Origin of the sequence: Kitasatospora sp. NPDC051914 (assembly GCF_040680995.1) — a bacterium.
GTDB lineage: Bacteria > Actinomycetota > Actinomycetes > Streptomycetales > Streptomycetaceae > Kitasatospora.
The window spans coordinates 57,672-101,171 of the sequence record NZ_JBFAXX010000032.1; the positions used below are offsets into that span (position 1 = coordinate 57,672).

Annotated in this window: 58 protein-coding genes and 1 pseudogene (1 of these 59 cut by a window edge); 50 read left to right on the plus strand and 9 right to left on the minus strand. The window is 70.0% G+C overall.

Annotated elements, in window-relative coordinates; all coding sequences use genetic code 11:
• Both AB0M03_RS21605 and AB0M03_RS21610 read left to right on the plus strand, forming a co-directional pair.
• A protein-coding gene (locus tag AB0M03_RS21605; RefSeq protein ID WP_363493264.1) for a cytochrome P450 crosses the window boundary here: on the plus strand, positions 1-150 show its 3' end. It extends 1,062 nt beyond the left edge of the window; 150 of the gene's 1,212 nt are visible here — the last part of the coding sequence; its start codon lies beyond the left edge, outside the window; its stop codon occupies positions 148-150.
• Positions 151-167: 17 nt separating this feature from the next.
• Complete coding sequence (locus tag AB0M03_RS21610; protein ID WP_363493266.1) at positions 168-1,166, plus strand: ADP-ribosylglycohydrolase family protein; 999 nt, start codon at positions 168-170, stop codon at positions 1,164-1,166.
• Between the two features lie 51 nt (positions 1,167-1,217).
• Here AB0M03_RS21610 and AB0M03_RS21615 read toward each other — a convergent pair whose 3' ends face one another.
• From AB0M03_RS21615 to AB0M03_RS21640, 6 genes are all read right to left on the minus strand, one after another.
• Positions 1,218-1,526, minus strand: a complete 309-nt coding sequence (locus AB0M03_RS21615; RefSeq protein WP_363493268.1) for a hypothetical protein — start codon at positions 1,524-1,526, stop codon at positions 1,218-1,220.
• Between the two features lie 102 nt (positions 1,527-1,628).
• Positions 1,629-2,288, minus strand: coding sequence for a hypothetical protein (locus AB0M03_RS21620; RefSeq protein WP_363493270.1), 660 nt, complete (start codon positions 2,286-2,288; stop codon positions 1,629-1,631).
• An 82-nt stretch (positions 2,289-2,370) separates the two neighbouring features.
• Complete coding sequence (locus tag AB0M03_RS21625; RefSeq protein WP_363493271.1) at positions 2,371-2,967, minus strand: hypothetical protein; 597 nt, start codon at positions 2,965-2,967, stop codon at positions 2,371-2,373.
• Positions 2,968-3,025: 58 nt separating this feature from the next.
• Entirely contained in the window at positions 3,026-3,745 is a 720-nt protein-coding gene (locus AB0M03_RS21630) for a VWA domain-containing protein (RefSeq protein ID WP_363493273.1), read from the minus strand.
• Between the two features lie 4 nt (positions 3,746-3,749).
• Complete coding sequence (locus AB0M03_RS21635) at positions 3,750-5,027, minus strand: ADP-ribosylglycohydrolase family protein (protein ID WP_363493274.1); 1,278 nt, start codon at positions 5,025-5,027, stop codon at positions 3,750-3,752.
• A gap of 22 nt (positions 5,028-5,049) precedes the next feature.
• Positions 5,050-6,360, minus strand: coding sequence for a DUF2786 domain-containing protein (locus AB0M03_RS21640; RefSeq protein ID WP_363493276.1), 1,311 nt, complete (start codon positions 6,358-6,360; stop codon positions 5,050-5,052).
• 303 nt (positions 6,361-6,663) lie between these two features.
• On the opposite strand from AB0M03_RS21640, the gene AB0M03_RS21645 reads away from it, so the two are divergent.
• The 5 genes from AB0M03_RS21645 (at position 6,664) to tuf (ending at position 12,053) form a co-directional block, all read left to right on the plus strand.
• Complete coding sequence (locus AB0M03_RS21645) at positions 6,664-7,224, plus strand: DUF1707 and DUF4190 domain-containing protein (RefSeq protein ID WP_363493278.1); 561 nt, start codon at positions 6,664-6,666, stop codon at positions 7,222-7,224.
• A 422-nt stretch (positions 7,225-7,646) separates the two neighbouring features.
• Positions 7,647-8,018 (plus strand): 30S ribosomal protein S12, encoded by a 372-nt coding sequence (rpsL, locus tag AB0M03_RS21650; protein WP_014144289.1) that lies wholly within the window; start codon positions 7,647-7,649, stop codon positions 8,016-8,018.
• Between the two features lie 2 nt (positions 8,019-8,020).
• Complete coding sequence (rpsG, locus tag AB0M03_RS21655) at positions 8,021-8,491, plus strand: 30S ribosomal protein S7 (RefSeq protein WP_030263556.1); 471 nt, start codon at positions 8,021-8,023, stop codon at positions 8,489-8,491.
• A 39-nt stretch (positions 8,492-8,530) separates the two neighbouring features.
• On the plus strand, positions 8,531-10,636 hold the full coding sequence (fusA, locus tag AB0M03_RS21660) for an elongation factor G (RefSeq protein WP_363493280.1): 2,106 nt from the start codon (positions 8,531-8,533) through the stop codon (positions 10,634-10,636).
• Positions 10,637-10,859: 223 nt separating this feature from the next.
• Positions 10,860-12,053 (plus strand): elongation factor Tu, encoded by a 1,194-nt coding sequence (gene tuf / locus AB0M03_RS21665; RefSeq protein WP_030263551.1) that lies wholly within the window; start codon positions 10,860-10,862, stop codon positions 12,051-12,053.
• 136 nt (positions 12,054-12,189) lie between these two features.
• Here tuf and rfbC read toward each other — a convergent pair whose 3' ends face one another.
• Together rfbC and rfbA are read right to left on the minus strand one after the other, a co-directional pair.
• On the minus strand, positions 12,190-12,780 hold the full coding sequence (gene rfbC, locus AB0M03_RS21670) for a dTDP-4-dehydrorhamnose 3,5-epimerase (RefSeq protein ID WP_363493282.1): 591 nt from the start codon (positions 12,778-12,780) through the stop codon (positions 12,190-12,192).
• Positions 12,777-13,652 carry a glucose-1-phosphate thymidylyltransferase RfbA gene (rfbA, locus tag AB0M03_RS21675; RefSeq protein WP_363493284.1) on the minus strand — a complete coding sequence of 292 codons (876 nt, stop codon included), beginning with the start codon at positions 13,650-13,652 and terminating at the stop codon, positions 12,777-12,779. The genes rfbC and rfbA overlap by 4 nt, the downstream gene beginning before the upstream one ends.
• An 83-nt stretch (positions 13,653-13,735) precedes the next feature.
• On the opposite strand from rfbA, the gene rfbB reads away from it, so the two are divergent.
• The 42 genes from rfbB (at position 13,736) to glmM (ending at position 42,011) form a co-directional block, all read left to right on the plus strand.
• The gene (rfbB, locus tag AB0M03_RS21680) at positions 13,736-14,710 is read left to right on the plus strand and encodes a dTDP-glucose 4,6-dehydratase (protein ID WP_363493285.1); all 975 of its coding nucleotides are present in this window, start codon (positions 13,736-13,738) and stop codon (positions 14,708-14,710) included.
• A complete protein-coding gene (gene rfbD / locus AB0M03_RS21685) occupies positions 14,707-15,585 on the plus strand; it encodes a dTDP-4-dehydrorhamnose reductase (RefSeq protein ID WP_363493287.1) in 879 nt (292 codons plus the stop codon). The genes rfbB and rfbD overlap by 4 nt, the downstream gene beginning before the upstream one ends.
• Positions 15,586-15,727: 142 nt before the next feature.
• On the plus strand, positions 15,728-16,141 hold the full coding sequence (locus AB0M03_RS21690) for a DUF2304 domain-containing protein (protein ID WP_363493289.1): 414 nt from the start codon (positions 15,728-15,730) through the stop codon (positions 16,139-16,141).
• Positions 16,138-16,947, plus strand: coding sequence for a glycosyltransferase family 2 protein (locus AB0M03_RS21695; RefSeq protein WP_363493291.1), 810 nt, complete (start codon positions 16,138-16,140; stop codon positions 16,945-16,947). The genes AB0M03_RS21690 and AB0M03_RS21695 overlap by 4 nt, the downstream gene beginning before the upstream one ends.
• A gap of 1 nt (position 16,948) precedes the next feature.
• Entirely contained in the window at positions 16,949-17,833 is an 885-nt protein-coding gene (locus tag AB0M03_RS21700) for a glycosyltransferase (protein WP_363493293.1), read from the plus strand.
• Positions 17,834-17,835: 2 nt separating this feature from the next.
• Positions 17,836-19,140 (plus strand): hypothetical protein, encoded by a 1,305-nt coding sequence (locus tag AB0M03_RS21705; RefSeq protein WP_363493294.1) that lies wholly within the window; start codon positions 17,836-17,838, stop codon positions 19,138-19,140.
• 488 nt (positions 19,141-19,628) lie between these two features.
• The gene (rpsJ, locus tag AB0M03_RS21710) at positions 19,629-19,937 is read left to right on the plus strand and encodes a 30S ribosomal protein S10 (RefSeq protein ID WP_012785157.1); all 309 of its coding nucleotides are present in this window, start codon (positions 19,629-19,631) and stop codon (positions 19,935-19,937) included.
• A gap of 14 nt (positions 19,938-19,951) precedes the next feature.
• Positions 19,952-20,599 carry a 50S ribosomal protein L3 gene (rplC, locus tag AB0M03_RS21715; protein ID WP_030263524.1) on the plus strand — a complete coding sequence of 216 codons (648 nt, stop codon included), beginning with the start codon at positions 19,952-19,954 and terminating at the stop codon, positions 20,597-20,599.
• A gap of 5 nt (positions 20,600-20,604) precedes the next feature.
• Entirely contained in the window at positions 20,605-21,282 is a 678-nt protein-coding gene (rplD, locus tag AB0M03_RS21720; RefSeq protein WP_363493296.1) for a 50S ribosomal protein L4, read from the plus strand.
• The gene (rplW, locus tag AB0M03_RS21725; RefSeq protein WP_263108062.1) at positions 21,279-21,605 is read left to right on the plus strand and encodes a 50S ribosomal protein L23; all 327 of its coding nucleotides are present in this window, start codon (positions 21,279-21,281) and stop codon (positions 21,603-21,605) included. Before rplD ends, rplW begins: the two co-directional genes overlap by 4 nt.
• A gap of 36 nt (positions 21,606-21,641) precedes the next feature.
• Positions 21,642-22,478 carry a 50S ribosomal protein L2 gene (gene rplB / locus AB0M03_RS21730; protein WP_095874451.1) on the plus strand — a complete coding sequence of 279 codons (837 nt, stop codon included), beginning with the start codon at positions 21,642-21,644 and terminating at the stop codon, positions 22,476-22,478.
• 11 nt (positions 22,479-22,489) lie between these two features.
• On the plus strand, positions 22,490-22,771 hold the full coding sequence (gene rpsS / locus AB0M03_RS21735; protein WP_014136283.1) for a 30S ribosomal protein S19: 282 nt from the start codon (positions 22,490-22,492) through the stop codon (positions 22,769-22,771).
• 66 nt (positions 22,772-22,837) lie between these two features.
• Positions 22,838-23,185 carry a 50S ribosomal protein L22 gene (gene rplV / locus AB0M03_RS21740; protein ID WP_095874452.1) on the plus strand — a complete coding sequence of 116 codons (348 nt, stop codon included), beginning with the start codon at positions 22,838-22,840 and terminating at the stop codon, positions 23,183-23,185.
• Positions 23,185-24,006, plus strand: a complete 822-nt coding sequence (gene rpsC, locus AB0M03_RS21745; protein WP_363493299.1) for a 30S ribosomal protein S3 — start codon at positions 23,185-23,187, stop codon at positions 24,004-24,006. Before rplV ends, rpsC begins: the two co-directional genes overlap by 1 nt.
• A 5-nt stretch (positions 24,007-24,011) precedes the next feature.
• The gene (gene rplP / locus AB0M03_RS21750) at positions 24,012-24,431 is read left to right on the plus strand and encodes a 50S ribosomal protein L16 (RefSeq protein WP_030300385.1); all 420 of its coding nucleotides are present in this window, start codon (positions 24,012-24,014) and stop codon (positions 24,429-24,431) included.
• Positions 24,431-24,655 carry a 50S ribosomal protein L29 gene (gene rpmC / locus AB0M03_RS21755; protein ID WP_345697575.1) on the plus strand — a complete coding sequence of 75 codons (225 nt, stop codon included), beginning with the start codon at positions 24,431-24,433 and terminating at the stop codon, positions 24,653-24,655. The genes rplP and rpmC overlap by 1 nt, the downstream gene beginning before the upstream one ends.
• Complete coding sequence (gene rpsQ, locus AB0M03_RS21760; RefSeq protein WP_014136278.1) at positions 24,655-24,927, plus strand: 30S ribosomal protein S17; 273 nt, start codon at positions 24,655-24,657, stop codon at positions 24,925-24,927. Before rpmC ends, rpsQ begins: the two co-directional genes overlap by 1 nt.
• 114 nt (positions 24,928-25,041) lie before the next feature.
• Positions 25,042-25,413, plus strand: a complete 372-nt coding sequence (gene rplN, locus AB0M03_RS21765; protein ID WP_145790774.1) for a 50S ribosomal protein L14 — start codon at positions 25,042-25,044, stop codon at positions 25,411-25,413.
• Between the two features lie 16 nt (positions 25,414-25,429).
• The gene (rplX, locus tag AB0M03_RS21770) at positions 25,430-25,741 is read left to right on the plus strand and encodes a 50S ribosomal protein L24 (RefSeq protein ID WP_363493329.1); all 312 of its coding nucleotides are present in this window, start codon (positions 25,430-25,432) and stop codon (positions 25,739-25,741) included.
• Positions 25,741-26,310, plus strand: coding sequence for a 50S ribosomal protein L5 (gene rplE / locus AB0M03_RS21775; protein ID WP_030263480.1), 570 nt, complete (start codon positions 25,741-25,743; stop codon positions 26,308-26,310). Before rplX ends, rplE begins: the two co-directional genes overlap by 1 nt.
• Before the next feature lie 3 nt (positions 26,311-26,313).
• Positions 26,314-26,499 carry a type Z 30S ribosomal protein S14 gene (locus AB0M03_RS21780; RefSeq protein ID WP_030263476.1) on the plus strand — a complete coding sequence of 62 codons (186 nt, stop codon included), beginning with the start codon at positions 26,314-26,316 and terminating at the stop codon, positions 26,497-26,499.
• Between the two features lie 264 nt (positions 26,500-26,763).
• Positions 26,764-27,171, plus strand: a complete 408-nt coding sequence (gene rpsH, locus AB0M03_RS21785; protein ID WP_363493302.1) for a 30S ribosomal protein S8 — start codon at positions 26,764-26,766, stop codon at positions 27,169-27,171.
• Between the two features lie 22 nt (positions 27,172-27,193).
• The gene (gene rplF, locus AB0M03_RS21790; protein ID WP_363493304.1) at positions 27,194-27,733 is read left to right on the plus strand and encodes a 50S ribosomal protein L6; all 540 of its coding nucleotides are present in this window, start codon (positions 27,194-27,196) and stop codon (positions 27,731-27,733) included.
• Positions 27,734-27,736: 3 nt separating this feature from the next.
• Positions 27,737-28,120, plus strand: coding sequence for a 50S ribosomal protein L18 (rplR, locus tag AB0M03_RS21795; protein WP_363493306.1), 384 nt, complete (start codon positions 27,737-27,739; stop codon positions 28,118-28,120).
• Positions 28,121-28,168: 48 nt separating this feature from the next.
• Positions 28,169-28,789, plus strand: coding sequence for a 30S ribosomal protein S5 (gene rpsE, locus AB0M03_RS21800; RefSeq protein WP_263104954.1), 621 nt, complete (start codon positions 28,169-28,171; stop codon positions 28,787-28,789).
• On the plus strand, positions 28,789-28,971 hold the full coding sequence (gene rpmD / locus AB0M03_RS21805; RefSeq protein WP_014136270.1) for a 50S ribosomal protein L30: 183 nt from the start codon (positions 28,789-28,791) through the stop codon (positions 28,969-28,971). The genes rpsE and rpmD overlap by 1 nt, the downstream gene beginning before the upstream one ends.
• A gap of 1 nt (position 28,972) precedes the next feature.
• Positions 28,973-29,425, plus strand: coding sequence for a 50S ribosomal protein L15 (gene rplO, locus AB0M03_RS21810; protein ID WP_363493308.1), 453 nt, complete (start codon positions 28,973-28,975; stop codon positions 29,423-29,425).
• Between the two features lie 303 nt (positions 29,426-29,728).
• The gene (gene secY / locus AB0M03_RS21815; RefSeq protein WP_363493310.1) at positions 29,729-31,039 is read left to right on the plus strand and encodes a preprotein translocase subunit SecY; all 1,311 of its coding nucleotides are present in this window, start codon (positions 29,729-29,731) and stop codon (positions 31,037-31,039) included.
• On the plus strand, positions 31,039-31,698 hold the full coding sequence (locus AB0M03_RS21820; protein ID WP_363493312.1) for an adenylate kinase: 660 nt from the start codon (positions 31,039-31,041) through the stop codon (positions 31,696-31,698). Before secY ends, AB0M03_RS21820 begins: the two co-directional genes overlap by 1 nt.
• A 129-nt stretch (positions 31,699-31,827) precedes the next feature.
• Positions 31,828-32,664 carry a type I methionyl aminopeptidase gene (gene map, locus AB0M03_RS21825; protein WP_363493314.1) on the plus strand — a complete coding sequence of 279 codons (837 nt, stop codon included), beginning with the start codon at positions 31,828-31,830 and terminating at the stop codon, positions 32,662-32,664.
• Positions 32,665-32,758: 94 nt separating this feature from the next.
• Positions 32,759-33,193, plus strand: a complete 435-nt coding sequence (mscL, locus tag AB0M03_RS21830) for a large conductance mechanosensitive channel protein MscL (RefSeq protein WP_363493316.1) — start codon at positions 32,759-32,761, stop codon at positions 33,191-33,193.
• Positions 33,194-33,385: 192 nt separating this feature from the next.
• Complete coding sequence (gene infA, locus AB0M03_RS21835) at positions 33,386-33,607, plus strand: translation initiation factor IF-1 (RefSeq protein ID WP_003956442.1); 222 nt, start codon at positions 33,386-33,388, stop codon at positions 33,605-33,607.
• 35 nt (positions 33,608-33,642) lie between these two features.
• Complete coding sequence (gene rpmJ, locus AB0M03_RS21840; RefSeq protein ID WP_003956441.1) at positions 33,643-33,756, plus strand: 50S ribosomal protein L36; 114 nt, start codon at positions 33,643-33,645, stop codon at positions 33,754-33,756.
• Positions 33,757-33,932: 176 nt separating this feature from the next.
• On the plus strand, positions 33,933-34,313 hold the full coding sequence (gene rpsM, locus AB0M03_RS21845) for a 30S ribosomal protein S13 (protein ID WP_030263448.1): 381 nt from the start codon (positions 33,933-33,935) through the stop codon (positions 34,311-34,313).
• Between the two features lie 72 nt (positions 34,314-34,385).
• Positions 34,386-34,793, plus strand: a complete 408-nt coding sequence (rpsK, locus tag AB0M03_RS21850; RefSeq protein ID WP_030232513.1) for a 30S ribosomal protein S11 — start codon at positions 34,386-34,388, stop codon at positions 34,791-34,793.
• A 143-nt stretch (positions 34,794-34,936) separates the two neighbouring features.
• Positions 34,937-35,959, plus strand: coding sequence for a DNA-directed RNA polymerase subunit alpha (locus tag AB0M03_RS21855; RefSeq protein ID WP_030263446.1), 1,023 nt, complete (start codon positions 34,937-34,939; stop codon positions 35,957-35,959).
• A gap of 126 nt (positions 35,960-36,085) precedes the next feature.
• Positions 36,086-36,571, plus strand: a complete 486-nt coding sequence (gene rplQ, locus AB0M03_RS21860) for a 50S ribosomal protein L17 (RefSeq protein WP_263104959.1) — start codon at positions 36,086-36,088, stop codon at positions 36,569-36,571.
• Between the two features lie 91 nt (positions 36,572-36,662).
• The gene (gene truA / locus AB0M03_RS21865; RefSeq protein WP_363493318.1) at positions 36,663-37,562 is read left to right on the plus strand and encodes a tRNA pseudouridine(38-40) synthase TruA; all 900 of its coding nucleotides are present in this window, start codon (positions 36,663-36,665) and stop codon (positions 37,560-37,562) included.
• A gap of 61 nt (positions 37,563-37,623) precedes the next feature.
• Positions 37,624-39,282 carry an ATP-binding cassette domain-containing protein gene (locus tag AB0M03_RS21870; protein ID WP_363493320.1) on the plus strand — a complete coding sequence of 553 codons (1,659 nt, stop codon included), beginning with the start codon at positions 37,624-37,626 and terminating at the stop codon, positions 39,280-39,282.
• 209 nt (positions 39,283-39,491) lie between these two features.
• Positions 39,492-39,935 (plus strand): 50S ribosomal protein L13, encoded by a 444-nt coding sequence (gene rplM / locus AB0M03_RS21875; protein WP_030263432.1) that lies wholly within the window; start codon positions 39,492-39,494, stop codon positions 39,933-39,935.
• Between the two features lie 48 nt (positions 39,936-39,983).
• Positions 39,984-40,487, plus strand: a complete 504-nt coding sequence (rpsI, locus tag AB0M03_RS21880; protein WP_363493323.1) for a 30S ribosomal protein S9 — start codon at positions 39,984-39,986, stop codon at positions 40,485-40,487.
• 159 nt (positions 40,488-40,646) lie between these two features.
• Positions 40,647-42,011 (plus strand): phosphoglucosamine mutase, encoded by a 1,365-nt coding sequence (gene glmM, locus AB0M03_RS21885; protein ID WP_363493325.1) that lies wholly within the window; start codon positions 40,647-40,649, stop codon positions 42,009-42,011.
• Positions 42,012-42,104: 93 nt separating this feature from the next.
• Here glmM and coaA read toward each other — a convergent pair whose 3' ends face one another.
• Positions 42,105-43,097 carry a type I pantothenate kinase gene (gene coaA / locus AB0M03_RS21890; RefSeq protein ID WP_363493327.1) on the minus strand — a complete coding sequence of 331 codons (993 nt, stop codon included), beginning with the start codon at positions 43,095-43,097 and terminating at the stop codon, positions 42,105-42,107.
• A gap of 122 nt (positions 43,098-43,219) precedes the next feature.
• Between coaA and AB0M03_RS21895 the strand changes: the two are divergent.
• A pseudogene (locus AB0M03_RS21895) lies at positions 43,220-43,500 on the plus strand (glutamine--fructose-6-phosphate aminotransferase); the annotation flags it as partial.

Below are 43,500 nucleotides of genomic sequence, written 5' to 3' on the forward strand. Positions count from 1 at the left end.
TGTCTCGGCGCCCCGCTCGCCAGACTGGAACTCAACGAGTCGTACGGCGCACTGCTCCGCCGGGCGCCCGGCCTGCGGCTGGTCCGCGAGCCCGCCTGGCGGCCCGGGTACGTGATCCGCGGGCTCGAGGAACTGCTGGTCGAGGCCTGAGACGTACAGGAGGAGCTGTGGGAGCAGCGACGGGGGCACTGCTGGGTCTGGCGATCGGGGACGCCATGGGGCACCCGACCGAGTTCGACACCATGGCGGGCATCGCCGCGGGCTGCGCGGACTGGCGGCGGCTCCCGCTGCCCGCACCCGCCCGGGTCACCGACGACACCCAGATGACGCTCGCCCTGGGCCGCGGCCTGCGCACCGCCCTGGAGCGCGGCGCACTCACCCCGCTGCGCCTGGAGGGGCCGCTGCGCGAGGAGTTCGTCGACTGGTGGCGCTCGCCGGAGAACACCCGCGCCCCCGGCCGTACCTGCATGCGCTCCTGCTGGCGCCTCAGCCAGGACGGCCGTCGTTGGCAGGAGGCGAGCGACGTCGGCTCCAAGGGCTGCGGCGCCAACATGCGGGTCGCCCCGCTCGGCCTGGTCCGCGACCTGACGGTGCACCAGATGGCCGGTGCGGCCCAGCTGCAGTCCGGGCTGACGCACGGCCACCCCACCGCGCTCGCCGCGAGCGACCTCACCGCGTACACCGTGCGGCTGCTCGCCACCGGCACGGCACCGGCCGAACTGCCGCGCCTGCTCCGCGAGTACGCGCTGGAGAACCGCACCCGCTACGACGAGTTCTGGCTCGGCGACCTCGCCGAGCAGGCCCAGGACCACTCGGCGCAGGAGTTCATCACCCGCGGCTGGGACGAGTGCCTCTTCGTCCTCGACCGGCTGGACGCGGCCCTCGCCCGGCCCTCCCTCGACACCGACCCCTGCGAGATCACCGGCGCCGGCTGGATCGCCGAGGAGGCCTTCGCCACCGGCCTGCTGTGCTTCCTGCTGCTGCCCGACGACCCGGTTGCCGCGGTGCGCCGCGCGGCCTTCTCCTCCGGCGACTCCGACTCCATCGCCTGCCTCACCGGCGCCTTCGCCGGTGCGCACCACGGCGAGTCCGCCTGGCCCGCGGAGTGGGCCGCGCGCATCGAGTACCGCGACGAGCTGCTCGCACTCGGCGCACTCTGGGACTGAGGGAACGACGACTGCACCGCCGGGCGGGGGCGACCCCGCCCGGCGGGGGCGTCACCGCCGCGCGTACGCCGTCCGCGGGTCGGACGGGTCGGCGAGCGCATGGAGCAGCTCCGCGGTCGCCGGCTGCAACTCGGCGTTCAGGTACTGCAGTTGGGTGTCGAGCCGGATCGCGTAGGACTCCACGGCAGCCCGGTCGCCCATCCGGTCGGCGGCCCGCGTTCGGCGAGCCTCGGAAGATCTGCCAGTCGCAGCCGACCTCCGGTCCCAGCGCTTCCGGTCGGTCATGGCCGCCGGGCCGCCGCCGGTGGACTTGCTGCTGCACGAGATCTGCGACTGCACGTTCTGGCCGTTGACGACCACGGTCGGGAACCAGCATGTGCCGGTCGGGATCCCGTGCCACCGCCGTCCCCGGCCTGTGACGGGGGCGGGTGGGACACAGGACGGCGGCGGGGAGTCTCCTTGCTACTGGCACCGTGAATCTCCTCCGTGTCCGAGGAGGGCAGACGTGAGCCAGCGTCCGTCCGCAGCCTTTTCCAGGTTCGCCTCGAAGAAGATGTAGTCGGTCCGGCTCGGAGTGGTGGTCAGGACCTTGCCGGTGGCGACCTCCTTGGCGAACGCCTTGGTCTGATCCTCACACCAGGTGACGTTCGCCTTGGCGTCGTCGAGGGTGACGAACTTCGGGTCGTAGACGCGGTAGACACCGGTGACGGTGTGCTTCTTGCCGACCAGGTTCGCGATGTACGTCCGATCGTGCTGGCGGGCGCTGAGGGTCTTGACGGTCGCGGTGGTCCACTGCTTGTAGAGCGCGTCCTCCGGGTCCTGGCGTCCGATGGCCTGGTAGACCGCTCGGTACCGGGCGGTGACGCCGGCGAGCACCGCGTCCTTCTGGGAGTCGCCGGTGGGCTGGGCCTCGACCGTCAGGCTGACTCCGTCGGGGAGCACCGCCTCCGGGACGCCAGCGGCGGAGGGCGATGCGCTCGCGGACTGCGAGGCCGAACCGGTGACTGCTCCGGCGATGGTCGGGTCATCCGTGCTCTTGGTGCCGTTGATGCCGCACCCCGTGAGTGCGGCCATGCCGAGGGCACCGGCGGCGATGGCGGTCCTTACCGTACGAAGTCGCATGGTTCTCCCGTTGCTGTTACTGGACGACCGCCTCGGCCGTCGCCTTGCCGTGCACTGTCAGGCTGTCCGTGCGGGCCGCCCGTCATGTCGGGCGGAGGTCGGCGGCCACGGCGGCGACCAGCTGCTGGTAGCCCGGCACCGGCACGGTGCGGGGCTTGCCGAGGCCGAGCGCACCGGCCGGAATGAAGGCGATGTGGCAGCGGCGGCAGAGGAAACCGGTGCTCCACACCGCGAGCAGCGACGGGTACCGCGCCCGGTAGTCACGGAAGGCGGCGCGGTTCTTCAGCCGGTCCCGGAACCGCTTGACCACCAGCGCCAGTGCCGCAGCCAGGAACGGCAGGGCGAGCACGACGAACACGATCAGGGCCTTCCGGCCGGCGCCGGGTTCGCCGGACGCCAGGAGCGGCAGCACCATCACACCGCCCCCGAGCCCCAGGGCGGTCATCAGCGCGAGTGCGCAGCCACCGGTCGGCTGCAGCAGCCGGGGGACCGGCGGCGGTGCGATCTGGTCGGCCAGCAGACTGCTCGACGAGCCCGACGTGTAGTAGGTGCGGGCCCCGTACCCACCGCCGTAGCCGCGGGTGGTGCCGGCGTAGGAGTGCGTCTGCGCCTCGTACAGTCCGGGGACGCTCTGGACCTGGTCGATCCGCCCGCAGTCCGGGCAGTTGATGCGGCTCATGACTCCCCCCGGGTCGGCTGGACGCCCGAGGATCATGGCACACGGCGGCCCGGCCGGGTCAGTGCTTCACGATCCCCGCCCTGCGGGCCGCCGCGAGCCACTCGGGGAAACCGCGCAGCAGCCGGTCGTACAGCTCGGCGTCGGGGATCGCCCCCGGGTCGCGGCCGGCCGGGAAGAAGCCCGCGTTGTCGACCGGGCGCGCGGCGGGCACCGGGAGCTCGTCCAGCCTGCGGAGGAACGCGAACTCCTGGTCGGCCGGGTCGCCGAACCCCACGAACTGCCAGTAGACCGGCAGTTCGGCGGCCAGGCAGAGCAGCTCCCGGGCCGCGGCGCGCGAGGTCGGGCCGCCGTCCGTCTGGAACACCACCAGCGCGGGGCCGGCGGAGCCCGACAGCTGGTGGAGCCGGACGACCGCCTTCATCGCCAGGTGGTAGTTGGTGCGGCCCATGTGCCCGAGCGAGTCGTGCAGTGCGCCGATCCGGCCGCGGTGGTCGGTGAGCGAGAGCTCCGCCACCCCGTCGACCTCGGTGGAGAAGAACACCACCGGCACCCGCCCGTCGTCGTCCAGGTGCGCGGAGAGCGCGAGCACCTGCTCGGCGAAGCGCTGGACGGCGCCGGACCGGTAGAACGGCCGCATCGACCCCGACCGGTCCAGCACCAGGTACACGGCGGCCCGCACCCCGCCCAGCCCGGACTTCTCCAGGCTCGCCCCGGCCGACGTGTAGTGGCCGACCAGCCCGGGGGCGGCCGCCGTCACCTTCTCCAGGCTCAGCCCCACCGGCTCAGTCCCGGGTCCGGAACCGCGAACGGCCGGACGGCGGCGCAGGCTGCACGGGCGGTGCAGGGGGAGAAGGCGGTGCGGCGGGGGAGGGCGGCACCGGCGGCGCGGCCGGACCGGCCCAGGCGGGCGGCACGGGCCAGGCGGACGGCGCGGTCGGCACACCCGGAGCAGGCCAGACGGCCGGCGCGGCAGGCGCGGCCGGGGCAACCGGCGCAGCGGGCTCCGTCCCGGCCGGCGCCAGGGAGTAGCGGTCCGCGATCCGGTCCCGGTCCCCGTCCGCGAAGGCCGCCAGCAGGTCGTCGGCCACCTGCAGCACCACGTCCCCGCCCTCGACCTCGGCGATCCAGCCGGCCGGCAGTCCGGCCGTGCCGTACATCGCGCCGACCAGGTTGCCGCACACCGCCGCGGTGGAGTCGCTGTCCCCGGAGTGGTTGGCCGCGAGGACCATCGCCTCCCGCGCGTCGGCGCCCGCCAGCGCCGCGTACACGGCGACGGCCAGGCACTCCTCGGCGATCCAGCCGAGGCCGACCTGCTCCACCCGCTCGAAGCCCGCCGGGCCGAGCCCGGCGACCCGCACCGCGCGCCGCAGCGCCGTCACCGTCTCCTCGCTGCCCGGGTACTCGGCGGTCTGCTCCACCGTCTCCTCGACGGCCCGGCGCAGCTCCGTCCCCGCCACCAGCCGCTCGACCAGCGCGGCGAAGGCGCCCGCCGCCAGGTAGCCGGTCGGGTGGCCGTGCGTCAGCTGCGCGCAGTCCGCCGCCAGTTCGAAGGCCCGGCGGACACCGAACCCGGCCAGGCCGAACGGCGCCGAGCGCATCACCGTGCCGCAGCCCTTCGACTGCGTGTTCACCTCGCCGTGCACGCCGTACGCCGCCGGCGGCAGGTAGCGGTACCCGGTGAGCCCGCTCATGCAGGCGCTTCCGGGCGCCCGCGAGGCGTACAGGAAGTCGTGGCCGAGCAGCCAGCCGTCCGGGCTGCGCTCCGGGCCGGACAGCCGCTGGGTCAGCAGCCAGCGCAGGTAGGCCCGGTGGACGTCCTCACGGGTGCCGCCGCGCAGCAGGCCCTCGGCGGTGAACAGGGTCATCTGCGTGTCGTCGGTGACCTGCCCGCCCCGGCCGCCGGCCGCCGGGGACCGCAGGCCCCCGGGTCCGAACCGGGCGCGGATGTCGTCCAGCCGCAGGAACTCGACCGGCCAGCCCAGCGCGTCGCCGAGCGAACCGCCCAGCAGCGCACCGCGCACCCGGTCCGCCCGCCCCGCACTCCCGTGATCCACCGTCATGGCCTCCCCCTCTGTCCGTACGTCAGTCCTCGATCGCGCCGACGCGGCCGTGCAGCGCCGCCCGGTCCGCGGCGGCCCGGCCGGCCGCCCACCCCTCGCCGTCGCTCACCCGCACCCGCTGCGAGACCAGCTTCGGGAACATCCTGCCCACCGTGTCGTCGACGGCCTGCTCCCGGGCCGCCAGCACCGGCAGCAGCCGCTCGTCCGGCGCCAGCTGCTCGGACGTGCCGTCCTCCCGCAGGTGCCGCCCGGCCGCCGCCTCCGCCGTGGCCCGCTCGGTCGCCTCGGCCAGCCGCTCGCGGATCCGCGCAGCATAGGAGATGAGGAACGACTGGCGGAACGCCTTCGTCCGCGGCGCGCCGTCCTGGTGCCTGCGGCTGCCAGCCCGGCTCATCGCCGCCGTCCCCTGCACCAGCAGCGAGGTGTACAGCAGCTCGACCGCGTCCAGGTCCGCGTCGAAGCCGACCACCGTGCAGAACCCGAACTCCTTCGCCCACACCACCCGGCACCGGTTCGCCGCCGCCACCGCGTCCAGCAGCATCGCCTTCGGACTCTCGTACGGCTGGTCGACCCCGATCCGCAGCGCCACCGGCGCGTCCTTCGACGGCCCGCCGGCCGCCAGCAGCGCCTCGTCGATCGAGTGCTGGGCCATCAGCTGCTGCGCCTTGGCGGTCAGCGCCTCCGCCTCGTCCGGGTACTCCGTCGACTCGGCCTTCGCCAGCAGCGCCCGGATGCGACCCAGCATCCGCGGCTCGCCGGCCGCCCGGCCGTCCGCCGCGGCGAACGGCCGCCGCGCCGCGCCGCCCGACTGCCCCGGCACCGGGCCGACCGGCTCGATCGGCGGCAGCAGCGACCAGACCCGCAGCAGCTCCAGCGCGGCCGTCGCCAGCGCGAACCGGTCCTGGCGGTGCCGCGCGGCGAACTCCGGAAGGAACGCCGCGTCCGACTCCCACCACACCTCGGCGGCCAGCTCGCGCAGCTGCTCCTGCCAGCGCCGGTCCAGCGAGGCCGCCGGATGCCGTCGGCCCTCGGCCGCGATCAGGTCCACCGCCAGCGCCAGGTGCACCGGACCGAGCCCGCGCCGCACCGCCCGCGCCAGGTCGGCGGGCCGCCAGCCCGCCGTCCAGCACCGCCCGACGGCCCGCTCCGCGAAGGCCAGCAGCGAGCGGCTGACCTCCGGCCACTGGTCGGCCGATGCGGCCAGCAGCGAGGCACCGCCGTCCAGTGCGTGGTCCAGCGTGTCCGCGGGTGCGGCCACCACCTGCTCGACCGCCCGGGCCAGCAGCCCGTCGACGGCGGACTCCTGCCCGCCCCTGCTGCTGCGCCTGCCCACGGTGCCTCTTCCGTTCGCTGTTCCGTCGTTCCGTCCTCGCCCGACCCGGCCCGTCCATGATGCCGGAGCCGCAGCGCCGGGCCCGGGGCCCGGCGGCCGGGGGCGTGCGGGCGGGCCGCGCTCCGGAGTGGTACCGGAGGGTGCGATCCCCGTCACACCGTCGAGCGGACCGCCGTGGCCCGGACACTGCGGTGTGAATCCGGACGGCGCCGTCGGCAACTACTCGGGGCCGCCGCTCGTCCTGCATCCTGTAGGGGCAGCGCGCGCAGCCGACGCGCGACGGGGTGTCAGGGAGGTGGCCGCATGGCCGTAGAGCCGTGGAGGCAGGCGCAGCAGCCGTACGGGCCGCCGCCGCAGCCCTGGCAGCCGGCGTCCACCCCGCAGTCCGCGATGCGCGCCGCGCACGCCGACCGCGAGCGCACCGTCGACGTCCTGAAGGCCGCCTACGCCGAGGGCCGGCTGACCGCCGAGGAGTATTCGCAGCGCTTCGACGGCGCCCACCGTGCGCAGACGTACGGTCAGCTGGCGCAGCTGGTGGCGGACCTGCCCTCCGGGCCGATGGTGGCGCCGATGGGCGCGGCCGTGCCGGTCGTGCCGCCGACCTTCCTGCCGCCGCCGGTGCCGTACGCGCCGCCCCGCACCAACGGCATGGCGATCGCCTCGATGGTGCTCGGCCTGCTGTGCGTGCCGACCTTCGGCGCGCTGGGCATCCCCGCGGTGGTGACGGGGCACATCGCCAAGTCGCAGCTGCGGTCGGGCCGCGAGGAGGGCGACGGGATGGCCACCGCCGGCCTGGTCATCGGCTGGCTGTCGGTCGCCGGCTGGGCGCTGATGATGCTGCTGGCGGTCGCGTCCTCGGTCTGACGTCCCGACCGTCCGGTGCCGTCGGCGGAATCGTCCGACGGGCGGGACGGAGCCGGTGCCGGGTGGTGGGCGGCGCCGATGTGTGGTAGGACGGCCGGACGTTCCCGCACCGTTCCGGTTGTCCCAGGCTCGCCCGGGTGAGCAGCGGCGTTGCATTTGTTTTGACCGCCGCCGATGCGCTAGGTACGCTCTGATTCGTGCCTGGGGTGTCCCCGGGTCCTTGTGCGTGCCAGTAGACCGGCCGCCGTAGCAGAGCGCTGATCCCGCTCTCGCCGTGCGAGCGCCGTCGCTGTCCATCAGCTCATGGGATTCCGCGATTCCTCCGCCGGGAGACTCGACACACCCGACCGCGTGGGTCGGTGGGTCGAGGGGCGCCGCAGGTTAGTTTTACGCAGCCTTGGCACACAGAAAACGGAGAAACGGTGCCTACGATCCAGCAGCTGGTCCGAAAGGGCCGGCAGGACAAGGTCGAGAAGAACAAGACGCCCGCCCTGAAGGGTTCGCCCCAGCGTCGCGGCGTCTGCACGCGTGTGTACACGACCACCCCGAAGAAGCCGAACTCGGCTCTGCGTAAGGTCGCCCGTGTGCGCCTCACCAGCGGGATCGAGGTCACCGCCTACATCCCGGGCGAGGGCCACAACCTGCAGGAGCACTCCATCGTGCTGGTCCGCGGTGGCCGTGTGAAGGACCTTCCTGGTGTCCGCTACAAGATCATCCGCGGTTCCCTCGACACCCAGGGTGTCAAGAACCGCAAGCAGGCCCGCAGCCGCTACGGCGCCAAGAAGGAGAAGTAAGAATGCCTCGTAAGGGCCCCGCCCCGAAGCGCCCGGTCATCATCGACCCGGTTTACGGCTCCCCGCTGGTGACCTCGCTGGTCAACAAAATCCTGCTGCACGGCAAGCGCTCCACCGCCGAGCGGATCGTGTACGGCGCCCTCGAGGGCGTCCGCGAGAAGACCGGCGCCGACCCGGTGGTCGCGCTCAAGCGCGCCCTGGAGAACGTCAAGCCGACCCTCGAGGTCAAGTCCCGCCGTGTCGGTGGCGCGACCTACCAGGTGCCGGTCGAGGTCAAGCCGGGCCGTGCCAACACCCTGGCGCTGCGCTGGCTCGTCGGTTACTCCCGCGCCCGCCGCGAGAAGACCATGACCGAGCGTCTGCTCAACGAGATCCTCGACGCCAGCAACGGCCTCGGTGCTTCCGTGAAGCGCCGCGAGGACACCCACAAGATGGCCGAGTCCAACAAGGCCTTCGCGCACTACCGCTGGTAGTCCGAACCCCGTCACTAGACAGAGAGAGAACGAGCCACCATGGCTGCAACCTCCCTTGACCTCGCCAAGGTCCGCAACATCGGGATCATGGCGCACATCGACGCGGGCAAGACCACCACCACCGAGCGGATCCTGTTCTACACCGGTGTCTCGTACAAGATCGGTGAGGTCCACGACGGCGCTGCCACGATGGACTGGATGGAGCAGGAGCAGGAGCGCGGCATCACCATCACGTCGGCCGCGACGACCTGTCACTGGACGCTCGACGGCGTCGACAACACCATCAACATCATCGACACCCCGGGCCACGTCGACTTCACCGTCGAGGTGGAGCGCTCGCTGCGCGTGCTCGACGGTGGCGTGACGGTGTTCGACGGCGTCGCCGGCGTCGAGCCCCAGTCCGAGACCGTGTGGCGGCAGGCTGACCGCTACGGCGTCCCGCGCATCTGCTTCATCAACAAGCTGGACCGCACGGGCGCCGACTTCTACTTCTGCGTGCAGACCATCGTGGACCGCCTCGGCGCCACCCCGCTGGTCATGCAGCTCCCGATCGGCGCGGAGTCCGACTTCGTCGGCGTCGTCGACCTGGTGAAGATGAAGGCTCTGGTCTGGTCGCCCGAGGCCACCAAGGGCGAGATGTACGACGTTGTCGACATCCCGGCCGACCTCGCCGACAAGGCCGCCGAGTACCGCGAGCAGCTGATCGACACCGTGTCGAACGTCAGCGACGAGGTGATGGAGATCGCCCTGGAGGGCGAGGACATCCCCGAGGAGCTGCTGGTCGCCGCGATCCGCAAGGGCACGCTGGCCTCGGACTTCACCCCGATCTTCTGCGGCTCCGCGTTCAAGAACAAGGGCGTTCAGCCCCTGCTCGACGCGGTCGTGAAGTACCTGCCGTCGCCGCTGGACATCGAGGGCATCGAGGGCACCAAGCCGGGCAACGACGAGGAGAAGATCGTCCGCCAGGCTTCGGACGACGAGCCGCTCGCCGCCCTGGCGTTCAAGATCATGTCCGACCCGCACCTGGGCAAGCTCACCTTCGTCCGCGTGTACTCCGGCCGCCTGGAGTCCGGCACCTCGGTGCTGAACTCCGTCAAGGGCAAGAAGGAGCGCATCGGCAAGATCTACCGCATGCACGCGAACAAGCGTGAGGAGATCGACTCGGTGGGCGCCGGCGACATCATCGCCGTCATGGGCCTGAAGCAGACCACCACCGGTGAGACGCTGTCCGACGAGAAGCAGCCGGTCATCCTGGAGTCCATGGACTTCCCGGCCCCGGTCATCCGCGTCGCGATCGAGCCCAAGTCCAAGGGTGACCAGGAGAAGCTGGGTGTCGCCATCCAGCGTCTCGCCGAGGAGGACCCGTCCTTCCAGGTCAACACGGACGAGGAGACCGGCCAGACCATCATCGCGGGTATGGGCGAGCTGCACCTCGAGGTGCTCGTCGACCGTATGCGCCGTGAGTTCAAGGTCGAGGCCAACGTCGGCAAGCCGCAGGTCGCGTACCGCGAGACGATCCGCAAGGCCGTCGAGCGCATCGACTACACGCACAAGAAGCAGACCGGTGGTTCGGGTCAGTTCGCGAAGATCCAGATCGCGATCGAGCCGCTGGAGTCCGGCGAGGGCTACGAGTTCGTCAACAAGGTCACCGGTGGCCGCGTGCCGAAGGAGTACATCCCCTCGGTCGACGCCGGTTGCCAGGAGGCCATGGAGTTCGGTGTCCTCGCCGGCTACCCGCTCCAGGGCGTTCGCGTGACCCTGCTCGACGGTGCGTCGCACGACGTCGACTCGTCCGAGCTCGCGTTCAAGATCGCCGGTTCGATGGCCTTCAAGGAAGGCGCCAAGAAGGCCGGTCCGGCCCTCCTGGAGCCGATGATGGCCGTCGAGGTCACCACGCCCGAGGACTACATGGGCGACGTGATCGGCGACATCAACTCCCGCCGTGGCCAGATCCGGGCCATGGAGGAGCGTCACGGTGCGCGCGTCGTCAAGGCGCTCGTGCCGCTCTCCGAGATGTTCGGCTACGTCGGTGACCTGCGCAGCAAGACCTCTGGTCGCGCAAGCTACTCGATGCAGTTCGACTCGTACGCCGAGGTTCCGCGGAACGTGGCGGACGACATCATCGCCAAGGCCAAGGGCGAGTAAGGCCGGCTCCGCCGGTCGACGGTTCGGCCCGTTATTCGGGACGAATCAGACCCCTTAGGCTAGAAGGAGGTGACCCGGGGCGAATCCCCACGGATTCCCCCGGGCCCTCCCGGCACCCCACCCCGCGGGACGGCATGGAGCGCTACCAGCGCCCCGTTCCCAATCCCGATCAAAGACCAACTGACGTCGTACGGCGTACAGAACTGTCCTCAGGAGGACTGCAGTGGCGAAGGCGAAGTTCGAGCGGACGAAGCCCCACGTCAACATCGGCACCATCGGTCACATCGACCACGGTAAGACCACGCTGACCGCGGCCATCACCAAGGTGCTGCACGACGCGTACCCGGACATCAACCCCTTCACGCCGTTCGACCAGATCGACAAGGCGCCGGAGGAGCGTCAGCGCGGTATCACCATCTCGATCGCTCACGTCGAGTACCAGACCGAGGCGCGTCACTACGCCCACGTTGACTGCCCGGGTCACGCTGACTACATCAAGAACATGATCACCGGTGCGGCCCAGATGGACGGTGCGATCCTCGTCGTCGCCGCCACCGACGGCCCGATGCCGCAGACCAAGGAGCACGTCCTCCTGGCCCGCCAGGTCGGCGTCCCCTACATCGTCGTCGCCCTGAACAAGGCCGACATGGTGGACGACGAGGAGATCCTGGAGCTCGTCGAGCTCGAGGTCCGTGAGCTCCTCTCCGAGTACGAGTTCCCGGGCGACGACCTGCCGGTCGTGCGCGTCTCGGCGCTGAAGGCGCTCGAGGGCGACAAGGAGTGGGGCGAGAAGCTCCTCGGCCTCATGCACGCCGTCGACGAGTCGATCCCGACCCCGGCCCGTGCCACCGAGCTGCCGTTCCTGATGCCGATCGAGGACGTCTTCACGATCACCGGTCGTGGCACCGTCGTCACCGGCCGCATCGAGCGCGGTGTCCTCAAGGTCAACGAGACCGTCGACATCATCGGCATCAAGACCACCAAGACCACCACCACGGTCACCGGTATCGAGATGTTCCGCAAGCTGCTCGACGAGGGCCAGGCCGGTGAGAACGTCGGTCTGCTGCTCCGCGGCATCAAGCGCGAGGACGTCGAGCGCGGCCAGGTCATCATCAAGCCGGGTTCGGTCACCCCGCACACCGACTTCGAGGCCCAGGCCTACATCCTGTCGAAGGACGAGGGTGGCCGTCACACCCCGTTCTTCAACAACTACCGCCCGCAGTTCTACTTCCGTACCACGGACGTGACCGGCGTCGTGACCCTCCCCGAGGGCACCGAGATGGTCATGCCGGGCGACAACACCGCCATGACCGTCGCGCTGATCCAGCCCGTCGCCATGGAGGAGGGCCTCAAGTTCGCCATCCGTGAGGGTGGCCGCACCGTCGGCGCCGGCCAGGTCACCAAGATCGTCAAGTGACGATCTGACCCTGGTCTGTCGTAGACAGGCTCGCCGTAAGGCAAACGGAAGGGCCCGCCCCCTCCGTCCGCGAGGACGGGGAGGGCGGGCCCTTCCGCGTCGGCCGGGGCTTCCCGTGCCCCTCGGGGCGGGGGCCTCAGAGGCCGGCGGTGTACTCCTTGCACACGTCGTACGAGGGCAGCAGGCCGCTCGCCAGTGCCTCGGCGAGCGAGGGGGCGGCCGCGTCCCGCGCGGAGAGCTGCGGCTGCTCGGCCGGCCACTCGATGCCCAGGTCCGGGTCCAGCGGGTGCACGGCGTGCTCGCCCGACGGGTTGTACGTCTCCGAGCACAGGTAGGAGAGGGTGGCGTCGTCGGTCAGCGCGCAGAACCCGTGGCCCAGGCCCTCCGGCACGTACACCGCACGGCGGTCGGTCTCGTCCAGCAGCACGCCCTCCCAGCGGCCGAAGGTGGGGGAGCCCACCCGCAGGTCGACCACCACGTCCAGCGTGGCACCGCGCACACAGGTCACGTACTTGGCCTGGCCGGGCGGCACGTCGGCGAAGTGGATGCCGCGCACCACGCCGCGGGCCGACACCGAGAGGTTGCCCTGGGCGAGTCGCAGCGGGTGCCCGACCACCTCGGCCAGCCGGTCGAAGCGGTACCACTCGGTGAACAGGCCGCGCGGGTCGCCGTGCAGCTGCGGGGTGATTTCGAACGCCCCCTCAATCGCCAACTCGCGGAACTTCACCGGGACTTCTCCTCCTGCAACAGGTCCAGCAGGTACTGGCCGTACCCGCTCTTCAGCAACGGCTCGGCCAGCTCCCGGAGTTGGGCGCCGTCGATCAGCCCGGCCCGCCAGCAGGCCTCCTCGATGCAGCCGATCTTGAACCCCTGGCGTTCCTCGATCACCCGGACGAACTCCGAGGCCTGCACCATCGACACGAAGGTGCCGGTGTCCAACCAGGCCGTACCGCGGTCGAGTCGGGTCACCTGGAGCTCACCGGCCTGCAGATAGGCGTCGTTGACCGCGGTGATCTCCAACTCGCCCCGGGCGCTGGGCTTCAGGCCCCGAGCGATCTCCACCACGCGGTTGTCGTAGAAGTACAGCCCGGGCACCGCGTACCGGGACTTGGGGGTGGCCGGCTTCTCCTCGATGGACAGCACCCGGCCGTCCGCGTCGAACTCCACCACGCCGTACGCGCTCGGGTCCGCCACCGGGTAGGCGAAGACCAGCCCGCCCTTGGGGTCGGTGTGCTGCGCCAGCCGGGTGCCCAGGCCGCTGCCGTGGAAGATGTTGTCGCCCAGGATCAGCGCCACCGGCTCCTCGCCGATGAAGTCCGCGCCCAGCACGAACGCCTGCGCGATGCCCTCCGGGCGCTCCTGCACCGCGTACTCCAGCCGCAGACCGAGCTGCGAGCCGTCGCCGAGCAGTCGGCGGAACTGCGGCTGGTCCTCCGCGGTGGTGATGATCAGGATCTCGTCGATGCCCGCCATCACCAGGGTGGAGAGCGGGTAGTAGACCATCGGCTTGTCGAAGACCGGGAGCAGCTGTTTCGAGACCGCCCGGGTCAGCGGCCACAGCCGGGAGCCGGTACCGCCGGCCAGGAGGATTCCACGCATGGGCAGCAGCCTACGGGAGGTCCCACCGGCCACCCGAGCACGCCCGCGGCCGTCGGCGGGCCCGGCGGTAGACTGCGCGCACTATGCGCATCCTGGTCACCGGCGGCGCCGGCTTCATCGGCTCCGAGTTCGTCCGCTCCCAGCTCGCCGCCGACGTCTCGGCCGAGATCACCGTCCTCGACAGCCTCACCTATTCGGGCGTCGAGGCCAACCTCGCCCCGGTCGCCGACCACCCCGGCTACCGCTTCGTCCGCGCGGACATCTGCGACGGGGAGGCCGTCGACGCGGCCATGGCCGGTCACGACGCGGTGGTGCACTTCGCCGCCGAGTCGCACGTCGACCGGTCGATCGAGGGCGCCGGCCCGTTCGTGCGCACCAACGTGCTCGGCACCCAGGTGCTGCTCGACGCCGCCCGCAAGCACGGCGTCGGCCGCTTCGTCCACGTCTCCACCGACGAGGTCTACGGCTCCATCGCCGAGGGCTCCTGGACGGAGGACTGGCCGCTCGCGCCGAACTCCCCGTACTCCGCCTCCAAGGCCTCCTCCGACCTGCTCGCACTGGCCTACCACCGCACCCACGGCATGGACGTGGTGGTCACCCGCTGCTCCAACAACTACGGGCACCACCAGTTCCCGGAGAAGGTCATCCCGCTGTTCACCACCAACCTCCTCGACGGGAGGAAGGTGCCGCTGTACGGCGAGGGCGGTAACGTCCGCGACTGGCTGCACGTCTCCGACCACTGCCGGGGCATCGACCTGGTGCTGCGCGGCGGCCGCGCCGGCCGGGTCTACAACATCGGCGGCGGCACCGAGATCACCAACAAGGAGCTCACCGCGCTGCTCCTGGAGGCGGCCGGCGCGGGCTGGGAGATGGTCGAGCACGTCGAGGACCGCAAGGGCCACGACCTGCGCTACTCCCTCGACATCACCCGCATCCGCGAGGAGCTCGGCTACGAGCCGCAGGTCTCCTTCGCCGACGGCCTCGCCGACACCATCGCCTGGTACCGCGACAACCGCGCCTGGTGGGAGCCGCTCAAGGCCCGGGCGGCCCTCGCATGACCGCCTGGCTCGTCACCGGCGCCGGCGGCATGCTCGGCCGCGACCTGCAGGACGTCCTCGGCGCGGCCGGCGAGCGGGTCACGGCCCTCGACCGCGCCGCGCTCGACATCACCGACCCGCAGGCCGTCCGCGCCGCCGTCCGCGGCCACGGCGTGGTCGTCAACTGCGCCGCCTGGACGGACGTCGACGGCGCCGAGACCGCCGAGGCCGCGGCCACCGCCGTCAACGGCACCGGCGTGCGCCACCTCGCCCTCGCCTGCCGCGAGGCCGGCGCCCGCCTGCTCCAGGTCTCCACCGACTACGTGCTGCCCGGCGACACCGACGGCCCCTGCCCGGAGGACGCGCCCACCGGGCCGGTCAACGCCTACGGCCGGGCCAAGCTCGCCGGCGAGCGGGCCGTCCTGGGCGTCCTGCCCGACACCGGCTACGTGGTGCGCACCGCCTGGCTCTACGGCGAGCACGGCCCCAACTTCGTCGCCACCGTGCTGAAGCTCGCCGCCGTCCGGGACACCCTCGACGTCGTCGACGACCAGCACGGCCAGCCCACCTGGTCCCACGACCTCGCCCGGCAGCTGCACGCCCTCGGCGGGCAGGCCGACGCACCCGCCGGCATCTACCACGGCACCGCCGCCGGCCGCACCACCTGGTACGGGCTCGCCCGCGCCGCCTACCGGCTGGCCGGCCTCGACCCCGACCGCATCCGCCCGACCACCTCGGTCGCCTTCCCCCGGCCGGCCGCCCGCCCGGCCCACAGCGTGCTCGGCCACGACCGCTGGGCGCTCGCCGGGCTCGCCCCGCTGCCCGCCTGGGAGGCCTCGCTGGCCGAGGCGCTGCAGCGGCCGGCCTTCCGCGCCCTCACCGGGGCCCACCCGTAGGACGCGTCCCAGGGATCCCGCCGGGCCCGCCGAGATCCCTGAGGTGTGCTCCGGCCGACCACCCGTTCGAGTGCGAGTCGGTGCTGCCTTAGGCTGTTGGCCACTCACGGGGACGGCCCGCGCACGGAAGGCACCACCGGCAGTGCAACTCTCGATCCTCACCTCGATCACCGGCGTGGTGGTGCTCGCCTACATCCTGGAACTGCTGAGACGCCAGCAGCTCCGGGAGAAGTACGCGGCGATATGGCTGGCCATCGGCCTCGCGATAGCCCCGCTGGGGTTCTTCCCCTCGCTGCTCGACTCCACCGCCAGGCGGCTCGGCGTCGCCTCCGGCGTCAGCCTGGTGCTCTTCGCCGGCTTCGTGCTCGTCCTGATGGTCAGCCTCCACCTCAGCTGGGAGGCCAGCCGCCTGGAGGCCGAGACCCGCACCCTCGCCGAGGACGTCGCCCTCATCCGCGCCCACCTCGCCGAACAGGGCCTGATGCCGGGCCCCGAGGCCGCCGGTCGCGCCGCCACCCCTGCCGCCCCCACCGTGACCCCGGAGGCCAAGCCGTGACCGACGGGCGCCGCGTCCTGATCATCCTGCCCGCCTGGAACGAGGCCGACGGCCTGCCCGCCGTCCTCGGCGAGATCAAGCGGCAGTTGCCCCACGTCGACACCCTCGTCGTCGACGACGGCTCCACCGACCGCACCGCCGAGGTCGCCGCCGCGGCTGGCTCCGCCGTCGCCCGGCTGCCGTACAACCTCGGCGTCGGCGGCGCGATGCGCCTCGGCTACCGCTACGCCCAGCAGCACGGCTACGACGTGGCGATCCAGGTCGACGCCGACGGCCAGCACGACCCCTTCTACGTCCCCGTCCTGCTGGAGAAGCTCGCCGACGCCGACCTCGTCATCGGCGCCCGCTTCGACGGCGAGGGCGACTACCGGGTGCGCGGCCCCCGCCGCTGGGCGATGAAGCTGCTCTCCGTCGTCCTCTCCCGGATCACCCGGACCCGGCTCACCGACACCACCTCCGGCTTCCGCGCCTGCAACCGGCCGCTCATCGAGTTCTTCGCCCGCTGGTACCCCGTCGAGTACCTCGGCGACACCGTCGAGAGCCTGGTCGGCGCCGCCCGCTGCGGCTTCACCGTCCGCCAGGTCCCGGTCGCCATGCGCGCCCGCGTCACCGGCCGGCCGAGCGCCTCGCCCCTCAAGGCGATGATCTACCTCGTCCGCGCCGGCCTCGTCCTGCTGCTCGCCATGATCCGCCGGATGCCCCGCCACCTGAAGGACTTCGCCCCCGGCTCCGAGTACTACCGCTCCCACACCGGTCGACTCGCCCTCGCGGCCCCCGCCGGCGCCGTTTCCCAGCCCGAGGTCTGACGTGCCACGCTACGAGATCCTGCTGCCCTACTACGGCAGCGTCCCCCTGATGCAGGACGCCGTGCGCAGCGTCCTCGCGCAGAGCGGCGACGACTGGCGGCTCACCGTCGTGGACGACGGCCGCGAGAGCGGCGTCCCCGAATGGTTCGAGGCCCTCGCCGACCCGCGCGTGCGGTACTTCCGCAACGATCGCAACCTCGGCGTCACCGGCAATTTCAACCACTGCGTCTCCCTCGCCGAGTACGAGTACCTGGTGCTCATGGGCTGCGACGACCTGATGCACCCGAACTACCTGGACGTCGTCCGCGCCGCGGCCGAACGCGAGCCCAAGGCCGCGATGATCCAGCCCGGCGTCGAGGTCATCGGCACCGACGGGCAGCCGTACGACACCCTCGTCGACCGCACCAAGCGCCGCGTCTACGCCCCCAAGGGCCCCGGCCGCGAGTTGCTCGGCGGCGAGGACCTCGCGGTCAGCCTGCTCCGCGGCAACTGGCTGTACTTCCCGTCGATCTGCTGGCGCACCGAGGCCGTCAGGCGCTTCGGCTTCCGCCCCGACCTCGGCGTCATCCAGGACCTCGCCCTGGTCGTCGACCTGCTGGTCGCGGGGGAGTCGCTGGCCACCAGCCCCGAGGTCTGCTTCAGCTACCGCCGGCACGCAGAGAGCGAGTCCTCCGCCAAGGCGTACACCGGCAGCCGCTTCGAGGAGGCCAAGCGCTTCTTCGGGGAGACCGCCGACCGCCTCGACGCGCACGGCTGGCACCGCGCCGCCAAGGTCTCCCGGCTCCACCTGTCCTCGCGGCTGCACGCCATCACCCTGCTGCCCGGCGCCGCCCGGCACGCGGGGCGACCCGGCGTCCTGGCCATGCTCAAGCACGCGGCGCGCTGACCGTGCAGCGCGTCCGCAGCCTCGCCGCAGCCCTGCCCGACGGCACCCGCACGGTCGCCGTCGGCACCGTCCTGCTCGGCGCCGCCTCCTACCTGCACCTGGCCGTCGCCGGACACAGCCTCACCACCCGCGACATGGCGGGCGTCTCGGTGCTGTGGACGATCGTCATGTCGGTGGGCATCGGCCTGTTCTTCCCCGTCGAGCAGGAGCTCACCCGGATCGTCGCCGCCCGGCGCGTCCGCGGCGAGGGCGCCGGGCCCGTGCTGCGGCGCGCCCTCCTGCTGACCACCGGTCTGCTCGCAGTCCTGCTCGGTCTGATGGCCGTGCTCTCCCGGCGCCTGGCCGACCTGCTCTTCCACGGCGACCAGCAGCTCGTCGCCGCCCTCGGCGGCGCCTTCGTCGCGACGGCCTTCTGCTACACCACCCGTGGCGTCATGGCCGGCCTCGGGCGCTTCGGCGCCTACGGCACCCAGCTCGCCCTCGACGGCGCCCTGCGGATCGTCCTCGCCGTCGGCTTCGCCCTCGCCGGGCTGCACTCCGCCCTCGCGTTCAGCCTGATCATGACCATCGCGCCGCTGCTCGCCCTGCTGGCGACGCTCCCGGCCACCGTCCGCCCTGCCCTGCCCGGACCGCCCGTCGCCTGGACCGACCTCGTCCGCGGCCTCGGTCCGCTGATGTGCTCCACCCTGCTCGCCCAGTGGATGGTCAGCGCCGCGGTGATGAGCGTCCAGCTGCTGGAGCCCTCCCGGATCGACCTGGTCGCCGCGCTGCTCAGCGCCTTGGTGCTGGCCCGTGTCCCGATCTTCGTCTTCGGCGCCCTGCAGGCCTCGCTGCTCTCCGGCCTGGCCGGCGCCGCCGCAGCCGGCCGCCACGCCGACTTCCTCGCCATGCTCCGCCGCGCCTGCCTCGCCGTCGCCGCCCTGTGCGCGGTCGTCGGCACGCCGGCCGTCCTGCTCGGTCCGTGGCTGGTCCACCTGCTGTTCGCCGCACCCGACGTGCTGACCCGTACCGACTTCCTCTGGCTCTGCCTCGGAACCCTCTGCTACCTGCTCGCCATGGTCCTCGGCCAGGCCCTGATCGTGCTGCACCGCCACCGCGCCCAGCTCGCCTGCTGGCTGCTGGGCACCGCGGCCCTCGCCGCCGTCACCCTGGCCCCCGGTCCGATCGCCACCCGGGTCTGCCTCGCCTTCGCCGCAGGCCCCCTCACCTGCGCCGCCGCCATGGTGTGGACGCTCCGCCGCGCCACCCCTCGCACTCCGGCCGCCCCGCCGGCCGACAACACCGCCGAACCCCTCCGCTCCGCCTGACGACACGGCCGCGGGCGACGATCCCGCGCACCCTCGATTGGCGTTTCGGCTCCGCCGTATGGCAGTATGTCCAAGTTGCTCGGTTGAGTGCCGATGCTGCGCGCCTCCCGCCGGGAGGACCGGAAGCGAGTCCCATGTACTCGTCGTTCCCGTGATGGCCGTTCATACGTCCGCGTTCGCCGCTTCTGCGGTGGGCGTGTGGGCGTAGTGGTGTGTAAGCGACACCGCGGCAGCTGCGGGGCGGACGTACGGGAATCTTCCGGGAAGCGTGGGCGGGGCCTCGACCCGGCGCCTGGTGGGTGCAAGACCTCACCGACCGAAAGCGGGAACCGAAGAGGGAAACCTCTTTGGTTTTTTGCAAGCGGCAGGGCGACACGCCCGACCGCGGGGGTCGAAGAGGGTAACCACCCGGAGGCGCCGCCGGACCAGTCCACCCGGACGAATCCGGTCGCAGAAGCAACGGACGACAGAAGGACTACTGAGTAGCCATGGCGGGACAGAAGATCCGCATCCGGCTCAAGGCCTACGACCACGAGGTCATCGACTCCTCGGCGAAGAAGATCGTCGAGACGGTGATCCGTACTGGTGCGCAGGTCGCGGGCCCGGTGCCGCTGCCCACTGAGAAGAACGTGTACTGCGTCATCCGCTCGCCGCACAAGTACAAGGACTCGCGCGAGCACTTCGAGATGCGTACTCACAAGCGTCTGATCGACATCCTCGACCCCACGCCGAAGACGGTTGACTCGCTCATGCGTCTCGACCTGCCGGCCGGCGTCGACATCGAGATCAAGCTCTGAGAGGCGCACCGAAGATGGCTAAGCAGATTAAGGGCATCCTGGGCGAGAAGCTCGGCATGACCCAGGTCTGGGACGAGAACAACCGGATCGTTCCGGTGACCGTCGTCAAGGCCGGGCCGAATGTCGTGACCCAGGTCCACACCGCCGACAGCCCGGCCGGCTACGACGCCGTCCAGATCGGCTTCGGCGAGATCGACCCCCGCAAGGTGAACAAGCCCCTCGCGGGTCACTTCGCCAAGGCCGGTGTCACCCCGCGCCGCCACCTGGTCGAGCTGCGTACCTCGGACGCGTCCGAGTACACCCTGGGCCAGGAGATCACCGCCGAGCTGTTCGAGGCGGGTGTCAAGGTCGACGTGACCGGCACCTCCAAGGGCAAGGGCTTCGCCGGTGTCATGAAGCGTCACAACTTCAAGGGCCTCGGCGCCGGTCACGGCACCCAGCGCAAGCACCGCTCGCCCGGTTCCATCGGTGGCTGCGCCACCCCGGGCCGCGTGTTCAAGGGCCTGCGCATGGCGGGTCGGATGGGCCACGAGCGTGTGACCACCCAGAACCTGACCGTGCACGCGGTCGACGCGGAGAAGGGCCTGCTGCTCATCAAGGGCGCCGTCCCGGGCCCGAACGGCGGCCTCGTCCTCGTCCGCACCGCGGCGAAGGGGCTGTGAAGGATATGACCACCATTGACATCCTGTCGCCGGCCGGCGACAAGGCCGGCAGCCTCGAGCTGCCCGCCGAGATCTTCGACGCCAAGGTCAGCATCCCGCTGATGCACCAGGTCGTCGTCGCGCAGCTCGCCGCTGCCCGCCAGGGCACGCACAAGGTGAAGCGCCGCGGCGAGGTCCGTGGTGGCGGCAAGAAGCCGTACCGCCAGAAGGGCACCGGCCGCGCCCGTCAGGGCTCGACCCGCGCGCCGCAGTTCGCCGGCGGTGGCGTCGTGCACGGCCCCGTGCCGCGTGACTACTCGCAGCGGACCCCGAAGAAGATGATCGTCGCCGCGCTCCGCGGTGCGCTCACCGACCGGGCTCGCCACGAGCGCATCCACGTGATCACCGCGGTGACCGCGACCGATGCGCCGTCGACCAAGGCCGCCAAGAGCCTGTTCGGCAAGATCTCCGAGCGCAAGAACGTCCTCCTGGTCGTCGAGCGCGAGGACGAGCTGGGCCTCAAGTCCGCTCGCAACCTGCCGAACGTGCACATCCTGGACGCTGGCCAGCTGAACACCTACGACGTGCTCGTCTCCGACGATGTGGTCTTCACCCAGGCCGCCTTCGAGCGCTTCGTGGCCGGTCCGGCCGCGTCCGCCAAGGCCGTTGCCGCTGAGGGCGAGCTCGAAGGGAGCGCCGCCTGATGGCTGCGGAGATCACGAGCAAGACGTACACGGACCCCCGTGACGTCCTGATCAAGCCGGTTATCTCGGAGAAGAGCTACTCGCTCCTCGACGAGAACAAGTACACGTTCGTCGTGTCTCCGGACGCCAACAAGACCCAGATCAAGCAGGCCGTCGAGGCGGTCTTCTCGGTCAAGGTCGAGGCCGTCAACACGCTCAACCGGCAGGGCAAGCGCAAGCGCTCCCGCACCGGTTTCGGCAAGCGCAAGGACACCAAGCGCGCCATCGTGACGCTGGCCGAGGGCAACCGCATCGACATCTTCGGTGGTCCGGTCTCCGCCTGACGGAGAACGTGATCGTCGTTAAGGACGAGGACGAAAATGGGTATCCGCAAGTACAAGCCGACTACGCCGGGCCGCCGCGGCTCGAGCGTGGCCGACTTCGTCGAAATCACGCGGTCCACGCCGGAGAAGTCGCTGGTTCGCCCGCTGCACAGCAAGGGCGGCCGTAACAACGCCGGTCGTGTCACCGCCCGCCACCAGGGTGGCGGTCACAAGCGCGCCTACCGCGTGATCGACTTCCGTCGTCACGACAAGGACGGCGTGCCGGCCAAGGTCGCGCACATCGAGTACGACCCCAACCGCACCGCGCGCATCGCGCTCCTGCACTACGCGGACGGCGAGAAGCGCTACATCATCGCCCCCCGTGGCGTCGCGCAGGGTGACCGGATCGAGAACGGCCCCGGGGCCGACATCAAGCCGGGCAACAACCTGCCGCTCCGCAACATCCCGGTCGGTACCACCATCCACGCGGTGGAGCTCCGTCCCGGCGGTGGCGCCAAGCTGGCCCGTTCCGCGGGTTCCGGCATTCAGCTGCTCGCCCGTGAGGGCCGCATGGCGCACCTGCGCATGCCCTCCGGTGAGATCCGCCTGGTCGACGCGCGCTGCCGCGCCACCGTCGGCGAGGTCGGCAACGCCGAGCAGTCGAACATCAACTGGGGCAAGGCCGGCCGCATGCGCTGGAAGGGCGTCCGCCCGACCGTGCGTGGTGTCGCCATGAACCCGATCGACCACCCGCACGGTGGTGGTGAGGGTAAGACCTCCGGTGGTCGCCACCCGGTCTCGCCGTGGGGCAAGCCCGAGGGCCGTACCCGTCGCCCGAACAAGGCGTCGGACAAGCTCATCGTGCGCCGCCGCAAGACCAACAAGAAGCGCTAGGAGCAGGTCAGATGCCGCGCAGTCTCAAGAAGGGCCCCTTCATCGACGACCACCTTCAGAAGAAGGTGGACGTGCAGAACGAGGCGGGCACGCAGAACGTCATCAAGACCTGGTCCCGTCGTTCCGTGATCTCCCCGGCCATGCTCGGGCACACGATCGCGGTTCACGATGGCCGCAAGCACGTCCCGGTGTTCGTCACCGAGTCGATGGTCGGCCACAAGCTCGGCGAGTTCGCTCCCACGCGCACCTTCAAGGGGCACGTGAAGGAAGACCGCAAGTCGAAGCGTCGCTAGTCGCTCCGCGGGCTTGAGCTCAGCGCCAGACAGACTTAAGTGACTTACTCCATTAAGGGGACAACCATGGAAGCCAGGGCCCAGGCGCGGTACATCCGCGTCACGCCCATGAAGGCCCGCCGCGTGGTGGACCTCATCCGCGGCCTTCCGGCCACGGAGGCCCAGGCCGTCCTGCGTTTCGCTCCGCAGGCCGCCACCGTGCCGGTCGGCAAGGTGCTCGACAGCGCCATCGCCAACGCCGCGCACAACTACAACCACTCCAACGTGGACGACCTCTACATCTCCGAGGCGTACGTTGACGAGGGCCCGACCCTGAAGCGGTTCCGTCCGCGCGCCCAGGGCCGTGCCTACCGGATCCGCAAGCGGACCAGCCACATCACCGTGGTCGTCAGCAGCAAGGAAGGGACCCGGTAATGGGCCAGAAGGTTAACCCGCACGGGTTCCGCCTCGGCATCAGCACGGACTTCAAGTCCCGCTGGTACGCCGACAAGCTGTACAAGGACTACGTCAAGGAAGACGTTGCCATTCGTCGCATGATGACGAAGGGCATGGAGCGCGCCGGCATCTCCAAGGTCGAGATCGAGCGCACCCGCGACCGCGTCCGTGTGGACATCCACACCGCCCGCCCCGGCATCGTCATCGGTCGCCGTGGCACCGAGGCCGACCGCATCCGCGGCGACCTCGAGAAGCTGACCGGCAAGCAGGTCCAGCTGAACATCCTCGAGGTCAAGAACCCCGAGCTGGACGCCCAGCTCGTGGCTCAGGGCGTCGCGGAGCAGCTGTCCTCCCGCGTCTCCTTCCGTCGTGCCATGCGCAAGTCGATGCAGGGCACCATGAAGTCCGGCGCCAAGGGCATCAAGGTCCAGTGCTCCGGTCGTCTCGGCGGCGCCGAGATGAGCCGTTCGGAGTTCTACCGCGAGGGTCGCGTGCCGCTGCACACCCTCCGTGCGAACGTCGACTACGGCTTCTTCGAGGCCAAGACCACCTTCGGCCGCATCGGCGTGAAGGTCTGGATCTACAAGGGCGACGTCAAGAACATCGCCGAGGTCCGCGCTGAGAACGCCGCTGCCCGCTCGGGCAACCGCCCGGCCCGTCCCGAGGGCGGTCGTCCCGCCCGCGGTGGCGAGCGCCGCGGTGGCGAGCGCGGTGGCCGCGGCCGTCGTCCCGCCGCTGCCGAGGCCCAGGCCCCGGTCGCCGAGGCGCCTGCCGCCGAGAACACCGGAACGGAGGCCTGACCCCCATGCTGATCCCCCGTAGGGTCAAGCACCGCAAGCAGCACCACCCGAAGCGTCGCGGCGCTTCGAAGGGCGGCACCGAGCTGGCGTTCGGCCAGTTCGGCATCCAGGCCGTGACCCCGGCCTACGTGACGAACCGTCAGATCGAGTCCGCTCGTATCGCGATCACCCGTCACATCCGTCGTGGCGGCAAGGTCTGGATCAACATCTACCCGGACCGCCCGCTCACCAAGAAGCCGGCCGAGACCCGCATGGGTTCCGGTAAGGGTTCGCCGGAGTGGTGGATCGCGAACGTGCACCCGGGTCGGGTCATGTTCGAGCTGTCGTACCCGAACGAGAAGGTTGCTCGCGAGGCGCTCACCCGTGCCGCGCACAAGCTGCCGATGAAGTGCCGGATCGTCCGGCGCGAGGACGGTGAGAGCTGATGTCGGCCGCTACCAAGGCTGCTGAGCTTCGCCAGCTGGACAACGAGGGCCTCGTTGCCAAGCTGCGTGAGGCCAAGGAGGAGCTGTTCAACCTCCGCTTCCAGGCGGCGACCGGGCAGCTCGACAACCACGGCCGGCTCCGGCTGGTCCGTAAGGACATCGCGCGGATCTACACCCTGATGCGCGAGCGCGAGCTGGGCATCGAGACGGTGGAGAACGCCTGATGACTGAGAACACCAACGAGACGCGCGGTTTCCGCAAGACCCGTGAGGGTCTCGTCGTCAGCGACAAGATGGACAAGACCGTCGTCGTCGCCGTCGAGGACCGCGTCAAGCACGCTCTGTACGGCAAGGTCATCCGCCGTACGAACAAGCTGAAGGCGCACGACGAGCAGAACGCGTGCGGTGTCGGCGACCGTGTCCTCCTCATGGAGACCCGGCCGCTGTCCGCGACGAAGCGCTGGCGCGTCGTCGAGATCCTCGAGAAGGCCAAGTAACGAAGCCGATGAGGTACGGCCGTATGTGCACCAGGTCTCCGCAGGCCATCTGCGGGGCTGCTGGTGTGAGCAGCGGCCGGCCCGTCGACTCTCGTTGACGATCAGGAGAAAGCTGTGATCCAGCAGGAGTCGCGACTGCGTGTCGCCGACAACACGGGTGCCAAGGAGATTCTCTGCATCCGCGTTCTCGGTGGCTCCGGTCGCCGCTACGCCGGTATCGGGGACGTCATCGTCGCGACCGTCAAGGACGCGATCCCCGGCGGTTCGGTGAAGAAGGGCGACGTCGTCAAGTGCGTCATCGTCCGCACCGTGAAGGAGCGCCGTCGTCCGGACGGTTCCTACATCCGCTTCGACGAGAACGCCGCTGTCGTTCTCAAGAACACCGAGGGCGACCCCCGTGGTACCCGCATCTTCGGCCCCGTGGGCCGCGAGCTGCGTGACAAGAAGTTCATGAAGATCATCTCGCTCGCGCCGGAGGTGCTCTAATCTCATGGCGAACAGCATGAAGATCAAGAAGGGTGACCTGGTCCAGGTCATCACCGGCAAGGACAAGGGCAAGCAGGGCAAGGTCATCAAGGCCATCCCCGCTGAGAACAAGGTCCTCGTCGAGGGTGTCAACCGGGTCAAGAAGCACACCAAGCCGGGCCCCGGCACCCAGGGTGGCATCGTGACCGTCGAGGCCCCGGTGCACGTCTCCAACGTCCAGCTGGTCGTGGAGAAGGACGGCAAGAAGGTCGTCACCCGCGTCGGCTACCGCTTCGACGACCAGGGCAACAAGATCCGCGTTGCCAAGCGGACCGGTGAGGACATCTGATGTCTGAGACGACTGTTGAGAAGGTGGCCCCCCGCCTCAAGGAGCGTTACAACTCCGAGGTCAAGGGCCAGCTGCAGGAGCAGTTCTCGTACGAGAACGTCATGCTGATCCCCGGCCTGGTCAAGGTCGTGGTCAACATGGGTGTCGGCGAGGCCGCCCGTGACAGCAAGCTGATCGAGGGCGCGATCAAGGACCTGACCGCGATCACCGGTCAGAAGCCGGCCGTGACCAAGGCCCGTAAGTCGATCGCGCAGTTCAAGCTGCGCGAGGGCCAGCCGATCGGCGCCCACGTCACCCTCCGCGGTGACCGTATGTGGGAGTTCGTGGACCGTCTGGTGTCGCTGGCGCTGCCGCGCATCCGCGACTTCCGCGGCCTCTCCCCGAAGCAGTTCGACGGCCGTGGCAACTACACCTTCGGTCTGACCGAGCAGGTCATGTTCCACGAGATCGACCAGGACAAGGTCGACCGTCAGCGCGGTATGGACATCACCGTCGTGACCACCGCTCAGACCGACGATGAGGGCCGGGCGCTGCTGCGCGCTCTGGGCTTCCCGTTCAAGGAGGCGTGAGCCATGGCGAAGAAGGCCCTTATCGCAAAGGCCGAGCGTAAGCCGAAGTTCGGTGTCCGGGCGTACACCCGGTGCCAGCGCTGCGGCCGCCCGCACTCGGTGTACCGCAAGTTCGGCCTGTGCCGTGTGTGCCTCCGTGAGATGGCGCACCGCGGCGAGCTGCCGGGCGTGACCAAGAGCTCCTGGTAATCCAGGCGCCCTAGGCACACCATCGCGATGCAGTGTGCCCGGCTCCGCCGCACTTTTGGGCTTCCGTCCGGAATCCCGTAAGGTGGTGGGGTCGGGCCCCTGCCGCGGCATCTCCGCAGATGCTCGCGGCTCTCGTATGAGGGCTCGCACCCATGTCTTACTACGTCGTAGGTCCCCTGCGCTTGTGCCCCTTTCGCACTCCCCGGAGTGCGCGGAGGGGGACCTGGTGCGGAGAAACCACGGCGAGAGAGGCCTGAGGCCACCATGACCATGACCGACCCGATCGCAGACATGCTCACTCGTCTGCGTAACGCGAACTCGGCGTACCACGACTCCGTCGTGATGCCGTCGAGCAAGATCAAGGCGCACGTCGCCGAGATCCTGCAGCAGGAGGGCTACATCTCCTCCTACAAGGTCGAGGACCCGTCCGAGGGCGAGGTCGGCAAGAAGCTGACCATCGAGCTCAAGTTCGGCCCGAACCGTGAGCGCTCCATCGCCGGCATCAAGCGCATCAGCAAGCCGGGTCTGCGTGTTTACGCAAAGTCCACCAACCTGCCGAAGGTGCTCGGCGGCCTGGGCGTGGCGATCATCTCCACGTCGTCCGGCCTCCTGACCGACAAGCAGGCCGCCAAGAAGGGCGTAGGCGGAGAAGTTCTCGCCTACGTCTGGTAATTCGGGAAACGGAGGTACAGCAATGTCGCGCATTGGACGGCTGCCCATCCCGGTTCCCGCCGGCGTGGACGTCACCATCGATGGCCAGACGGTCTCGGTGAAGGGCCCCAAGGGCACCCTCACCCACGTCGTCGCCGCGCCGATCGAGATCGGCAAGGGCGAGGACGGCACGCTGCTCGTCACCCGCCCGAACGACGAGCGTCAGTCGAAGGCCCTGCACGGCCTGTCGCGGACGCTGGTGGCGAACATGATCACCGGCGTGACCGCGGGCTACCGCAAGTCGCTGGAGATCAGCGGTGTTGGTTACCGAGTCGCCGCGAAGGGCTCCGCCATGGAGTTCTCGCTCGGCTACAGCCACCCGATCCTGGTCGAGGCCCCGGAGGGCATCTCCTTCGTGGTCGAGTCGCCCACCAAGTTCCACGTGGACGGCACTGACAAGCAGAAGGTCGGCGAGGTCGCTGCCAAGATCCGCAAGCTGCGCAAGCCCGACCCGTACAAGGCCAAGGGCGTCAAGTACGCGGGCGAGGTCATCCGCCGCAAGGTCGGAAAGAGTGGTAAGTAAGCGATGAGCGTCTCTGTCAAGATCGGCAAGGGCAACGCCTACAAGAACGCCGCCCGCAAGCGCCGCGCCATCCGCGTTCGCAAGCGCGTCACCGGCACCGAGGTGCGTCCGCGCCTCGTCGTGACCCGCTCGAACCGCCACATGGTCGCCCAGGTCATCGACGACGCCAAGGGTCACACCCTGGCGTCGGCGTCCACCCTCGACGTGTCCATCCGCGGCACCGAGGGCGACAAGACCGAGCTGGCCAAGAAGGTCGGAAGCCTGGTCGCCGAGCGCGCCAAGGCCGCCGGCGTCGAGTCGGTCGTCTTCGACCGCGCGGGCAACCGGTACGCCGGCCGCATCGCCGCCCTGGCGGACGCGGCCCGCGAGGCCGGGCTCGACTTCTAAGCCGCTCGTCGACTCTGTCGGCGGACGTAAACGAGAGAGGTAATTCCAATGGCTGGACCCCAGCGCCGCGGTAGCGGCGCCGGCGGCGGCACCGGCGGCGAGCGGCGCGACCGTAAGCGTGACGACCGGGGCAACGCCCCCGCCGTCGAGAAGACCGCTTACGTCGAGCGCGTCGTCGCGATCAACCGTGTCGCCAAGGTTGTCAAGGGTGGTCGTCGTTTCAGCTTCACCGCGCTGGTCGTGGTGGGCGACGGTGACGGCACCGTGGGTGTCGGTTACGGCAAGGCGAAGGAGGTTCCGGCCGCCATCGCCAAGGGCGTTGAGGAGGCCAAGAAGAACTTCTTCAAGGTCCCCCGTATCCAGGGCACCATCCCGCACCCCGTTCAGGGCGAGAAGGCCGCCGGCGTCGTGCTGCTGAAGCCGGCGTCCCCCGGTACCGGTGTCATCGCCGGTGGTCCGGTGCGTGCCGTCCTGGAGTGCGCCGGCGTTCACGACATCCTGTCGAAGTCGCTCGGCTCGGACAACGCGATCAACATCGTGCACGCCACGGTGGCCGCTCTGAAGGGCCTCGTGCGCCCCGAGGAGATCGCCGCCCGTCGTGGTCTGCCGCTGGAGGACGTGGCCCCCGCCGCTCTGCTGCGGGCCCGCGCGGCTGGGGTGAGCGCCTGATGGCTCGCCTGAAGGTCACGCAGACCAAGTCCTACATCGGTAGCAAGCAGAACCACCGTGACACCCTGCGTTCGCTCGGCCTGAAGCGGCTGAACGACACCGTGGTGAAGGAGGACCGCCCGGAGATCCGCGGCATGGTCCACACCGTTCGTCACCTCGTCACGGTCGAGGAGGTGGACTGACATGGCGGACTCGCCGATCAAGATCCACAACCTGCGGCCCGCCCCCGGCGCCAAGACCGAGAAGACCCGTGTGGGTCGCGGTGAGGGTTCCAAGGGTAAGACCGCCGGTCGTGGTACCAAGGGCACCAAGGCCCGTTACCAGGTTCCGCAGCGCTTCGAGGGTGGCCAGATGCCGCTCCACATGCGCCTGCCGAAGCTGAAGGGCTTCAAGAACCCGGCCCACAAGCAGTTCCAGGTCGTGAACCTGGAGAAGCTGGCCGAGCTCTACCCGCAGGGTGGCGAGGTCACCGTGGCCGACCTGGTCGCCAAGGGTGCCGTTCGCAAGAACGAGCTCGTCAAGGTCCTCGGCCAGGGCGAGATCTCGGTCGCGCTGCAGGTGACGGTCGACGCCGTCTCCGGCTCGGCCGCCGAGAAGATCGCCGCCGCCGGCGGCTCCGTCACCGAGCTCCTCTGAACTCGTTGACCCACGTGGGCCCGTACCTCTCTCGGGAGGTGCGGGCCCGCTGCTTTACCCGCTCACGGAAAATCTGACGTGTGCTCAACACCGGCCAAAACCGGGCATCCCGGCCGGTCGGGGCCCGATGGCGCCGGGACGCGCTTCACCGACGTTGCCGCACACTGTTAGAGTCCGTTGGGTTCCCTTGTAGGCTGCGGGTCAGGCGTGCCTGTGCAGTCGTACGGGAGCCAGGAAACCCCACACACTCCCCATCAGGACCGACCCTCCCGCCGTCACCGTGCGGGAGGCGCAGGAGGCACCGTGCTCAGTGCGTTCGCGCGGGCGTTCCAGACGCCCGACCTGCGCAAGAAGCTGCTGTTCACGCTGGGCATCATGGTGCTGTTCCGGCTGGGCGCACACGTTCCGATCCCGGGCGTGAACTTCGTCGCTGTCAACCAGTGCATCAAGGACACCTCGTCCAGTGGCCTCTTCGGCCTGGTGAACCTGTTCAGCGGCAATGCGCTGCTGCAGCTGACGATCTTCGCGCTCGGCATCATGCCGTACATCACGGCCAGCATCATCCTCCAGCTCCTCACCGTGGTGATTCCGCGGCTCGAGGCGCTGAAGAAGGAGGGCCAGGCCGGCCAGGCGAAGATCACGCAGTACACCCGCTACCTGACCATCGCGCTCGCCGTGCTCCAGGGCACCGGCATCGTGGCGACGGCCTCCAGCGGTGCGCTGTTCCAGGGCTGCTCGCTGGCCAACGAGGTCGTGCCGGACACCAGCGTCTTCCGGGTGACCGTCATGGTCATCACCATGACCGCGGGCACCACCGTGATCATGTGGCTGGGTGAGCTCATCACCGACCGCGGCATCGGCAACGGCATGTCGATCCTGATCTTCACCTCCATCGCGGCCGGCTTCCCCGGCTCGATGTGGGCGATCAAGCAGTCCGGCAAGATCGGCGACGGCTGGGTCGAGTTCTTCAGCGTCATCGCGATCGGCATCGTGGTGGTCTGCCTGGTGATCTTCGTGGAGCAGGCCCAGCGCCGCATCCCGGTGCAGTACGCCAAGCGCATGATCGGGCGCCGCGCCTTCGGCGGCACCTCGACCTACATCCCGCTGAAGGTCAACCAGGCCGGTGTGATCCCGGTCATCTTCGCCTCGTCGCTGCTCTACATCCCCGCGCTGGTGGTTCAGCTCACCAACAGCAAGGCGGGCTGGGCGAACTGGATCAACGGGCACTTCGTCAAGGGCGACCACCCGATCTACATGGCGACCTACTTCGTCCTGATTGTCTTCTTCGCGTTCTTCTACGTGGCCATCTCCTTCAACCCCGAAGAAGTTGCGGACAACATGAAGAAGTATGGTGGGTTCATCCCGGGCATCCGGGCGGGCCGACCGACGGCCGAGTACCTGAACTACGTGCTCACCCGAATCACGTGGCCAGGATCGTTCTACCTGGGCCTTATCGCGCTGATCCCGATGATCGCCCTGGTTGCCTTCAACGCGAACCAGAACTTCCCGTTCGGCGGCACCAGCGTGCTCATCGTCGTCGGCGTCGGACTCGAAACTGTGAAGCAGATCGAGAGCCAGCTCCAGCAGCGCAATTACGAAGGGTTCCTCCGCTGATGCGTATCGTCCTCGTCGGACCTCCCGGGGCCGGGAAGGGTACTCAGGCGCACGTGCTCGCCAAGACCCTGTCCATCCCGCACATCTCCACTGGCGACCTGTTCCGCGCCAACATCAGCCAGGGCACCCCGCTGGGGCTCGAGGCCAAGGCGTACATGGACGCGGGTCGGCTGGTGCCGGACGAGGTCACCATCGGCATGGCCAAGGACCGGATGCTGCAGCCGGACGCCGCGAACGGCTTCCTGCTCGACGGCTTCCCGCGCAACCTGGGCCAGGCCAAGGCCCTGGACGAGTTCCTGGCCGAGCAGGCCATCGTGCTCGACGGTGTGCTCGACCTGGAGGTCCCGGAGGACGAGGTCGTCAAGCGGATCGCCGGCCGCCGGCTGTGCCGCAACGAGGGCAGCCACGTGTTCCACGTGGTCTACAACCCGCCGAAGACCGAGGACGTCTGCGACGAGTGCGGCGGCGAGCTGTACCAGCGCTCGGACGACACCGAGGAGGCCGTGCGGGTCCGCCTGGAGGAGTACCACTCCAAGACGGAGCCGATCATCGGCTACTACGCCGATCAGGGCCTGCTGGTCACCATCTCCGCCCTCGGCAAGGTGGACGAGGTGACCGAGCGCGCGATCGGCGCCCTGGAGCAGAAGAAGTCCGCCTGAGACGGCCCGCAACGGCCGGGAAGCCCCCTCACGGGGCCTTCCCGGCCGTTGCGGCGTCGTACGGTGGTAGCGAGTGCACGGCCGCCCGGCAAGGACCGGGCGGCGTCCGACAGTGGAAGGCGTGACCAGATGGTGGAGATCAAGACCCCCGAGCAGATCGCGAAGATGCGGGCGGCCGGGCTGGTCGTCGCCGAGGCGCTCAAGGCCTGCCGGGAGGCGGTCGCACCGGGCATCACCACCCAGGAGCTCAACGACATCGCCGACAAGGTCATCACCGACCACGGCGCGACCTCCAACTTCCGCGCCCACCACGGCGGCCTCTGGTTCCCCGGGGTGATCTGCGCCTCGGTCAACAACGAGATCGTCCACGGCATCCCGGGGGAGCGCGCGCTGGAGGAGGGCGACCTCATCTCCATCGACTGCGGTGCGATCCTGGACGGCTGGCACGGCGACGCGGCGATCACCGTCGCGGTCGGCGGGACCGCCCCGGAGAACCTCCAGCTGAGCCGGGTCACCGAGGGCTCGATGTGGGCCGGCATCGCCCAGATGAAGAAGGGCAACCGCCTGGTCGACGTCTCCCGGGCGATCGAGGGCTTCATCCGCCGCCAGCCGCTTCCGCCCAAGGGCAAGTGGGGCATCGTGGAGGGCTACGGCGGCCACGGCATCGGCACCGCGATGCACATGGAGCCGCACGTGCTGAACTACGTCGCCGGCCGCGGCAAGGGCCCCAAGCTCGTCCCCGGCACCGTGCTCGCGATCGAGCCGATGGTGACGCTCGGCACCCCGCACTCCACCGTGGTGGAGGACGACTGGACGGTCGTCACCAACGACGGCACCTGGGCCTCGCACTGGGAGCACTCGGTGGCCGTCACCGAGCAGGGCCCGCTGGTGCTGACCGCCTTCGACGGCGGCCGCGCCGAGCTGGCCAAGCTGGGCGTCACCGCCGCCCCGGACCCGCTGGCCTGACATCCGTGCACGAGCGAAGGGCCCGGAGGTTTCGTCCTCCGGGCCCTTCGCCGTATTTTGTCAGCTGACAGCCGTACGAGGAGAAGAGACAGCAGTGCTCAAGGGCTTCCGTGACTTCATGATGCGCGGGAACGTCATCGACATGGCCGTCGGTGTGGTCATCGGTGCGGCGTTCACCGCCGTCGTGACCGGCTTCGTGTCGGCCTTCCTGACCCCGCTGGTCGGCGTGGTGGTCGGCGCCGCGGGTGACTTCAGCAGTTACTCGGCCCACATCGGCGGGGTGGAGTTCAAGTACGGGCAGTTCCTCAACGTCCTGATCGCCTTCCTCATGACCGCGGCGGTGCTCTACTTCTGCGTGGTGCTGCCGGTGACCAAGGCCACCGCCCGCTACATGCCGAAGAAGCCGAAGACCCCGAAGCGCCCCTGCCCCGAGTGCCTGACCGAGATCCCCGAGGCCGCCCGCCGCTGCTCGGCGTGCACCGCGGTGGTCGAGCCGGTCGTGCCGGTCCCCGCTCAGTACCGAGGGTGACCGCGCGGGCCGTTTTGGCGTCCGCTTGGAGCCTGTCGTAGACTGATGCGTCGGCTCACTCGTAGCGTGCTTCGGCACGCCCTCTTCCCGGCAGGAATCCCGCAAGGGCTACCGGACGGGGTGGGGTGGACCCAGGCTCGCACGAGCGTGCCGCATGCGGTAGCCGGCCCCGGAAGGTGGATCTCGCAGTTCATGGCAAAGAAGCAAGGCGCCATTGAGATCGAGGGCACCGTGATCGAGTCTCTGCCGAACGCCATGTTCAAGGTCGAGCTGCAGAACGGTCACAAGGTCCTCGCGCACATCAGCGGCAAGATGCGGATGCACTACATCCGTATCCTCCCGGACGACCGGGTCGTGGTGGAGCTCAGCCCCTATGACCTGACGCGTGGCCGGATCGTCTACCGCTACAAGTAAACAACCGTCAGATCTAGACCCGGAGAACCTGAAACATGAAGGTCAAGCCGAGCGTCAAGAAGATCTGCGACAAGTGCAAGGTGATCCGCCGCCACGGCCGGGTCATGGTGATCTGCGACAACCTGCGCCACAAGCAGCGCCAGGGCTGATCTCTCCCCAGCATTTCTCGTAGTACTTCGCGCGACGCGCACAACGTCATACGCGGGCTGCCCGATCCGACCCCCTGGGACGGACTGCCACCCCCGGTCAGAGGCCGGGGCTCCCTCGCCGAGAGGCGACGGAGCAGGCGGCACGCAAGACCTCTGAAGAACCACAGGAGCCATGAATGGCACGCCTCGCCGGCGTTGATCTCCCCCGCGAGAAGCGGATCGAGATCGCCCTCACGTACGTGTACGGCATCGGCCGCACCCGCGCCCAGCAGACCCTCGCCGAGACCGGCGTGAGCCCCGACGTCCGGGTTCGCGACATCTCCGAGGAAGACCTCATCAAGCTGCGCGAGTACATCGACGCCAACTACAAGGTGGAGGGTGACCTCCGCCGTGAGGTCGCCGCCGACATCCGCCGCAAGGTCGAGATCGGCTGCTACGAGGGCCTGCGCCACCGTCGCGGTCTGCCCGTCCGCGGCCAGCGCACCCACACCAACGCGCGTACCCGCAAGGGCCCGCGTCGCGCGATTGCCGGCAAGAAGAAGCCGGGCAAGAAGTAGTCCGTCCCGTAACCGGACATCCCTCCGGCCCGCGGGTTAGCGGACCGACCACCTCATCAGGAGAACAGACTTATGCCCCCCAAGGGTCGTCAGGCTGCCGGCGCGAAGAAGATCCGCCGCAAGGAGAAGAAGAACGTCGCTCACGGGCACGCCCACATCAAGAGCACGTTCAACAACACCATCGTTTCGATCACCGACCCCGCGGGCAACGTGATCTCCTGGGCCTCTGCCGGCCACGTCGGCTTCAAGGGCTCGCGCAAGTCCACCCCGTTCGCCGCGCAGATGGCCGCCGAGGCCGCCGCGCGTCGTGCGCAGGAGCACGGCATGCGCAAGGTCGACGTCTTCGTCAAGGGTCCGGGCTCCGGCCGTGAGACCGCGATCCGCTCCCTCCAGGCCACCGGCCTCGAGGTCGGCTCGATCCAGGACGTCACCCCCACCCCGCACAACGGCTGCCGCCCGCCGAAGCGCCGCCGCGTCTGACGCAGCGCCTTCGGGCACACGGCAGGCCCTCCCGGGTCCGCAGTAGTACGTGCGTCGGCCTCCCGCCTGGTGCGGGAGGCCGTACGCTTGAGTCCATCGGCATCAAATAGTGGGTGCCGAAGACAACTGGAGGAACACACCTCATGCTGATCGCTCAGCGTCCCTCGCTGACCGAAGAGGTCGTCGACGAATTCCGCTCGCGGTTCGTGATCGAGCCGCTGGAGCCGGGCTTCGGCTACACCCTCGGCAACTCGCTCCGCCGCACGCTCCTCTCCTCGATCCCCGGTGCCGCTGTCACCAGCATCCGGATCGACGGTGTCCTGCACGAGTTCACCACCGTGCCGGGCGTCAAGGAGGACGTGACCGACCTCATCCTCAACATCAAGCAGCTGGTCGTCTCCTCGGAGCACGACGAGCCGGTCGTGATGTACCTGCGCAAGCAGGGCCCCGGTGTGGTCACCGCCGCCGACATCGCCCCGCCGGCGGGTGTCGAGGTGCACAACCCCGAGCTCGTCCTCGCCACGCTCAACGGCAAGGGCAAGCTGGAGATGGAGCTGACCGTCGAGCGCGGTCGCGGCTACGTCTCCGCCGTCCAGAACAAGGCCTCCGGCCAGGAGATCGGCCGCATCCCGGTCGACTCGATCTACAGCCCCGTGCTGAAGGTCACCTACAAGGTCGAGGCCACCCGAGTCGAGCAGCGGACCGACTTCGACAAGCTCATCGTCGACGTCGAGACCAAGCCCGCCATGCGTCCCCGCGACGCCATGGCCTCGGCCGGCAAGACCCTGGTGGAGCTGTTCGGCCTCGCCCGCGAGCTGAACATCGACGCCGAGGGCATCGACATGGGCCCGTCCCCGACGGACGCCGCCCTGGCCGCCGACCTGGCGCTGCCGATCGAGGAGCTGGAGCTCACCGTCCGCTCCTACAACTGCCTCAAGCGCGAGGGCATCCACACCGTGGGTGAGCTCGTCGCCCGCTCCGAGGCCGACCTGCTCGACATCCGCAACTTCGGTGCGAAGTCGATCGACGAGGTCAAGGCGAAGCTGGCCGGCATGGGCCTGGCCCTCAAGGACAGCCCGCCCGGGTTCGACCCGACCGCTGCCGCCGACGCCTTCGGCGCCGACGACCTGGACGACCAGGGCTACGCGGAGACCGAGCAGTACTAAGGATCTGGGCCGGGGGCGGTCCCCAGCGGACCGCCCCCGTCACCATGCAAGTCGTACGGGCACAGTGCCCGTGCGCCCGCTGCGGTACCTGGTACGGCCGCAGTCGGAGATACGAGGAGTCATTCCATGCCGCGTCCCACCAAGGGTGCCCGCCTCGGCGGCGGCCCGCACCACGAGCCCCTGCTGCTCGCCGGTCTGGCCCGTGAGCTGTTCCAGTACGGCCGCATCACCACCACCGAGGCCAAGGCCCGCCGCCTGCGCCCGCTGGCGGAGAAGCTGATCACCAAGGCGAAGAAGGGCGACATCCACAACCGTCGCCTGGTGCGCAAGACCATCACCGACGTCTCGGTGCTGCACACCCTCTTCACCGAGATCGCGCCGCGCTTCGAGAACCGCCCCGGCGGTTACACCCGCATCACCAAGATCGGCACCCGTCGCGGCGACAACGCCCCGATGGCCGTGATCGAGCTGGTCGAGGGCGAGATCGCCACCAAGGCCACCGTCGCCGAGGCCGAGGCCGCTGCCAAGCGCGCGGTCAAGGAGGCCGAGGAGGCCAAGGTCGAGGAGACCAAGGCCGACGAGGCCGAGGCCGCGGAGACCACCGAGGCCTGACGCCCCCAGGTGTCACCCGGGCCCGCCCTCCCCATCCGTGGGGAGGGCGGGCCCGAGCAGTTCCCGCAGGCAGCCCTCCCAGGAGTACGAAGTGGCCAACGACTGTGCCGAGCAGCCCCCCGTCAAGGACGGCCCGGCCGAGGGCTTCCGCCGCATCCGGCTCGACCTCGCCTACCACGGCGCCGAGTTCTCCGGCTGGGCCCGCCAGCGCGGCCGGCGCACCGTGCAGGAGGAGATCGAGAACGCCCTGCAGATCGTCACCCGCAGCGCCATCGGCTTCCCGCTGACCGTGGCCGGCCGCACCGACGCCGGCGTGCACGCCCGCGGCCAGGTCGCCCACGTCGACCTGCCCGAACAGCTGTGGGCCGAGCACGGCGAGAAGCTGCTCCGCCGCCTCGCCGGCCGGCTGCCCGCCGACATCCGGATCTACCGGATCTCCGAGGCGCCGCACGGCTTCGACGCCCGCTTCGCCGCGATCTGGCGCCGCTACGCCTACCGGGTCGCCGACCACCCCGGCGGCGTCGACCCGCTGCTGCGCGGCCACGTCCTGTGGCACGACCGCCCGCTCGACATCGAGAAGATGAACGAGGCCGCCCGGCTGCTGCTCGGCGAGCACGACTTCGCCGCGTACTGCAAGAAGCGCGAGGGCGCCACCACCATCCGCACCCTGCTCGAACTGCACTGGGACCGCGTGCCGGTGGACGGCTACGCGACCCAGGAGGGCTCCCTCGCCGTCGCCACCGTCCGCGCCGACGCGTTCTGCCACAACATGGTCCGCTCGCTGGTCGGCGCGATGCTGCTGGTCGGCGACGGTCACCGTCCGGTCGACTTCCCCGGCCGGGTGCTGGCCGGCCGGGTGCGCAACTCCGCGGTCAACGTCGTCCGCCCGTACGGCCTGACCCTGGAGGAGGTCGGCTACCCGGCCGACGGCGAACTCGCCGAGCGCAACCGCCTCGCCCGCCGCATGCGGACCCTGCCCGGACAGGCCTGACCGGCCGTCGGCGGTAAAACGGTTTGGGCCCCGGCTCACCCGCTTGGCACAATCCGGAACCATGGGACACGTCGAGATTTCGCACCTTGAGTACTACCTGCCGGACGGGCGGGTGCTGTTCGCCGACGCGTCCTTCCGGGTCGGCGAGGGCGCCGCGGTCGCCCTGGTCGGCGCCAACGGAGCCGGCAAGACCACCCTGCTGCGCATGATCGCCGGCGATGTGCAGCCGCACGGCGGCAGCGTCACCGTCAGCGGCGGCCTCGGGGTGATGCGCCAGTTCGTCGGCACCACCGGCCGCGAGGACCGGCGCGACACCCCCGGCGCCCTGCCCGCCGACGCCTCCGTCCGCGACCTGCTGGTCTCCGTCGCCCCCGAGCGCATCGCCACCGCCGCCCGCGCGGTGGACGCCGCCGAGCTCGCCATGCTCGCCCAGGACGACGAGAAGACCCAGATGCGCTACGCCCAGGCGCTCGCCGACTGGGCCGACGCCGACGGCTACGACTACGAGACCGTCTGGGACGTCTGCACCACCGCCGCCCTCGGGATGCCCTTCGACCGGGCGCAGTTCCGCGGCCTCAACACGCTCTCCGGCGGCGAGCAGAAGCGGCTCGTCCTGGAGGCGCTGCTGCGCGGCCCCGAGGAGGTCCTGCTGCTCGACGAGCCGGACAACTACCTCGACGTCCCCGGCAAGCGCTGGCTGGAGGAGGCCATCAAGGCCACCAACAAGACCGTGCTGTTCATCTCGCACGACCGGGAGCTGCTCTCCCGCACCGCCGAGAAGATCATCAGCGTCGAGTCGGGTGCGGCCGGCAGCAGCGTCTGGGTGCACGGCGGCGGCTTCGGCTCCTTCCACGACGCCCGCCGGGCCCGCTTCGAGCGCTTCGAGGAGCTCCGCCGCCGCTGGGACGAGGAGCACGCCAAGCTCAAGAAGCTCGTCGTCACCCTCCGCCAGGCCGCCGCGGTCAGCCACGAGATGGCCTCCCGGTACTCCGCCGCGCAGACCCGGCTGAAGAAGTTCGAGGACGCCGGCCCGCCGGAGGCGCCGCCGCGCGAGCAGTCCATCAGCATGCGGCTCAAAGGCGGCCGCACCGGCGTCCGGGCCTTCACCATGGAGCGCCTGGAGCTCAGCGGCCTGATGAAGCCCTTCGACCTGGAGGTCTTCTACGGCGAGCGGGTCGCGGTGCTCGGCTCCAACGGCTCCGGCAAGTCGCACTTCCTGCGGCTGCTGGCCGGCGACGACACCGTGGAGCACGGCGGTGCCTGGAAGCTCGGCGCCCGCGTGGTGCCCGGCCACTTCCGCCAGACGCACGCCCACCCCGAGCTGCTCGGCCGCACCGTGCGGACGATCGTCGAGGAGGAGCACGCGCTCGGCCGCGGCGCCGCGATGGCGGCCCTGCGCCGCTACGAGCTCGACCGCCAGGAGGAGCAGAAGTTCGAGTCGCTCTCCGGCGGCCAGCAGGCCCGGCTGATGATCCTCAAGCTGGAGCTGTCCGGCGCGACGGCGCTGCTGCTCGACGAGCCCACCGACAACCTCGACCTGGAGAGCGCCGAGGCGCTGCAGCAGGGCCTGGAGGCGTTCGACGGCACGGTGCTGTGCGTCACCCACGACCGCTGGTTCGCCCGCAGCTTCGACCGTTTCCTGGTCTTCGGCTCGGACGGCCGCGTCTACGAGTCGCCGGAACCGGTCTGGGACGAGACCCGGGTGGTCCGTGACCGCTGAGGCGTTTTGACCCCCCGCGGAGCGCCCGGTAAGCTGACCACTTGTTGTGCGTATTGGCTCGCTCTATCTCACGTGAGAGGTCGGTACGCCGGAGACATCAGGCTGACGATCAGCGGCTCCCCTTGAATTGCGTCCAAGGTGGGTCGGGCTGTTCTTTTCGTCCGGTGCTCCTGTCAGGACCCACTCACTGAAAAGCGAAGGCTACGACCGTGCGTACGTACAGCCCCAAGCCCGGCGACGTCCAGCGTCAGTGGCACGTCATCGACGCGACCGACGTCGTGCTCGGCCGCCTGGCCTCCCAGGCCGCCAACCTCCTGCGGGGCAAGCACAAGGCGATCTACGCGCCGCACGTTGACACTGGTGACTTCGTCATCATCATCAACGCCGACAAGGTTCACCTGTCGGGCAACAAGAAGACCCAGAAGATGGCCTACCGCCACAGCGGCTTCCCGGGCGGCCTCCGCTCGGTCCGCTACGACGACCTCCTGGACAAGAACCCGGAGAAGGCCGTCGAGAAGGCCATCAAGGGCATGATCCCGAAGAACAGCCTCGGCCGTCAGATGCTCTCGAAGCTCAAGGTCTACTCGGGCGACCAGCACCCGCACGCTGCCCAGCAGCCGGTGCCGTTCGAGATCACCCAGGTCGCGCAGTAATTCCGGCCGCCAGACCCCATCACTGAGTAGCGAGAGCTGAGGAACACCGTGGCCGAGAACGCCATCGAGAACACCCTCGAGGTCGACTTCGACGAGAACGTCGAGGAGTACACCTCGGAGACCGAGTACACCACCGAGTCGCTGGCCGGCCGCTTCGGCGAGGCCACCCCGGGCGCCGGCCTCGGCCGCCGCAAGGAGGCGATCGCCCGCGTGCGCATCGTCCCGGGCACCGGCAAGTGGAAGATCAACGGTCGCACCCTGGAGAACTACTTCCCCAACAAGGTGCACCAGCAGACCGTCAACGAGCCGTTCAAGCTCCTCGAGCTCGACGGCCGCTACGACGTCGTGGCCCGCATCGCGGGTGGCGGCGTCTCCGGTCAGGCCTACGCGCTGCGCCTCGGCGTGGCCCGTGCCCTCAACGAGGCGGACGTGGACAACAACCGCGGCCCGCTCAAGAAGGCCGGTTTCCTGACCCGTGACGCCCGCGCCGTCGAGCGCAAGAAGGCCGGTCTGAAGAAGGCCCGCAAGGCGCCGCAGTACAGCAAGCGCTAATTGCACCCCGGGGGTGCGTGCCGCTCCGGTGGTGCGCACCCCCGGTGCAACCCGTACGCCCCGGAGTACCTCGTGTACTCCGGGGCGTCGTGCTCTCCCGCCCGGTGCGGACGGCGGGAGAGTGGAGAACCAACGAGCAGGGCGAAAAGGACGGGAACAGTGGGACGACTCTTCGGTACGGACGGTGTACGCGGCGTGGCCAACGAGGGCCTGACCGCCGAACTGGCACTCGGCCTGTCGGTCGCCGCGGCCCATGTGCTGGGCGATGCGGGCGCATTCGAAGGGCACCGGCCGGTCGCCGTGGTCGGCCGCGACCCGCGCGCCTCCGGCGAGTTCCTGGAAGCCGCCGTGATCGCCGGCCTCGCCAGCGCCGGCGTCGACGTCCTGCGGGTCGGCGTGCTGCCCACCCCCGCCGTCGCCTACCTCACCGGCGCGCTCGGCGCCGACTTCGGCGTCATGCTCTCCGCCAGCCACAACGCCATGCCCGACAACGGCATCAAGTTCCTCGCCCGCGGCGGCCACAAGCTGGACGACGCCATCGAGGACGCCATCGAGGAGCACTACAGCCGCTACGGCGTCGGCGACGAGAACTGGAAGCGCCCCACCGGCGCCGCCGTCGGCCGCGTCCGCCAGTACACCGAGGGCTTCGACAAGTACGTCGCCCACCTCGTCGCCGTCCTCCCCAACCGACTCGACGGCATCCGGGTCGTCATCGACGGCGCCCACGGCGCGGCCGCCCGGGTCGCCCCCGAGGCCTTCGCCCGGGCCGGCGCCGAGGTCGTCTACACCCTGGGCGCCGAGCCCGACGGCCTCAACATCAACGACGGCGTCGGCTCCACCCACCTCGACAAGCTCCGCAGCGCCATGAAGGAGCACCGCGCCGACCTCGGCATCGCCCTCGACGGCGACGCCGACCGCTGCCTGGCCGCCGACGCCGACGGCAACGAGGTCGACGGCGACCAGATCATCGCCATCCTCGCCGTCGCCATGAAGGAGGCCGGCACGCTGCGCCGCAACACCGCGGTCGCCACCGTGATGTCCAACCTGGGCTTCAAGCTGGCCATGCAGCGCGAGGGCATCGACCTGGTGGAGACCGCGGTCGGCGACCGCTACGTGCTGGAGGCGATGAAGCAGCACGGCTTCGCCCTCGGCGGCGAGCAGTCCGGCCACGTCATCCTGCTCGACCACGCCACCACCGGCGACGGCACCCTCACCGGCCTGATGCTGGGCGCCCGCCTGGCCGCCACCAAGCAGTCGCTGGCCGACCTCGCCGCCGTGATGACCCGCCTGCCGCAGGTCCTGATCAACGTGAAGGGCGTGGACAGGAGCCGGGTCGGCACCAGCGCCGAGCTCACCGCCGCCGTCGCCGAGGCCGAGGCCGAGCTGGGCACCACCGGCCGGGTGCTGCTGCGGCCGTCCGGCACCGAGCCGCTGGTCCGCGTCATGGTCGAGGCCGCGGACGAGGCCCAGGCCAAGGCCGTCGCCGAGCGCCTCGCCGACGTGGTCAAGACGCACCTGGGATAACCACCGAGGGGCGCGTGGAACTGCGCGGGGCGGTGGGTGACGAGCCGTCACCCATCGCCCCGCGCAGTTCCACGCGCCCCTCGTGGCGTTCCGTCAGAGTTTGCGGAGCAGGGCCCGGCGGACCTTGTGGTCCTGACCCTTCTGCAGGATCAGGGTCGCCCGGCCACGGGTCGGCAGGACGTTCTCCAGCAGGTTGGGCTTGTTGATGGTGCGCCAGACCTGCCGGCCGTAGTCCATCGCCTCCTCCTCCGGGACTTCGGTGAAGCGCCGGAAGTAGGAGTTCGGGTCCTGGAAGGCCGTCTGGCGGAGCTTGCGGAAGCGGTCCAGGTACCAGCGCTCGATGTCGTCGGTGCGCGCGTCGACGTAGATGGAGAAGTCGAAGTAGTCGGCGACGGCCAGCCGGGTCCTGCCGTCGTTGCCGGGGAGGGCGGGCTGAAGGACGTTCAGGCCCTCGACGATGAGGATGTCCGGGCGTTCCACGGTCAGCCGCTCGCCGGGCACGATGTCGTACACCAGGTGCGAGTAGACCGGGGCGGTCACCCGCTCCTTGCCGGCCTTCACGTCGGCGACGAACCGCATCAGCGCCCGCCGGTCGTAGGACTCAGGGAAGCCCTTGCGGGCCATCAGCCCGCGCCGCCGCAGCTCCGCATTGGGCAGCAGGAAGCCGTCGGTGGTGACCAGCTCGACCCGCGGATGCTCGGGCCAGCGGGCCAGCAGGGCCTGCAGCAGTCGGGCCGTGGTCGACTTGCCCACCGCCACCGAGCCGGCCACGCCGATGATGAACGGCGTGCGGGTGCGCTCGGTGTCCGGGGTGTCCAGGAAGGTGCCCAGGGTGCCGCGCAGCTCGTGCGTCGCGTGGATGTAGAGGTTGAGCAGCCTGGACAGCGGCAGGTAGACGTCCCGAACCTCGTCCAGGTCCAGGGCGGTGCCCAGGCCGCGCAGGCGCTCGACCTCGTCGGCCGTCAGCGGCAGCGGCGTGCGCTCCCGCAGCGCACTCCACTCGGACCGGTCCAGATCCACGTACGGGGAGGGGGTGGGCGCCTGGGGGGCACCCCTCGTACAGAGTTCGGTCAGCACAATGTCCATTGTGGGCCGTCGCGGCCTGCCGGGATGCTGTGTCCTCGGTCACGCGGGGTGTCCGCAAGGCGTGACCGGGGTGAGCAGCGAGCGTGACCTCGGTGAACGAAACGCCGCATATGCTGGCACGCATGTGCGGAATCGTTGGATATGTGGGGTCCCAGACGGCCCTCGACGTAGTGATTGCAGGTCTGCAACGGCTGGAGTACCGGGGTTACGACTCCGCCGGTGTGGCCGTCCAGACCCAGGGGCTCGACGGGCAGTGGAGCCTCGCCACCGACAAGCGGGCCGGGAAGCTCGCCAACCTCCAGAAGTCCCTCGCCGAGACCCCTCTTCCGGCGGGCACCACCGGCATCGGCCACACCCGGTGGGCCACCCACGGCGGCCCGACGGACGCCAACGCCCACCCCCA

What these genes read in the sequence shown, in the direction of transcription:
- AB0M03_RS21620 (WP_363493270.1), bottom strand. Translation starts at nt 2,288, where the DNA reads ATGCGACTTCGTACGGTAAGGACCGCCATCGCCGCCGGTGCCCTCGGC.
- AB0M03_RS21625 (WP_363493271.1), bottom strand. Translation starts at nt 2,967, where the DNA reads ATGAGCCGCATCAACTGCCCGGACTGCGGGCGGATCGACCAGGTCCAG.
- AB0M03_RS21635 (WP_363493274.1), bottom strand. Translation starts at nt 5,027, where the DNA reads ATGACGGTGGATCACGGGAGTGCGGGGCGGGCGGACCGGGTGCGCGGT.
- AB0M03_RS21645 (WP_363493278.1), top strand. Translation starts at nt 6,664, where the DNA reads ATGGCCGTAGAGCCGTGGAGGCAGGCGCAGCAGCCGTACGGGCCGCCG.
- rpsG (WP_030263556.1), top strand. Translation starts at nt 8,021, where the DNA reads ATGCCTCGTAAGGGCCCCGCCCCGAAGCGCCCGGTCATCATCGACCCG.
- fusA (WP_363493280.1), top strand. Translation starts at nt 8,531, where the DNA reads ATGGCTGCAACCTCCCTTGACCTCGCCAAGGTCCGCAACATCGGGATC.
- rfbA (WP_363493284.1), bottom strand. Translation starts at nt 13,652, where the DNA reads ATGCGTGGAATCCTCCTGGCCGGCGGTACCGGCTCCCGGCTGTGGCCG.
- rfbB (WP_363493285.1), top strand. Translation starts at nt 13,736, where the DNA reads ATGCGCATCCTGGTCACCGGCGGCGCCGGCTTCATCGGCTCCGAGTTC.
- rfbD (WP_363493287.1), top strand. Translation starts at nt 14,707, where the DNA reads ATGACCGCCTGGCTCGTCACCGGCGCCGGCGGCATGCTCGGCCGCGAC.
- rpsJ (WP_012785157.1), top strand. Translation starts at nt 19,629, where the DNA reads ATGGCGGGACAGAAGATCCGCATCCGGCTCAAGGCCTACGACCACGAG.
- rplC (WP_030263524.1), top strand. Translation starts at nt 19,952, where the DNA reads ATGGCTAAGCAGATTAAGGGCATCCTGGGCGAGAAGCTCGGCATGACC.
- rplD (WP_363493296.1), top strand. Translation starts at nt 20,605, where the DNA reads ATGACCACCATTGACATCCTGTCGCCGGCCGGCGACAAGGCCGGCAGC.
- rplB (WP_095874451.1), top strand. Translation starts at nt 21,642, where the DNA reads ATGGGTATCCGCAAGTACAAGCCGACTACGCCGGGCCGCCGCGGCTCG.
- rpsS (WP_014136283.1), top strand. Translation starts at nt 22,490, where the DNA reads ATGCCGCGCAGTCTCAAGAAGGGCCCCTTCATCGACGACCACCTTCAG.
- rplV (WP_095874452.1), top strand. Translation starts at nt 22,838, where the DNA reads ATGGAAGCCAGGGCCCAGGCGCGGTACATCCGCGTCACGCCCATGAAG.
- rpsC (WP_363493299.1), top strand. Translation starts at nt 23,185, where the DNA reads ATGGGCCAGAAGGTTAACCCGCACGGGTTCCGCCTCGGCATCAGCACG.
- rplP (WP_030300385.1), top strand. Translation starts at nt 24,012, where the DNA reads ATGCTGATCCCCCGTAGGGTCAAGCACCGCAAGCAGCACCACCCGAAG.
- rpmC (WP_345697575.1), top strand. Translation starts at nt 24,431, where the DNA reads ATGTCGGCCGCTACCAAGGCTGCTGAGCTTCGCCAGCTGGACAACGAG.
- rpsQ (WP_014136278.1), top strand. Translation starts at nt 24,655, where the DNA reads ATGACTGAGAACACCAACGAGACGCGCGGTTTCCGCAAGACCCGTGAG.
- rplX (WP_363493329.1), top strand. Translation starts at nt 25,430, where the DNA reads ATGAAGATCAAGAAGGGTGACCTGGTCCAGGTCATCACCGGCAAGGAC.
- rplE (WP_030263480.1), top strand. Translation starts at nt 25,741, where the DNA reads ATGTCTGAGACGACTGTTGAGAAGGTGGCCCCCCGCCTCAAGGAGCGT.
- AB0M03_RS21780 (WP_030263476.1), top strand. Translation starts at nt 26,314, where the DNA reads ATGGCGAAGAAGGCCCTTATCGCAAAGGCCGAGCGTAAGCCGAAGTTC.
- rpsH (WP_363493302.1), top strand. Translation starts at nt 26,764, where the DNA reads ATGACCATGACCGACCCGATCGCAGACATGCTCACTCGTCTGCGTAAC.
- rplF (WP_363493304.1), top strand. Translation starts at nt 27,194, where the DNA reads ATGTCGCGCATTGGACGGCTGCCCATCCCGGTTCCCGCCGGCGTGGAC.
- rplR (WP_363493306.1), top strand. Translation starts at nt 27,737, where the DNA reads ATGAGCGTCTCTGTCAAGATCGGCAAGGGCAACGCCTACAAGAACGCC.
- rpsE (WP_263104954.1), top strand. Translation starts at nt 28,169, where the DNA reads ATGGCTGGACCCCAGCGCCGCGGTAGCGGCGCCGGCGGCGGCACCGGC.
- rpmD (WP_014136270.1), top strand. Translation starts at nt 28,789, where the DNA reads ATGGCTCGCCTGAAGGTCACGCAGACCAAGTCCTACATCGGTAGCAAG.
- rplO (WP_363493308.1), top strand. Translation starts at nt 28,973, where the DNA reads ATGGCGGACTCGCCGATCAAGATCCACAACCTGCGGCCCGCCCCCGGC.
- AB0M03_RS21820 (WP_363493312.1), top strand. Translation starts at nt 31,039, where the DNA reads ATGCGTATCGTCCTCGTCGGACCTCCCGGGGCCGGGAAGGGTACTCAG.
- map (WP_363493314.1), top strand. Translation starts at nt 31,828, where the DNA reads ATGGTGGAGATCAAGACCCCCGAGCAGATCGCGAAGATGCGGGCGGCC.
- infA (WP_003956442.1), top strand. Translation starts at nt 33,386, where the DNA reads ATGGCAAAGAAGCAAGGCGCCATTGAGATCGAGGGCACCGTGATCGAG.
- rpmJ (WP_003956441.1), top strand. Translation starts at nt 33,643, where the DNA reads ATGAAGGTCAAGCCGAGCGTCAAGAAGATCTGCGACAAGTGCAAGGTG.
- rpsM (WP_030263448.1), top strand. Translation starts at nt 33,933, where the DNA reads ATGGCACGCCTCGCCGGCGTTGATCTCCCCCGCGAGAAGCGGATCGAG.
- rpsK (WP_030232513.1), top strand. Translation starts at nt 34,386, where the DNA reads ATGCCCCCCAAGGGTCGTCAGGCTGCCGGCGCGAAGAAGATCCGCCGC.
- AB0M03_RS21855 (WP_030263446.1), top strand. Translation starts at nt 34,937, where the DNA reads ATGCTGATCGCTCAGCGTCCCTCGCTGACCGAAGAGGTCGTCGACGAA.
- rplQ (WP_263104959.1), top strand. Translation starts at nt 36,086, where the DNA reads ATGCCGCGTCCCACCAAGGGTGCCCGCCTCGGCGGCGGCCCGCACCAC.
- AB0M03_RS21870 (WP_363493320.1), top strand. Translation starts at nt 37,624, where the DNA reads ATGGGACACGTCGAGATTTCGCACCTTGAGTACTACCTGCCGGACGGG.
- coaA (WP_363493327.1), bottom strand. Translation starts at nt 43,097, where the DNA reads ATGGACATTGTGCTGACCGAACTCTGTACGAGGGGTGCCCCCCAGGCG.